The 57,671-nt window shown below is 37.6% G+C and carries 54 protein-coding genes and 5 pseudogenes; 19 read left to right on the plus strand and 40 right to left on the minus strand.

Features of this window, described 5'->3' with window-relative positions:
* Both LIS78_RS29680 and LIS78_RS29685 read left to right on the plus strand, forming a co-directional pair.
* The gene (locus tag LIS78_RS29680) at window positions 1-225 is read left to right on the plus strand and encodes a hypothetical protein (protein ID WP_252285665.1); all 225 of its coding nucleotides are present in this window, start codon (window positions 1-3) and stop codon (window positions 223-225) included.
* A 417-nt stretch (window positions 226-642) separates the two neighbouring features.
* Window positions 643-915 (plus strand): HU family DNA-binding protein, encoded by a 273-nt coding sequence (locus LIS78_RS29685; protein ID WP_252285666.1) that lies wholly within the window; start codon window positions 643-645, stop codon window positions 913-915.
* Between the two features lie 96 nt (window positions 916-1,011).
* On the opposite strand, the gene LIS78_RS29690 is transcribed toward LIS78_RS29685, so the two are convergent.
* The 27 genes and pseudogenes from LIS78_RS29690 to LIS78_RS29815 form a co-directional block, all read right to left on the minus strand.
* The gene (locus tag LIS78_RS29690) at window positions 1,012-1,155 is read right to left on the minus strand and encodes a hypothetical protein (RefSeq protein WP_252285667.1); all 144 of its coding nucleotides are present in this window, start codon (window positions 1,153-1,155) and stop codon (window positions 1,012-1,014) included.
* Window positions 1,156-1,640: 485 nt separating this feature from the next.
* Window positions 1,641-8,210, minus strand: a pseudogene (locus tag LIS78_RS29695) (amino acid adenylation domain-containing protein); the annotation flags it as partial.
* Window position 8,211: 1 nt separating this feature from the next.
* A pseudogene (locus tag LIS78_RS29700) lies at window positions 8,212-9,045 on the minus strand (ArdC-like ssDNA-binding domain-containing protein); the annotation flags it as partial.
* On the minus strand, window positions 9,038-9,313 hold the full coding sequence (locus tag LIS78_RS29705) for a hypothetical protein (RefSeq protein ID WP_252285668.1): 276 nt from the start codon (window positions 9,311-9,313) through the stop codon (window positions 9,038-9,040). The pseudogene LIS78_RS29700 and the gene LIS78_RS29705, both read right to left, overlap by 8 nt.
* A 33-nt stretch (window positions 9,314-9,346) precedes the next feature.
* On the minus strand, window positions 9,347-9,787 hold the full coding sequence (locus LIS78_RS29710; protein ID WP_207372301.1) for a hypothetical protein: 441 nt from the start codon (window positions 9,785-9,787) through the stop codon (window positions 9,347-9,349).
* 1 nt (window position 9,788) lies between these two features.
* A complete protein-coding gene (gene mobP2, locus LIS78_RS29715; protein WP_207372302.1) occupies window positions 9,789-10,997 on the minus strand; it encodes a MobP2 family relaxase in 1,209 nt (402 codons plus the stop codon).
* On the minus strand, window positions 10,994-11,371 hold the full coding sequence (locus LIS78_RS29720; protein WP_207372303.1) for a hypothetical protein: 378 nt from the start codon (window positions 11,369-11,371) through the stop codon (window positions 10,994-10,996). The genes mobP2 and LIS78_RS29720 overlap by 4 nt, the downstream gene beginning before the upstream one ends.
* Complete coding sequence (locus LIS78_RS29725) at window positions 11,368-11,628, minus strand: hypothetical protein (RefSeq protein ID WP_060746294.1); 261 nt, start codon at window positions 11,626-11,628, stop codon at window positions 11,368-11,370. The genes LIS78_RS29720 and LIS78_RS29725 overlap by 4 nt, the downstream gene beginning before the upstream one ends.
* A gap of 246 nt (window positions 11,629-11,874) precedes the next feature.
* Window positions 11,875-12,762, minus strand: coding sequence for a hypothetical protein (locus LIS78_RS29730; RefSeq protein ID WP_252285669.1), 888 nt, complete (start codon window positions 12,760-12,762; stop codon window positions 11,875-11,877).
* Between the two features lie 10 nt (window positions 12,763-12,772).
* Entirely contained in the window at window positions 12,773-13,357 is a 585-nt protein-coding gene (locus tag LIS78_RS29735) for a MerR family transcriptional regulator (protein WP_252285670.1), read from the minus strand.
* Window positions 13,358-13,370: 13 nt separating this feature from the next.
* Window positions 13,371-14,486, minus strand: a complete 1,116-nt coding sequence (locus tag LIS78_RS29740) for a bifunctional lytic transglycosylase/C40 family peptidase (protein ID WP_252285671.1) — start codon at window positions 14,484-14,486, stop codon at window positions 13,371-13,373.
* A 3-nt stretch (window positions 14,487-14,489) separates the two neighbouring features.
* On the minus strand, window positions 14,490-16,424 hold the full coding sequence (locus LIS78_RS29745; protein WP_434092401.1) for a VirB4 family type IV secretion system protein: 1,935 nt from the start codon (window positions 16,422-16,424) through the stop codon (window positions 14,490-14,492).
* A gap of 26 nt (window positions 16,425-16,450) precedes the next feature.
* On the minus strand, window positions 16,451-16,579 hold the full coding sequence (locus LIS78_RS31555) for a hypothetical protein (protein ID WP_257153592.1): 129 nt from the start codon (window positions 16,577-16,579) through the stop codon (window positions 16,451-16,453).
* A 16-nt stretch (window positions 16,580-16,595) separates the two neighbouring features.
* Window positions 16,596-17,237 (minus strand): TraC-like domain-containing protein, encoded by a 642-nt coding sequence (locus tag LIS78_RS29750; RefSeq protein ID WP_095380636.1) that lies wholly within the window; start codon window positions 17,235-17,237, stop codon window positions 16,596-16,598.
* Between the two features lie 14 nt (window positions 17,238-17,251).
* Window positions 17,252-17,542, minus strand: a complete 291-nt coding sequence (locus tag LIS78_RS29755; protein ID WP_029325440.1) for a DUF5592 family protein — start codon at window positions 17,540-17,542, stop codon at window positions 17,252-17,254.
* 40 nt (window positions 17,543-17,582) lie between these two features.
* Complete coding sequence (locus tag LIS78_RS29760) at window positions 17,583-20,453, minus strand: pLS20_p028 family conjugation system transmembrane protein (RefSeq protein WP_252285672.1); 2,871 nt, start codon at window positions 20,451-20,453, stop codon at window positions 17,583-17,585.
* Between the two features lie 23 nt (window positions 20,454-20,476).
* Window positions 20,477-20,683 carry a hypothetical protein gene (locus LIS78_RS29765; protein WP_029325442.1) on the minus strand — a complete coding sequence of 69 codons (207 nt, stop codon included), beginning with the start codon at window positions 20,681-20,683 and terminating at the stop codon, window positions 20,477-20,479.
* A gap of 25 nt (window positions 20,684-20,708) precedes the next feature.
* Window positions 20,709-21,620, minus strand: a pseudogene (locus LIS78_RS29770) (TraG/TraD/VirD4 family protein); the annotation flags it as partial.
* A gap of 104 nt (window positions 21,621-21,724) precedes the next feature.
* Window positions 21,725-23,539, minus strand: coding sequence for a reverse transcriptase domain-containing protein (locus LIS78_RS29775; protein WP_252285674.1), 1,815 nt, complete (start codon window positions 23,537-23,539; stop codon window positions 21,725-21,727).
* A gap of 601 nt (window positions 23,540-24,140) precedes the next feature.
* Window positions 24,141-25,856, minus strand: a pseudogene (locus LIS78_RS29780) (VirD4-like conjugal transfer protein, CD1115 family); the annotation flags it as partial.
* The gene (locus tag LIS78_RS29785; RefSeq protein ID WP_088568316.1) at window positions 25,843-26,352 is read right to left on the minus strand and encodes a hypothetical protein; all 510 of its coding nucleotides are present in this window, start codon (window positions 26,350-26,352) and stop codon (window positions 25,843-25,845) included. The pseudogene LIS78_RS29780 and the gene LIS78_RS29785, both read right to left, overlap by 14 nt.
* 172 nt (window positions 26,353-26,524) lie before the next feature.
* Complete coding sequence (locus LIS78_RS29790) at window positions 26,525-27,640, minus strand: hypothetical protein (RefSeq protein ID WP_155661094.1); 1,116 nt, start codon at window positions 27,638-27,640, stop codon at window positions 26,525-26,527.
* A gap of 59 nt (window positions 27,641-27,699) precedes the next feature.
* The gene (locus LIS78_RS29795) at window positions 27,700-28,005 is read right to left on the minus strand and encodes a hypothetical protein (RefSeq protein ID WP_055990036.1); all 306 of its coding nucleotides are present in this window, start codon (window positions 28,003-28,005) and stop codon (window positions 27,700-27,702) included.
* A gap of 21 nt (window positions 28,006-28,026) precedes the next feature.
* Window positions 28,027-28,275: a hypothetical protein gene (locus LIS78_RS29800; RefSeq protein ID WP_061860170.1), complete on the minus strand. Its 249-nt coding sequence runs from the start codon at window positions 28,273-28,275 to the stop codon at window positions 28,027-28,029.
* A gap of 28 nt (window positions 28,276-28,303) precedes the next feature.
* Window positions 28,304-28,768 carry a hypothetical protein gene (locus LIS78_RS29805; RefSeq protein ID WP_095380719.1) on the minus strand — a complete coding sequence of 155 codons (465 nt, stop codon included), beginning with the start codon at window positions 28,766-28,768 and terminating at the stop codon, window positions 28,304-28,306.
* Between the two features lie 486 nt (window positions 28,769-29,254).
* A complete protein-coding gene (locus LIS78_RS29810; protein WP_098793767.1) occupies window positions 29,255-29,503 on the minus strand; it encodes a hypothetical protein in 249 nt (82 codons plus the stop codon).
* 31 nt (window positions 29,504-29,534) lie between these two features.
* The gene (locus LIS78_RS29815) at window positions 29,535-29,762 is read right to left on the minus strand and encodes a helix-turn-helix transcriptional regulator (protein WP_306473018.1); all 228 of its coding nucleotides are present in this window, start codon (window positions 29,760-29,762) and stop codon (window positions 29,535-29,537) included.
* Between the two features lie 127 nt (window positions 29,763-29,889).
* On the opposite strand from LIS78_RS29815, the gene LIS78_RS29820 reads away from it, so the two are divergent.
* Window positions 29,890-30,324 (plus strand): helix-turn-helix domain-containing protein, encoded by a 435-nt coding sequence (locus LIS78_RS29820; RefSeq protein WP_098793768.1) that lies wholly within the window; start codon window positions 29,890-29,892, stop codon window positions 30,322-30,324.
* Window positions 30,325-30,471: 147 nt separating this feature from the next.
* Here LIS78_RS29820 and LIS78_RS29825 read toward each other — a convergent pair whose 3' ends face one another.
* From LIS78_RS29825 to LIS78_RS29835, 3 genes are read right to left on the minus strand one after another with little or no spacing between them, the layout of a single operon-like run.
* Window positions 30,472-31,101: a response regulator gene (locus LIS78_RS29825; RefSeq protein WP_170943882.1), complete on the minus strand. Its 630-nt coding sequence runs from the start codon at window positions 31,099-31,101 to the stop codon at window positions 30,472-30,474.
* A complete protein-coding gene (locus LIS78_RS29830; protein ID WP_221791502.1) occupies window positions 31,070-32,482 on the minus strand; it encodes an ATP-binding protein in 1,413 nt (470 codons plus the stop codon). The genes LIS78_RS29825 and LIS78_RS29830 overlap by 32 nt, the downstream gene beginning before the upstream one ends.
* Entirely contained in the window at window positions 32,479-33,114 is a 636-nt protein-coding gene (locus LIS78_RS29835; RefSeq protein ID WP_098793771.1) for an HAD-IA family hydrolase, read from the minus strand. The genes LIS78_RS29830 and LIS78_RS29835 overlap by 4 nt, the downstream gene beginning before the upstream one ends.
* A gap of 1,422 nt (window positions 33,115-34,536) precedes the next feature.
* On the opposite strand from LIS78_RS29835, the gene LIS78_RS29840 reads away from it, so the two are divergent.
* The 5 genes from LIS78_RS29840 (at window position 34,537) to LIS78_RS29860 (ending at window position 39,842) form a co-directional block, all read left to right on the plus strand.
* Window positions 34,537-35,067, plus strand: coding sequence for a hypothetical protein (locus LIS78_RS29840; protein WP_098793715.1), 531 nt, complete (start codon window positions 34,537-34,539; stop codon window positions 35,065-35,067).
* A gap of 1,130 nt (window positions 35,068-36,197) precedes the next feature.
* Window positions 36,198-37,502, plus strand: coding sequence for a replication protein (locus LIS78_RS29845; protein ID WP_252285675.1), 1,305 nt, complete (start codon window positions 36,198-36,200; stop codon window positions 37,500-37,502).
* Between the two features lie 109 nt (window positions 37,503-37,611).
* Window positions 37,612-38,400, plus strand: a complete 789-nt coding sequence (locus tag LIS78_RS29850; RefSeq protein ID WP_252285676.1) for a ParB N-terminal domain-containing protein — start codon at window positions 37,612-37,614, stop codon at window positions 38,398-38,400.
* Window positions 38,401-38,797: 397 nt separating this feature from the next.
* Complete coding sequence (locus LIS78_RS29855; protein WP_252285677.1) at window positions 38,798-39,277, plus strand: MerR family transcriptional regulator; 480 nt, start codon at window positions 38,798-38,800, stop codon at window positions 39,275-39,277.
* Window positions 39,278-39,629: 352 nt separating this feature from the next.
* On the plus strand, window positions 39,630-39,842 hold the full coding sequence (locus LIS78_RS29860) for a helix-turn-helix domain-containing protein (protein WP_235918805.1): 213 nt from the start codon (window positions 39,630-39,632) through the stop codon (window positions 39,840-39,842).
* A gap of 231 nt (window positions 39,843-40,073) precedes the next feature.
* Here the strand turns inward: LIS78_RS29860 and LIS78_RS29865 are convergent, their stop codons facing one another.
* Window positions 40,074-40,487 carry an SMI1/KNR4 family protein gene (locus tag LIS78_RS29865; protein ID WP_342032906.1) on the minus strand — a complete coding sequence of 138 codons (414 nt, stop codon included), beginning with the start codon at window positions 40,485-40,487 and terminating at the stop codon, window positions 40,074-40,076.
* 350 nt (window positions 40,488-40,837) lie between these two features.
* On the opposite strand from LIS78_RS29865, the gene LIS78_RS29870 reads away from it, so the two are divergent.
* Entirely contained in the window at window positions 40,838-42,304 is a 1,467-nt protein-coding gene (locus LIS78_RS29870) for a serine hydrolase (RefSeq protein WP_252285678.1), read from the plus strand.
* Between the two features lie 261 nt (window positions 42,305-42,565).
* On the opposite strand, the gene LIS78_RS31560 is transcribed toward LIS78_RS29870, so the two are convergent.
* The 4 genes from LIS78_RS31560 to LIS78_RS29890 form a co-directional block, all read right to left on the minus strand.
* Window positions 42,566-42,754, minus strand: a complete 189-nt coding sequence (locus LIS78_RS31560; protein WP_306425567.1) for an aspartyl-phosphate phosphatase Spo0E family protein — start codon at window positions 42,752-42,754, stop codon at window positions 42,566-42,568.
* A 300-nt stretch (window positions 42,755-43,054) separates the two neighbouring features.
* The gene (locus tag LIS78_RS29880; protein WP_155661081.1) at window positions 43,055-43,750 is read right to left on the minus strand and encodes a hypothetical protein; all 696 of its coding nucleotides are present in this window, start codon (window positions 43,748-43,750) and stop codon (window positions 43,055-43,057) included.
* Window positions 43,747-44,880 carry an FtsK/SpoIIIE domain-containing protein gene (locus tag LIS78_RS29885; protein WP_155661080.1) on the minus strand — a complete coding sequence of 378 codons (1,134 nt, stop codon included), beginning with the start codon at window positions 44,878-44,880 and terminating at the stop codon, window positions 43,747-43,749. The genes LIS78_RS29880 and LIS78_RS29885 overlap by 4 nt, the downstream gene beginning before the upstream one ends.
* Window positions 44,881-44,892: 12 nt before the next feature.
* Window positions 44,893-45,192 (minus strand): hypothetical protein, encoded by a 300-nt coding sequence (locus tag LIS78_RS29890; RefSeq protein ID WP_252285679.1) that lies wholly within the window; start codon window positions 45,190-45,192, stop codon window positions 44,893-44,895.
* Between the two features lie 483 nt (window positions 45,193-45,675).
* Here LIS78_RS29890 and LIS78_RS29895 point away from each other — a divergent pair, with 483 nt between their 5' ends.
* The 4 genes from LIS78_RS29895 to LIS78_RS29905 all read left to right on the plus strand — a co-directional run bounded on the left by LIS78_RS29895 (window position 45,676) and on the right by LIS78_RS29905 (window position 48,649).
* Window positions 45,676-45,951: a GlsB/YeaQ/YmgE family stress response membrane protein gene (locus LIS78_RS29895; protein ID WP_252285680.1), complete on the plus strand. Its 276-nt coding sequence runs from the start codon at window positions 45,676-45,678 to the stop codon at window positions 45,949-45,951.
* A 30-nt stretch (window positions 45,952-45,981) separates the two neighbouring features.
* Complete coding sequence (locus tag LIS78_RS31565) at window positions 45,982-46,107, plus strand: hypothetical protein (RefSeq protein WP_262385073.1); 126 nt, start codon at window positions 45,982-45,984, stop codon at window positions 46,105-46,107.
* Window positions 46,108-46,483: 376 nt separating this feature from the next.
* Window positions 46,484-46,963 (plus strand): site-2 protease family protein, encoded by a 480-nt coding sequence (locus tag LIS78_RS29900; protein WP_252285681.1) that lies wholly within the window; start codon window positions 46,484-46,486, stop codon window positions 46,961-46,963.
* Between the two features lie 1,134 nt (window positions 46,964-48,097).
* The gene (locus LIS78_RS29905) at window positions 48,098-48,649 is read left to right on the plus strand and encodes a L,D-transpeptidase (RefSeq protein WP_155661077.1); all 552 of its coding nucleotides are present in this window, start codon (window positions 48,098-48,100) and stop codon (window positions 48,647-48,649) included.
* A gap of 43 nt (window positions 48,650-48,692) precedes the next feature.
* Here the strand turns inward: LIS78_RS29905 and LIS78_RS29910 are convergent, their stop codons facing one another.
* Window positions 48,693-48,857, minus strand: coding sequence for a hypothetical protein (locus LIS78_RS29910; protein ID WP_155661076.1), 165 nt, complete (start codon window positions 48,855-48,857; stop codon window positions 48,693-48,695).
* Window positions 48,858-49,325: 468 nt separating this feature from the next.
* Between LIS78_RS29910 and LIS78_RS29915 the strand changes: the two genes are divergently transcribed.
* Complete coding sequence (locus LIS78_RS29915) at window positions 49,326-49,595, plus strand: AbrB/MazE/SpoVT family DNA-binding domain-containing protein (protein WP_252285682.1); 270 nt, start codon at window positions 49,326-49,328, stop codon at window positions 49,593-49,595.
* 290 nt (window positions 49,596-49,885) lie between these two features.
* Window positions 49,886-50,299, plus strand: coding sequence for a hypothetical protein (locus LIS78_RS29920; RefSeq protein WP_252285683.1), 414 nt, complete (start codon window positions 49,886-49,888; stop codon window positions 50,297-50,299).
* 142 nt (window positions 50,300-50,441) lie between these two features.
* Here LIS78_RS29920 and LIS78_RS29925 read toward each other — a convergent pair whose 3' ends face one another.
* The 4 genes and pseudogenes from LIS78_RS29925 to LIS78_RS29935 all read right to left on the minus strand — a co-directional run bounded on the left by LIS78_RS29925 (window position 50,442) and on the right by LIS78_RS29935 (window position 52,891).
* A complete protein-coding gene (locus LIS78_RS29925; protein WP_074683308.1) occupies window positions 50,442-50,900 on the minus strand; it encodes an SMI1/KNR4 family protein in 459 nt (152 codons plus the stop codon).
* Window positions 50,901-50,917: 17 nt separating this feature from the next.
* Window positions 50,918-51,040: pseudogene (locus tag LIS78_RS31780) on the minus strand (DUF8096 family protein); the annotation flags it as partial.
* A gap of 152 nt (window positions 51,041-51,192) precedes the next feature.
* Window positions 51,193-51,939: a type I methionyl aminopeptidase gene (gene map, locus LIS78_RS29930; RefSeq protein ID WP_155661075.1), complete on the minus strand. Its 747-nt coding sequence runs from the start codon at window positions 51,937-51,939 to the stop codon at window positions 51,193-51,195.
* A gap of 454 nt (window positions 51,940-52,393) precedes the next feature.
* A complete protein-coding gene (locus LIS78_RS29935; protein ID WP_155661074.1) occupies window positions 52,394-52,891 on the minus strand; it encodes a hypothetical protein in 498 nt (165 codons plus the stop codon).
* Between the two features lie 247 nt (window positions 52,892-53,138).
* Here LIS78_RS29935 and LIS78_RS29940 point away from each other — a divergent pair, with 247 nt between their 5' ends.
* From LIS78_RS29940 to LIS78_RS29955, 4 genes are all read left to right on the plus strand, one after another.
* A complete protein-coding gene (locus LIS78_RS29940) occupies window positions 53,139-53,828 on the plus strand; it encodes a response regulator transcription factor (RefSeq protein WP_155661073.1) in 690 nt (229 codons plus the stop codon).
* 14 nt (window positions 53,829-53,842) lie between these two features.
* A complete protein-coding gene (locus LIS78_RS29945; RefSeq protein ID WP_155661072.1) occupies window positions 53,843-54,844 on the plus strand; it encodes a sensor histidine kinase in 1,002 nt (333 codons plus the stop codon).
* An 86-nt stretch (window positions 54,845-54,930) separates the two neighbouring features.
* The gene (locus LIS78_RS29950; protein ID WP_155661071.1) at window positions 54,931-55,695 is read left to right on the plus strand and encodes an ABC transporter ATP-binding protein; all 765 of its coding nucleotides are present in this window, start codon (window positions 54,931-54,933) and stop codon (window positions 55,693-55,695) included.
* Entirely contained in the window at window positions 55,670-57,532 is a 1,863-nt protein-coding gene (locus LIS78_RS29955) for an ABC transporter permease (RefSeq protein ID WP_155661070.1), read from the plus strand. The genes LIS78_RS29950 and LIS78_RS29955 overlap by 26 nt, the downstream gene beginning before the upstream one ends.
* The last annotated feature ends 139 nt before the right edge of the window (window positions 57,533-57,671 follow it).

A 57,671-nucleotide genomic window follows, 5' to 3' on the forward strand; every position in this document is an offset into this window, starting at 1 on the left:
ATGATAAGCGTAAAAAAAGTTGCTTGTATTCATTATGGGATAAGAATGGACGTTTTTAAACCTGAGGAAATAATCAGCTCTAATCATATGCAGTCCAGAGGATACCTCATTTGTCCTTATTGTGGCGATATCGAAATCACTCATAAATACCAAGAAGGAAAATCAAGGTTTGTGGTTGCTGCTAATAGAGATCATACTCATGATTGCCCCTCTAAAGAGTCATAAAAAATGAAGCGCTCTAAAAGAATGAATCTTTTTAGAGCGCCTCATTTTATTTACACGAAAGTCTTTTCAAAACGGTATATTCTATAGAAGAAACTCGTCAAAAAAGTAGCCCTTGCTCAACGGGAGCAAAGGCTTTTTTCAACTCAGGTAATTTGGAAATACTTTATTAGTTTAGGCTTAATTTAAAATCTACATACATATTTTTAAAACAATATAGGGTTAAACTTTACTCCATGACGCATAATCAAACTCCAACGGAGTTCATTTCGCCATAGAGTAAATTTCAGTATAATTACCCTCTAGAAAACAGGGATTCCTCTTCCTTCTCCTAACCTTATTAAGTGAGAAGTGTGTAGAAGATATGATATGTTAGCGTCTCTACATAGTATCTAAAAATAAAAAATGAGGTGCTTGAATATGAATAAAACTGAACTAGTAGATGCAGTTGCAACAAAATCAGAACTAACGAAACAAGATTCAAAAAAGGCTGTAGATGCGTTGTTTGAAACGATTTCTAATGCGCTCGCCAAAGAAGAAAAAATTCAATTAGTTGGATTTGGTACATTTGAAATACGTGAGCGCGCAGAGCGTACAGGTCGTAACCCTCAAACAGGTGAAGAAATGATAATTCCGGCTTCAAAGGTTCCTGCTTTTAAACCGGGAAAAGAATTAAAAGAAGCTGTTAAATAAATATACCTTATAAGCAAGCCCTCCCTAGAGATAGACTTCTAGAGGGGGCTATTTTTCATGATGAAAAATTTCTAAATACCTACACCTAAATATTCTTTAATCAAGATTTCTATTTTCTTGAGTCGTCGGCTTAGAGGTAGGCTCTTTATCAAGTCTAGGTTTCCAATTTCCTAACTTGTTTTTTAAGTAATCCTTTAAAAAATCACGTTTCTTTTTTCGTCTTTTATCCCTGTTTTTCATAAGAACTCACCACCTTTACGTAACTCAATAGATTCAATTTATCATTATTATAAACTATGTTAAAAAACCCACTATTTATGCTGAATTTATAAGTGATAAGTAGTTCATCTTACTAGTCAAAGGTATACTTTTAGGTATTGTTTTAAATTATTCCAGAAGACGATTTCCATTGTAAGAGTAATAAAAGTTGAACGTGAAGAACAACCAGATGGTCCTCATATGTATTGTCATAATCAATAATAATAGAGAAAGCAGGTTAATATTTATTAACCTGCTTTTCAGACTGATGAGAAACCTTTTAAGTTCTCGTTAGAAAGGAATTTATAATTCCGGAATAGTAGAAGAACCATCCTCGTTCTCAGAGGTAGAAACTTTCTCTTTGAAGTTAGGTCACATCACTATTCACAAATAACACCTTTGTTAGTGAAAATTCATGTTCATAAAGTTGTATCTTTCTGGACACTCTACTTTGCGGTTAGCGAAAGTTACGCTCCCCCTGCTCCTTCTAATTCATTCACGAGATATTTGGCTATCTTTTCCACTGCTAGGGAGAAGACGATCTCCTCGTGCGACCCAGGCACCGAATATTTATTCACTTTCCCCTGTAATAACGCCTTCCAATCCGTGAACAACTCTCTACCTTCTTCAGCACTGAAGTAGATGACATCTCCAAAATATGGTGTTAAAACATGTTTTGTCATTAAATTTAGACACTTCCTGTGAGCATTGATAATCTGCTTTAGACTCGTAAGATCCGCATCGGGCGGGAGCACTCCTTCCACGATCAACTGATCAACAAGCATGTCCTGTTGATGAAAGAGTTCTTCTCCCTGCTCCACTAGGTCTAAATGGATGAAATGCTCCAATATATAAGAAAGCATATCCTCCTTTGTCTTGTGATCCTCTTCTAAAGGCACCTTGGTATCCATGAGTACCAACATCTCAACTTCTTCTCCCTGGTTCCGTAGCATAGTTGCGATTTCATAGGCGATGGCACCGCCCAGAGACCATCCTCCCAGACGATACGGCCCCTTTGGCTGAGCGTGCTTAATTTCCTCGATATAGAGTTGAACTACTTCCGACAAAGTCAACCCGTCCATTCCTTCTTTCTCTACGAGAGGATTCTGTAGACCATAAAATGAGCAGTGATCCTTGAGTAACCTTGCTAGCTGAATGTAACAGAATACATTACCCATAAACGGATGAACACAGAAGAAAGGCCTTTTCTCTGACTCTTGTAGTGGAACCAGAACCGATAACGATTTTGCCATATCATGATTGTCACGGATGAGACAAGCGATCCCTTCCACTGTTAGGTTCTCAATCAGTGCGGACACCTTAATCTCTTTTCCAAATTTCTCTCTGACCTTTGAAAGCAATTTGATTACAAGGAGAGAGTGCCCCCCCCTATCGAAGAAATCATCGTTTACATGGACATCTTCTATTTGTAGCAAATCCTGCCAGATTCTAATCAGCTGATACTCGATTTCATCCCTTGGGATGATTGGTGTAGAAAAGGTACTTTCTCTTTGAATCGTTAAGCTGTTCAGTGCCTTTCGGTCAACCTTCCCATTTTTTGTAAGCGGAATCGCGTCTATCTCAATAAAGTGTGCAGGAACCATATAATTCGGTACTTGTCTCTTGAGATGCTCACGCCATTCATATATACTTCCTTCACCCACCACATAGGCAACCAATCTCTGATCTCCTGGTTGGTCCTCTCTTATCAAGACTACTGCCTCTTTCACCGATGGATGACTTTCTAAATTCGCTTCAATCTCTCCAAGCTCCATCCGGAAGCCTCGAATTTTCACTTGATTATCGATTCTTCCCAGATAATCCAAGGTACCATCAGGAAGGTACCTCACGAGATCTCCCGTCCGATATAACCGTTCCCCTTCTTTGAATGGATGAGAAATAAAACGTTCGGACGTTAACTCTGGGCGATTCAAGTATCCTCTTGCTAGGCCTGCTCCACCGATATAAAGTTCACCCGTTACACCAACTGGAACAGGTAACAAATTCCCATCCAATACATAGGCTTGAACGTTCGGCAACGGACGCCCAATGGTTACTCTCTTACTATCTTTTTTGATACGATGGCATGTCGCATCAACAGTACATTCTGTAGGACCATACACGTTATAAAAATGGATCTTGTCAACCTCTACTAATTGTTCCCACAGTGACGGCACAATTGCTTCGCCACCGACTAGTACCTTGCTTGGAACATGAACACCATCGTTTGTTTCTAACAACCCGCCATCTATGAGTAATTGGAGTAATGAAGGTGTCATATCGAACATCTCCAACTTATTCTCCCGAATATAGGATACAAACTGTTGGGGATCACTGCGAACTTCGTTCGGAATAATATACAAGCTAGAACCATACAAAAGCATTTGTAATTGCTGAACGGATACATCAAAGGCGATCGAAGCATTTAAACCGACGCGCATGTTAGTAGGTGTCTCATGCGAAAACACTTCTTTCTGTAAACCATACGATAGATTTAGTACAGAATGATGCTGCACCAAAGCCCCCTTTGGATTCCCGGTCGAACCCGAAGTATAGATAACATACGCCAAGTTTTCTCCTGTCACTTCACATATTGGTGAAAAGGTGCTTTCTCGAGAGATCATCGCTTGATCCCGATCCAAACAAACTGCTTCGACTTCTTTAGGTATCCAACCTTCTAATGCTTCGTTCGTAACCAATACTTGGACACCTGTGTCCTCCAGAATATATCGTAGGCGACTTTCTGGATACGATGGATCCAATGGAACATAGGCTGCCCCAGCTTTCCAGATCCCCATGAGACCGACAATCATCTCAACTGAACGCTCGAAGCAGAGCCCGACCAATGACTCGGTCCCAATCCCACATTTCTGGAGATAACGGGCCAATTGGTTTGCTTTCTCATTCAGCTCTCGATACGTTAACTGCTGATTTTCATCCACCACCGCCACCGTGTCAGGTGTACGATCCACTTGATCTTCAAACAGTTTATGGATCACACTCTCACGTGGATACGCTATAGCATTATCATTCCATTCTTCTAGTAGTTGCTTCTGTTCTGTTTCCGTAACATACACCAGATCCGACAGGGTTTGATCAACATTCTCGATCATTTGCTTTAACGCCTGGCGTAAATGACCCAGCATCCGTTCAATGGTTAATCCATTAAACTTGCTACGATCATACATCAGCTTTAACGACAACTGACTTCCTGGACCAACAGCCAATCCTAATGGATAGTGGGTTTGCTCTACTCCTTCCAAGTCACCAATTTCCAGATCTCCTGAAGACTCCTCTTTCACCGGGTAGTTTTCAAACACATACAAGCTATGGAACAGCGGAATCCCTCTTGGAACTTCACTCCATCCCTGAATTTCTGTCAAAGAAGCATATTCATACTGTCTTCTTTCTATCTCTTCCTCTTGTATCTTCTGCAACCAATCCCTTACTTTCAGGTCATCCGTCAACTGGATTCTCGTTGGTGATGTGGTAATAAAGGGACCTACGATGTGCTCGACATCAACAATCTCCGTGGGGCGTCCCGAGCTAGTTACGCCAAAGACAATGTCGTTCTCGCCACTATATCGGCTCATGAGATACGCCCACGCGCCTTGAATCACCGTACTCAAGGTGAGCTTATTGCGTTTCGCCCAGTTTTGTAAAGCTTGGGTCTGCTCTTCCGACAAATGAGCAACCTTCTTGGTAAAGCCTTTTTCTTGCTCCTTACTTTCTAAGCCAAGTAGGGTTGGCGCTGTAAAGCCTCTGAGTTTCTCTCTCCAGAATTGTTCCGCTTGCTCCTGATCCTGCTCTTTCAGCCATTGAATATATTTCTTGTATGGCGGTGACTTTGGTAAATCCACAGCCTCTCCTTTCATCCTCTTCTGGTACACTGTAAGCAATTCGCTAAAGACCAGTGGTAAGCTCCAACCATCCAACAAAATATGGTGATGCGTCCAAACAATCCGATATTCTTCCTCCGCTTCTTGAATGACAGTCACCCGCATCAATGGCGCTTCATTAAAAAGAAAGGCTTGTTTTCGATCCGATGCCAAAAAGGCTTTTCGTCTCTCCTCTTTTTCTTCAACAGACAGCGCGCGCCAATCCACTTCATTCAGCTTAAATGGGATATGATCATACACTACTTGTAAGGACTCTTCAATCTCATTCCACACAAATGCCGAACGAAAGATCTCATGTCGCTGAATCACTGATTTCCACGCCTGCTCGAAAGTAAGGATATCCAATTTCCCTCTAAACAGGAAACTTAATTGCACCATATACGGCGCCGAATGTTCATCCTCTTGATCATGCAGCGTATGAAAGAGCATTCCTTCCTGCAAAGGTGATAGCGGATACAGGTCGGTAATCGGATGATTTTTTCCACGATTCATCTTAAATAGTACTTTATTCAAATCTGCTGGGGTGAGATTTGCAATCGCAAAATCCGAAACGGTCAGCGCAGATTCTCCACCCGAAGAATGAATCAATCCACTCAGTTGATGGAGCATATTCTCTGCAACACTTTGAATGGTCGACTTCGCAAACTGTCCAACATTGTACACCCAAGTGAAATGAAGTTTTCCATCGGTTACAATCCCAATCACATCGATCAAATGTGATCGCTTGGAACCAGGAGCATGATCTAAGCGCGTAAATCCGATTTCCGGAGCAAACATCGCATCGTCAGAGAACATTTGGTCAAATTGTCCAAGATAGTTAAAACTAATAGACGGCGTGGGTTGAGACTGGAGTCGCTCACGCATCGCTGGATTCAAGTACCGCAAAATCCCATAGTCAACGCCCTTATTAGGAATTTGGCGCACTTGTTCTTTGACTTCTTTTAATGCTGCGATGGACGTGTTGGCACCTGTAATATTCAAGTGAACAGGATAGATACTTGTAAACCATCCCACGGTTCTCGATAGGTCAACGTCTTCGATGATCTCTTCCCGACCATGACCCTCCAGATCCACGGTTAGCGCCGGATGACCTGTCCATGCTGACGTAGACTGTACCAATGCTGCCAATAGTACTTCATTGATTTGGACACGATGGGTGCTTGAAATCTCTTGCAATAACGCACGGGTCTCTTTCTCATCCAGCACCACGGTAATCTCCTCGGTTGCTGTGTTTGCTGGATCTTCGAGGGTGGAATCCACTGGTAGCATAGCTACTTCTTGTTCGGACTGCCGCTCCCAGTAATCACGTACTTCTTGCGCAATCCCAGATTCAGCGTAGTGATGCAATTTTTCCGACCACGCTTTAAAGGATGTACTCTTCGTAGGTAATTGGATCTTCTGAGCCTGGCTCGCTTGATTATACCCCGTTTGCAGATCCTCTAGTAAAATCCGCCAAGAAACACCATCCACTGCTAAATGATGAATCGCCCAGAATAATCGGCCGGCTCTCTTCTCACCTTCATCCAAATACACCATTCTCATTAGCGGTCCTGCGTGTAAGTGCAAGCTTGCTTGTGCAGTGTCAATCTCCGCTTGAATCACTTGATGCCATTCTGCTTGTGGCACTTCGTCTAATGAAATCACTGTCAGCGTCGATTGTTCTTCGATTTCTTCGATCTCTTCGTTCCACTGTTTCCAAGCTCCATCCGGTAAACGTTCATATCTTAAACGCAAGGCATCATGATGGCTCAGAAGGGTACGCACAGCTTTCTCCAGTAATACTATATCCAGTCGCTCTTTTGTTCTAAAAAACATAGATTGATTCCAATGATGTGGGTTGGGATGATCTTGTGCAAAAAACGATTGCTGGATGGGTGTAAGGATCAGTTCTCCAGTTACAACTCCCTGCTCCGCTTGTATACCCTGTTCTTCTTTGACTACTTGCGTCAACTCGGCAATCGTTTGATGTTCAAACATTTGCTTTGGTGTTAATTGCAAACCTGCTTGCTTCGCACGAGAAACAATCTGAATGCTGAGGATCGAGTCTCCACCGATTTCAAAAAAATTGTCATGAATACCAATCGGTTTTGTACCTAGCACACGTTCCCAAATCATGGAAAGTATTTGTTCACCCTCATTTCTTGGAGCCACGTAGCCTTCTTCTGTCCCTTGACGATCTGGTACAGGCAAAGATTTCCGATCGATCTTTCCATTAATGGTCAGTGGTAGCTCTTCCATCTCGACAAAGTAGGAGGGAACCATATGGCTTGGCAGTTGTGCTTTGAGATACTCGCGCCATTCTTCTTTACGCCCTTCGCCCACTACATAGGTTACCAATCGTTTATCTCCCGACTGATCTTCCCTCACCATCACAACGGCCTCCTTTACCGAGAGATGCTCCTGTAAGGTTGCCTCAATTTCCCCAAGCTCAATCCGATATCCTCGAATTTTCACTTGATTATCGATTCTTCCCAAATAATCCAAGGTACCATCAGGAAGGTACCTCACGAGATCTCCCGTCCGATATAACCGTTCCCCTTCTTTGAATGGATGAGGAATAAAACGTTCGGACGTTAACTCTGGACGATTCAAGTATCCTCTTGCTAGGCCTGCTCCACCGATATAAAGTTCACCCGTTACACCAACTGGAACAGGTAACAAATCCCCATCCAATACATAGGCTTGAACGTTCGGCAACGGACGCCCAATCGTTACTCTCTTACTATCCTTTTTGATACGATGGCATGTCGCATCAACAGTACATTCTGTAGGACCATACACGTTATAAAAATGGATCTTGTCAACCTCTACTAATTGTTCCCACAGTGACGGCACAATTGCTTCGCCACCGACCAGTACCTTGCTTGGAACATGAACACCATCGTTTGTTTCTAACAACCCGCCATCTATGAGTAATTGGAGTAATGAAGGTGTCATATCGAACATCTCCAACTTATTCTCCCGAATATAGGATACAAACTGTTGGGGATCACTGCGAACTTCGTTCGGAATAATATACAAGCTAGAACCATACAAAAGCATTTGTAATTGCTGAACGGATACATCAAAGGCGATCGAAGCATTTAAACCGACGCGCATGTTAGTAGGTGTCTCATGCGAAAACACTTCTTTCTGTAAACGTCCAGTTTGACAGGTAATCGAGCGAGTATGAACTGGTGTCAATTCCAAAGTAAGATGAAACAGCATAAGCTGTCATTTCGGCTTGAAACTCTTTTTCCGCCGCCGTATAGTTCAAATGTGTTTCTTTTGTATGAAGTTTGGCATGCGTCAACTCGTGCAACAGGCTCTTCACATTTTGCTTTTCAGAATTACGAGGGTTGAGCGCAACTTCTTTTGTTAAGGTATACGAGACACCTTTTGCACTGCCTAGTTCTTCTTTTGGTGCAATAATGGAAATGCCATTCTTTTCAGCGATGGCTTCCATTCCTTTATAAAGTATCTTGTAATCCTCCACATTCCCTTCTAACCAACGATTTGGGAAAATCTCAGGTAAATCACTTGCTTTTGCGTTCGTTTGGCTCACCTCAAACACGTGTCCGACTGAAAAGTACAGTCGGCTCGGTGTGACCTCTTTTTTCCCATCCTGTATGAGCTTTTTTTCTTGAGGAGTTGCCTTATTAATTGACTTCCATTTTCCGTTTTCATCTTGAAACTTAGGAACGGTTTTGTTTGGGACAAGAATTTTAATGCCTTTCTCTCCTTTATTGACGGAAAATCCTTTTTCTTTCCAGAAAGCAAATGAGCCAACGGCTTGTGCGCCCATAAATTGTTGCTGAATCAGTTGAGTGTTTGATAAAGAGTATTGATGAAACTTACCCATGAAAGAGAGATACTCTTTTAAATCTTCTGGTGAATGAAAATGCTGTTCGACGCGTTTATCCATGTCCTTGGTGAGCGCTTCAATTTCTTTTCGCTTCTCTTCAGCTGATTTTTTCACATATCCTTTACTCATGGTTCTCGTTCTCCTTTTGATACGAGATTTCTTTTAATTCCTCTAATTCTTGTTGATCCCAAGGTTCATCTACTTCGACAAAGAGCTTCTTCGTTTTGATATTCATCGGGACCAACATATCACCTAGATGACTGATATATTGATGAAACTCCTTCGCTTCTTCTGCTGTGAAAATCACTTCCTCTTCTTGATCACGATACTGTACAATCGCACTCTTTTCACCAATCGCTTTGATTGATACCAACACCACATCTTTTTGAAAAAACATATTCATTTCCTCCTTCTATTTCGTTACACCTATTCATTGAGTGGATGTAGATTTCCCTCTTGATTCTTCCCAATCAATTCGTTTTTGTCGCTGATGAGCAATGCGCTCCTCTACCGTCTCTCGTGCAATTTTTGTACTATCCATTTCTCGCATTCCAGTAGTAATAAGCCCTTTAAAACCGTGGAAAGCAAACAAACCATTCATATATTCAATTAAAATCTGCGTATTTTTATCCGTAGCGTTTGTGCCAAGACGAATCTTCTTAAGCTCTTCTTTTAATACATCATGCAGATTATGACTCACAACTTCGGTAATATACTTTAATGACCATTCTTGCGCTTTTCGTTCCTTGTGTTCCTGGCAAATTTGAGAGATGGCATCACCTGTAAACCCAATATCATGCTCTTCCATATACGTTTGAATATAGTCTTTGGCTTCTTCTGTTAACGATAGTTTCATACGTTGTTTTGCCACGTTAATAACTCCTTTCATCCTCATAATGTTGTTGCCCATTACGTTGTGATTCACGTTGCATTCGTTCATAATGCTGTTGGTTTTTCCAGCTTTCATATTCACTTTTAAAAGCTCGTTCCATTCTCTTTAAGGAAGCGTGCATCGACACATGCTGCTGAAACCCTTTAGAACGTTTCGGTGATTTTGCATGTTCGATAAGATGTTGAGCACGCTGCTGTTTTTTATCATAGGTTTTCATTTCCTGTAAAAAAGCATTACCCATTCGCTTATACAATTCATCGATTTTATTCTGCTTGTAATTTTTATACCGGTATTGATTTACCTTCCCTTCTCCATATGCCTTCTTTAATTCGTTCACTTCCCCATCTAAGGTTTTCATTAGTTGCTGATATTCTTTTGGGTGATATTTTTGGATATACTTCTCACTCAATGTATCGATATAAGGCTTTAATGGCTTGAGCGTGTTATAGCTATACTGCCATTGCCTTTTGTCTTTTGGTAGATAATTGTAGACTAGTAAAAACAACGGTTTTAATTCTCGGTTCCGCCATGCAAGAGACGAATCTTTTTTCTTGTGATCCACCATATCTTTACGAATCAACTCATTGATTTTTATCTGATTTTCTCGGCGATTCGTCATTTGATTGACGACTTTTGCCTTCATGGCATCTAAGCTGCTTTGCTTTCTCATGCCTCGTTCTCTTGTAGGGCGAGGTTCCACTGTCGCAATATGAATATGAATGTTGTTGGTGTTGTAATGTATGGCAGCTGACCAAACAGCTGACCCATTTAACTTTTCCCTTTTAAGCATGTCATTCACGGCTTGCCTTGTGATATCCATGACCTTTTTTTCATCGACTGTATGACGACGAGAATCATATAATCCTTGCTCTTCCAGCCAAGGATTATGAAAGGTGATGACATCTTGCCACATGATGCTGTTATTTGCTTGTGCGGTTTCAAATACTTGTTTCAGATTCTTTTTCTCTTCTTCATTCAATCCGTCAGATTGATCCGTAAATAAAGAAGAAGTTTTATCAGGATTAGATAAGTAATCTTGATAAAGAGTAAACAGTTTTTCGTGTGCACCATATTCTTTTTTGGCATCTTCACGATCCACATAATCGACGTACTCTTGATACGCTTTTAGATTAGAGGTCGCAAATTTTGTTTTTAGTACGACTCCTGGTGTCACAGAAGAGACCGTCATTTGTTATACCTTTCTAAAAAAGCTGCGACCAATTCTCCTCGTTTAGCAGCTTGTTTTTCTTCCACTTGTTCAAAGACTTCCACCATGGATCGTTTCATACTTTCTTCCATACAAAACCATTCGTTTCGTAGAAAGAGGCGCTCCGTTTCCATTAGTTGACTTATTTTTTCAGAGATGACTTCCACCATCTCCTCTACAGATGGAATGGATACAATCTGTTTTTGTGTTTCTTGTGTTTCATCTTTCAGTGTTTGATGTTCTCGACAGATACGAGCAATCGCATCACCAAGATATCGGATATGATGTTCGTTCATGTAATCAATAAGATAGTGATCTGTTTCTACATCAAAAGAAATTTTACGTCTTTGTTTCATTCTTCTTCATCCTCCTCCATCATTTCTTGAATAAATCCATTCATCGTTTCCATAGCAATTGCACATTTCTCCATCATCTTTATATTTTTATCAATAAGATGTTCTAACGCTGCTTCATGATCTTGTTGCAGTTGAAGAAGAGCAAATGTTTCTACCTGACCTTTTAATAATTCCTGACGAGAAATCTTTTTTTCTTTTGCCATTTCATCGATTTTTTTAACGGCAATTGGATCAATATTTCGTAAAAAGATATCCATAACATTCGTTCCTTTCCTGTAGATTGTGGTTCCCCACTAAAGATGAGAGAAGAGCATAAGGGGTTTCTGCTATCACATAGGGTGATAGGCTAGGCAAAGCCTAGCGAAACCGTGATATCAAGAAAAAGCTCTTCACGTCCCTTTTGAGTCCCCTTTTCACCCTTAAACCCTGTTTTTTCAGGTCGAATTTTTACCTTTTAATCCCATTTATTGACCCTAGTCCCTTTTGAGTCCCCCTTCGTTTTTTCACTTCATGACCAAATCCTGTTCTTTTTCGTTCAACTTTTTCAGCTTTTCTTGCAAACTTTTTTGCTCATCTTCATAGAGCTGAATGCTTTCATCACTCGATTGAATTGCTTCTTTTTTCATCGCGATTTTTGATTCTGTATCGGCTTTCTCCTCATCAACTTGGTACTTCATATCACGTTGTAACTCGTTCATTTCTTGTTGGATTTGACGTTTTTGTTTCGCTTCCAGAGCGATCGCTTTTTCATAGTTTTGCATTTTCTTTTTCACTGTTTTTTTCTCCAATTGATTGACTAAAAGGGAATAGTCTTGCTTCTGTTGAAGGCTCTTTCCTTTCCCTTGTTTTGTCTTTGTCTGATCGGAATAAAGGGTTGTAAGGAATGATTGACTGTCTTCTTTTTCAGCTGTATCTGTTGAATAGTGGCTCGTCATATCCTCCACGTTCACCGTTTCATTCTCTTCCTCTTCTTGATACAAATCAAAGGCAAGTGCTTCCCAGTGAGGCGATAAATTATTTACTCTTACTACGTAATATCCTTCATCTTCATAAACGACTTTCACAGGTAATTTCACGTTTGGGTTTGCTTTTTCCATCGCAGAAAAGGAGAGGTTTTCGTCCTCTCCTTGATCGATTTTCACTACCATATCTAATGCATGAGCTGTTGGATAATACACACGTTCTTCAAGCGTAATGTTTCCCGTTCCTGCCGTCGAAATCGGCTCAAACGTTTTCGTATGATAGAGCCTGTCGTCCGTATGGATATAAAATTTTGACGTTAAGAGAGACAAAAAGCCAAGAAAGAAAAAGGCTAAAATGGCTGTGTATTTCCATGACTGTTTTCTCCGTAAATTAAACCGGTAATCGTCTAGCTTCTTTTTAATTGTCAATGTGTTCACCTCATTTCAAGATTTCTGTTTTTAATTCTTCGATACTATAAACGATCCATTTCTTTTCTTCTTTTCGCAATAAAACCTGAATGATGTCATGCGTTTGATCGTCTACATTTTCCTCTTTGATAACCAAATGATTCGTAAACTCTGCGATCACTTTCACCTCATCTTGCCCCCCATCAAACTGTTGAACATAAAGATGAAGGTCACTTGGATTGGAGTTATACGTATTGCCATAATCAAATGTTTCTGTTGGATAAAATTGCGCATAAAGTTCTTTGTCCATAATGGCTTTAGCAATCTTTTTTCGCTCCTCAAATCCTTCTTTTTCACGATGATAGGACACATCAATAAACTGTTTGACGGTATCTAAATACGCTCGCTTTTGTTGTTCTTGCGCAGAAGGAAGCACCTCATTCAATTGCTTTTTCAATTCATTATTTTCCTGTTTTAATGTGTCATTAGTGACTTGAAGTTGTTTCGAAGCTGTCGCTTGAGAGATATTCTGATTGAGGTAGATATTCCAAATGGTCACGCCTGCAATCGCAACGGCAAGCGCTCCAAATAATATGACACCAGCTTTGTTTTTCATCCTACATTCTCCTTTAAAATCGTTTTACACGTCCGTTAAATTTGTCACCAAAGTAGGTACCTTTTTCCATACTCGCAATAGCTACGCCCGTTTTTCCTTGGCAACCTAAGAACTTATTATCGCCCACGTAAATGCCCACATGGCCGTCTATCTTATACGTATCAAAGAACACCACATCACCAGGCTTCATGTCTTTTGGATTGATCGCTTGCCCTTGCGTTTTAAGGGTATCGGTTGTGACACCAGACAGTGGACCGACATTCACACCTACCTGTTCAAACGCCCATCTCACAAAACTTGAACAATCAAAACGTCCTGCGTTAATATCAGATTGAGAGCGCCCTCCACCGAAAACATAACGTGTTTTTCCTATGAGGGTTTCACCTGCTTCAATGACTTTCACACCGGATTTACTTCCACTTCCACCACTCGAAGGAGTTGTAGGCTTCCCATCAGCTGCAATTGTTCCTGTGTAATATTTTAAGACCGCAGAAACGTACAAGGCGTCGCCATAACATGCCCCATAGGGTATCATTTCAGGACGTACACAGTGATAATTTCCGGTATGTTTAACTCGTTGATATTGCATTTGCGAAAAGGAAATCGCTAACTCTGGGGTGTACTTTCCTCCATTTTTCATGACATAATTGATAAATCCACCGCCAAAATTATAACTCTGTAGACATAATTTCAAATCATACTTCGCTTTTTCTAGTACACTTTTGAAGTGTAAAACCCCTTTATCAATCGATAATTCCGGGTTCTTAATACAGCCAACCTTACCGTCACAATAGGATTCCGAACTTTGCATCGGATCGCTTCCGCGTCCGCCACTTTCTTGCATCATCAGTGCCATCATAATTGGCACATACGAAGCATCTAGCCCATGTTTTTGCGCGTATTTTTCAAGTAAAGGTTGATACCTCATGACTTCTGGTGAGACATTCGCTGTTCCTGCCCCAATGCCTCCGCCTTCAATTTCTGTTACTTCTCCTTGTTCATTCTGGCTTTCAAATCCACCTGTTATGGCGACAAAGGTTCCCATGAGTAAGAGGCCCGATAATCCTAACAGGATCAACGCGCCTCCAATCAAATATTTTTTAGGAATGAGATGCAAAACGACATGCAAGACTTACGCACCTCCTCCGTATAGAGCTTTCTCTTCTTCATCCACTTCGATATGAAAAGGAATGTTTTTTACGGCATCAATGGATAAGATAACATCCCCTGTGGCAAGCTTCGGGATCTCCTCAAGTTCACTGGATGTGATCCCCGTTCCAAAAACGCGTTGAATCGTTTCAATGCTGTTTCGGTCTTGTTGCATAATAAATTTGTACTGCGTAAATTCAAATAGTTTTTTGATTTCCTCGACGGCTGTTTGATCCGAACCCTCTGGCACAAAGTCACGGATTGAGTGACTCGCAAAGATTAATCCTCCAAAGTACTTACGCGCTTCTCGGCTGAATTTCCCTAGAAACTGTAGGGCATCTTCATTCCCCTTTCTTGTGTTGATGATATGATGAGACTCGTCAATCACAATGAGGTAACGAATGGCATCTTCAAAGGCAAGTTCGCCTCGCCCGTAAGCTTCCATTTGAGGTGCTCCTTGTTGAAGCATGTTATCCCACAACATGTTCATTACATTAAACAACTGTGCTTGAAAGATTTCACTTTTCAAGCTTGATAAGTGACGCAACGAAAAGAAGACAATTTGTTCTTCTGAAAAGTTATCAATAGTGGAAATCCCATCAAATAATTTGGCGTAGGTTTCTACTAAATTCGTAATATGCAACTCCATTAGCTCTAATCGATTCTTGCGTCCTTCTCCTAAATGGGCGTGATGTACTTTCTTTTCACGATCCGCATAGAGTTCTTGGCGAATATACGCTAAAAAATCACTAAACGTGGGATATTCTTCGGGACGAAGACTTGTAATAGTGTTATCATCGCCTTTTTCTTCATCCCATAATTCCCTTTTAATATAAAACTTTCGCAGAAGATTTTCATATTCTTTGAGTTCAGCATCTGTTGCTTCGGGCGCAATAAAACGGTAGAAAATGGTCAGTTTAGACAAGTGATGCGTAAAGCTTAACGTCTCTTTTTCATCCGTTTTATAGACTTGTAGGGGATTAATTTGCCCTTCCGATCCATCAAGGGAAACTTGCTTTCCTCCCAGTTGCTGCACAAGATCTTTAAACTCTCCAACGATGTCTAGTCCACGGATCTTATAGCCTTTGATTGCGTTATCCATCGTGACTTTTTTGAGGAAGGTCGATTTCCCAGCCCCCATGCGCCCAATCATGACCGCATTGTAACTTTTTCGCTGTTCATCTTTATGAAACAAATCAAAAATGACGCTGCCGCCTGTTCCAGTTGTGCCTTGATATGTCCCGTAAGGATCATCTAGCTTCATAAAATGAAAAGGAAACCCTCCAGCTAACGCAAGTGCGGGGATTTCCTTTCCTTTTCGTTTATTGGGGTATTTTTTTTGAATATGAAAAGGCGTGACCATCGACTCCCATTCATACTCTTGTTCATTTAAGAAAATGGAGCCTCGGAAGTTATGGGTTTCAAGGTGATGAATGACTTCTTTCACGTGTTGTTCCAAGTCAGGAATCGTTTTAGCTGCAAGGTAAATGCGAAGATGAACACGTTTAATGACTTCGCCATTCACCACATGTCGGTACAAGTCTTTCATGTCTAAATATTGTTCCTGGGCATCCATTCGATCAATGTTTTCTTTTGCATTAATATGACGAGCGTTTTGTTCACTCATGTTTTTACTAATGGCTGCCACGACTTCTTTACGGTTGTCACTGATCACATCAAGTGTCGTAATCGCATTCGGCATATTCATAATCGGGGCTAACCAGAAGTTATTCACGTTGGTTGGGTAGCCGTATACATGAACGCATGTGGTATAACCGTCACCATTGCGCGTCACATTTTCTTTGAAGCTCACGCCTCCTTGTGGCTGAATTTGAGCAATTAAGCGTGGATTGTAGCCTTTCTTTTGTTTTTCTTGTTCAGGCGTTTTCTCTTTTTTACGAAATGGAATAGACATCATCTCGGTTTCATCCTCTCTTCTTGATTTTATCGTTTCTCTATGGGTTCATGAACAAGGTGAAAAGGATTCACGTTTCCCTTTTCGACCTCTATCACTAGTTTCGTTCCTCCTACTTGCTTCAGCATATGAGTGAAGCCCTCTGTTTTTTTATTCATTACGTATTCTCCTTCCCTATTGTTTATTGCCGAGCTTGGCATTTTGATTATAGAGTTTGTAAAGCAAATCAATTTTCTTTTCTTGTGACACCGTTGATAAAGGCAAAACGGATTGAACATCACGCATGAATTGAGCGTGACGGGCGATGACATCCGTTTCCTTATCCCCATAGAGAAAGAGGAAGTATTCACGATTGGTACGTCCCCACTCTAAATATTGCAGTTCCTTTAGTTTTTTCTGCAGAAACCGTAAGAACAAGGCATCCTCTGATTGGTGGATTTTCTTCTGTAAAAACTGTTGTTGTTTTTGAGTGGATACAGGTAAATTCAAGGACACCACCTTGAGCGACTTCTCATCCCCTTGATAGCCTTTGGCTAACATATAAATATGACGATTCGCGTCTTCCTCATTTAATGAATTGACATCGGTGCTTTGAATTTGCCAGATATCAAAATAGCCTCCTTCTTTCAGTTCAAACAGGCCATTCTTGGTTTGATCGATAATGGGAATGATATCCGTTACACTCTTTTTAATTTCTGGCGGTTTTTCCTTCTTCTTTTTTATTTCTCCTTTTGAACCTTCACGACTAAAAGGAAAAAGCTTTTTGGAAGAGCGTGCTGCTTGTTTTTGGATCTCCTTTTCATCAAATATTGCCATGTGGTAAGCCTCCTTTATTCATGATCCCGATCAATGGCACAGTAGGTACTTTTCTTGCGCACCATCGTGAGTAATAAGATTTCATACATTCTTTTTTGCGGATTGGTTAACGGTCGAAGAATCATTACTAAACCAAATAGGCTCATAAACACGTAAAACGGAATATGGAGCATCGGATGAATAAAATAGCGTAACATCATTGTAAAAAGCAATAAACCGATGATAAACAGCAAATCAAATAAATAAAGCGATTTATTAATCTTCAATTCCGTTGAAATTTCTTTTGGGATTGTATAGTTTGCCATCTAGGAATCTCCTTTCCATAAAAAAGAGAAGTAACGTTGGTTACTTCTCTTCTGATTTCTTCTGTTTCTTAGACACAAATTTACGTAAGTCTTGCCCCGTATTACGCCCGATTTGATACGAGCGCTTTGTCTTATGAAGCGTTGGTGAGCTTTCAATTCGGTTCTTGACGTTTTCTATTTTCCCTTTGACATTATCACGCACAACATGGGCGATATTCCGTGTTTCTGTCCGATTTTGATGTGGCATTGGAATATCATTTGTGGAAGTAAGAACCGGATCTTGCTTGACCGTTTCTTTTTCCTGACGAGGTTCTTGAGTAGCTGCCACTTGCCTTTGGGCTTGATCCATGACTCTAGGCATCGTAATAGAAGGTTCATTTATTGATGAAGGAACCTTTGTACCTCCTATAGAAGAGTTGCTTTCGCTTGTGCTGCCACTATAACCGGAAGTTTGGATCTCCTCTTGAATAGGTGTACTTACACTTCCTATAGAAGAACTGCCTTCACTTGTGCTGCCACTGTAGCCTGATGCTTGAATCTCATCGTGAAGAGGCGCACTTGTATTCTCTACCGAAGATCCACTTTGACTTGTGCTGCCACTGTAGCCTGATGTTTGAATCTCATCGTGAAGAGGCGCACCTGTATTCTCTACTGAAGATCCACCTTGACTTGTGCTGCCACTGTAGCCTAATGTTTGAATCTCATCATGAAGAGGCGCACCTGTATTTTCTACTGAAGATCCACTTTGACTTGTGCTACCACTGTAGCCTGATGTTTGAATCTCATCGTGAAGAGGCGTACTTGTATTTTCTACTGAAGATCCACCTTGACTTGTGCTGCCACTGTAGCCTGATGTTTGAATCTCATCGTGAAGAGGCGCACCTGTATTCTCTACCGAAAATCCACTTTGACTTGTACTGTTGTCATCATAACTAAAAGCCGCCATTTTCTCGTGAAGGGAAGTTCCTCCGTTTTCTACACTAGATGATGTTCCTTCACTTGCGCTGTTATCATCGTAACCAGAAGCCGCCATTTCCTCGTGAAGGGAAGTTCCTCCGTTTTCTACATTAGATGATGTTCCTTCACTTGCGCTGTTATCATCGTAACCAGAAGTCGCCATTTCCTCGTGAAGAGAAGCTCCTCCGTTTTCTACACTAGATGATGTTCCTTCACTTGCGCTGTTATCATCGTAACCAGAAGCCGCCATTTCCTCGTGAAGAGAAGCTCCTCCGTTTTCTACATTAGATGATGTTCCTTCACTTGCGCTGTTATCATCGTAACCAGAAGTCGCCATTTCCTCGTGAAGAGAAGCTCCTCCGTTTTCTACACTAGATGATGTTCCTTCACTTGCGCTGTTATCATCGTAACCAGAAGCCGCCATTTCCTCGTGAAGAGAAGCTCCTCCGTTTCCTGCGATGGCTGTATTTCCTTGTTGCTCTCCTTTTCCTTGGACATAGTTAACATTCCCTTTTTGTCCACCTTCTTGCTGACCGGCTTCTTTGCCTGGTGCAGCTCCTTGTTTCTTATCCCTTCCCTGTTGTCCTTTAGCAGCATCGTTTCCTTTTCCATTTCCTCCTCCAACTCCAGCTTTTTTCATTTCTTCGTGTAGACTTGGCTGTTGTCCATTATTCCCTTTACTTCCTACTAACCCTTTACTAAGCCCTCCAAGACCTGCGGCAGCTTGAAGAGCACCGCCAGCTGCACCTTTTCCAAAACCTCCAATACCTTTTGCAAGATCTGTTGCATTTTTGAACGTTCCTTTCGCACCATTCATGGTGCTTTCCATTCCTTTCATCATCGCAAGACCGCCTGCGACAGCTCCCCAACCACTTTTGAGCCCCGCATCAATCCCGAAAAGACGCTCACACATGACCGGTCCATCTACAACTGCAATACTAAAGGCAATCTGAAGAATAAGCGTTGTGACACCTTCTGTGTGTTCAGCTATATAAGTCATCCCTATCAGATAGACCTTCATCGAAATGAAAATCATAATAATCACCAGGAACGTATTCAATATGTTTTGTAGAACAGTTTTTAACTTTTGTCCATCTCCTACATCCGCAGGAGCGACCAATTGTGCTAAAATCGCATTAAACCCTAACTCGTAACAAAGTTTCGCTAGCTTAATAGATGTAAATAACATCGTCATCCCTGTGACAAAAAGAGAAATGGCAATCGTCCAAAAATTCCAGTGCCAACGATAGTAAAGCTCTGGAAAGAAATCAAACCAGCCATTTTTAAGCTCTACGAGCCCTTCTTTTCCGTCAGGGGTAATGGCTGCTTTATGTGTGAGTATCTTCGTTCCTTCCTCTGAAAGTTTATCTTTTTCATTGACTTTAAAGTCACCATCAATCTTTTCCGTAATGTCAATTAGATCAATACGATTTTGCGGCACTTTATTAGGTTCTTTCAGATTAGGTGTTTTCCACTCATTCACATCAAATTGAGCCACATCGGTTATGTTTTGCTTAATAATCTTTTCACTGACAGTACTATCACCATCTAAATCCACAGCATCAATGGCTTGATCGGTAAACTTATCAGCTTTTACCATACCTGTGTTTAATAAAAGCAACACAGCCATTGAAATAAAAATGTTAATCATGATTTGTTCTCGATTGACTTTTTTATGGATGATTAACATATAACCGATATACAGGAAGGAAAATGCCCATAAGATATAGAGAAACGGCTGGATCTCTTTAATGAAATCTTGAATCGCAGGTGAATTAAAAAAGAGCTTAATGCCTAATACATTGTCTGTAATTCCTTCTAAACTATCAACAAGAAAGGATAGTACTTGTATAATGCCCCACCCTATTTTTCTCAATAGATACGAAGCAATATTCCCTTTATCAAGGTAATCAGCAAATTCATGTAGCTTTTTCAGAATCTCTTCATCTTTCATCCTCTTGCCCCCTTTCTACACCCTTACAACCCTTGAAATAAGGCATCTACTGTCATGTTTAATCGCTGATCGAGAAGAGAAACACGAATTTGAATTGGTGCTTCTCCCTTTCTTCCTTTTTCAAGATGGACCGTTCCATCTAACAACCCAATGGCGATCTGTCTTCCTTCCTGTACAAGAGGCGAATATGCCTCTAACATCTGTTCTAATTCTTTTGAAATAGCTCTCATTCTGTTTCTCCTCCTTTAATATACGTTAGTTTTTGGCATGTTCTCTGTCTTGTTCACACTTTATTAAGATCTTATTGATCGTTTCTTCAATGAGCTGATAATCTTGTCCATCCAGCTGATCCGTATAAGCTGATCCCATAAACGCGTCGTAAAAAGCACCCATAGATTGTTGTTTAAAGACATCAAGTGGAATATCTAAGGAAGGGGCCACTGTGGTTTGCATGTACGTCCATACCCCTTCATCCAATGAAAAGAATGCTTCAACCGTTTGGTTTTTCCAGTTCTCACGATTCACATCAGCAAAAGGTTGATCCTTTTCTCCTACAGATGCTTCTTCTTGTAACTCCTCTCCTTTCACTGGTTCTGGCTCTTGTTTGGCTTGTTTTTGGAAGGAGAAGAAGTTTTCAATGACTAACTCTCTTGGATTCACTTCCTTATGCAAGGATTCAATGTCAATGTCTAACAGCGAGCGATCCGTGTTAAAATCGTCTCCAAGATATTCCCATCGATATTTAAGAGCCGTTTTTCCTGTGTTATGAATTGGATGGGCCTTGATACGTCGACGTGATTGGTCTTGACGCTTTACAACACGCACGACCACGCTTTCGCCTTCTTTCAGTTCCATCAGCTCATTGGGCGTTAATAATGGCTTGGCATCCACACCCTCCGTCTTATTTTTATCCGTTGATAAGGTCTTTCCACTTCGAGACGTAGAATTGATAGTCCCATCTCCTAACTTCTTTGAAATCTCTTGCGCGGTTTCATAGTTATTCGTTAAAATATAAATGGTGTTTCCGCAGTTCCCTTCAATCGTGGCTGCATCTTCACCATATTTATTTTTGAGCTGCGGATAGGCTTGAATCACTAAATTAAAGCGTATATTTCTTCCTAAACAAACCGTGATAATGTTTGCCATTCCTTCAATCGCCGGCATATTGTAGGGTAAGAACCCGGCGCCTTAAGACCTCTCGGTCTTAGGTTTCCGAGAACTCCCCCCCGAACCGTACGTACCCCTCTCAAGGTATACGGCTCTCCGTCTCTTCAGTCTAGCTTCCCGTTATGCAGGTCACGATGACACTTTCGACAAAGTATCATTGTTTTACGGTTCCTTGCTATCATCTGTCTTTCCCATTTCTTTTTCCCTTTAAGGTTCTTTAACTTTCGAACATGATGAACTTCCATTGAACCTTCTTCAGCCTTACACCATTCACATTGATTAGCCATCAACCTTTGAATAAGCGATGTTCGGGATTGGTATGATACTTCCGAAGGAAGTTTTTCTATATCCTTTTTAGTTATAGGAGCTTTATTCCTACGAAATCCCTTATCATAAAGCACTTCCGTTTTCTTACCGGACTTTGTCATATAACTGACTTGGAATATTCCGTTCACCATAAATTTTCGTTTAGCTTTACTTAAGGTCGTACGGTACTTATTTGCTAAGGTTTTATACATAGAATATTCAAGGAGATACTTATAACTATTTAAGTGGCACACATTCACTGCCAGTTGATAATATTGATAGGTTCCACGTATTTGGGCGTTATAGTTCCTTAAAATCTCAAGAGGAACCAATTTAATTAATTCTGGACGATGCATTGGTTTCCATTTTCCTGTCTTTTGGTTGACCTTTATTGCCCCTTTTTTAAATAAGCGACTATAAACAAGATCAGTAGGCATATATAGTTCGCACTTTAACGAAAATGCTCTTGTTTTTATTCCATCACTTCGTCGTTTAGAGTGAAAATCTCGCCCAACTTTAACGTCATAACCTAAAAATCGAGCCTTATGCCTCGTATTTGTTATAAGTGTTTTCTCTTCAGATAACGTTAGCTTAAGTTCAGATTTCAAGAAATTAGCGATGTCTTTTTTTGCTCTGTACGCATCTTCCTTACTCCCGATGACTCCTATTAGAAAGTCATCTGCGTATCTCACATATTGAATTCGTTTGTAGTTTTCATCCATTGGATACCTTTGAGGAATGCGTTCTCTTTCAGCTAATAACTTTCGCAATGTAATAGCTAACTCTTTTTCCTGTATTTCATCTTTCCCCTTAGCTTCCCATAATTCTTTCCTAGCCTTTTTTATCTGATGATTTATTCTAGAATAGGCTGGGTTTGTCTTTTTAGCCTTCCCTACATCAAAAGTTGACTTATACCTACTCATAAAGTTGTCTAATTCATTTAGATAGATATTTGCTAATAGAGGGCTAAGAATACCACCTTGTGGTGTACCACTAAACGTCTTATGGAACTTCCAATCTTCCAAGTAACCAGCTCTAAGAAACTTCCATATAAGCGAAATAAATTGTTCATCATCAACCCTCTTCCTTAGGATATTGATAAGAATATGATGATTAATATTGTCAAAAAAGCCTTCAATATCACCTTCGATGAACCATCTGCTCCCCGTAAATGTGCCTTTAACCTGAATCAGAGCTGTATGGCAGCTCTTTTCAGGGCGAAAGCCATGAGAGAACTTACTAAAAGTTGGTTCATAGATGGATTCTAATAGGTTTTTGATGACCTCTTGAACTAATTTATCTTCTACTGAAGGTATGCCTAATGGACGCTTTTTTCCATTTTTCTTTGGAATATAAACTCTTCTTACTGGTTGTGGCTGATAAGAAAAATCTCGTAATTTATCGACTAACCCTGAGATTCTTTTTGTAGACATTCCGTCAATGGTCTTTCCATCTGTTCCAGCAGTCATGTTTCCTTCGCTGGCGTATATGTTTTGATAGGCATCAAGGAAAAATAATGGATTATACAGATTTCGATATAACTTCTTGTATTTATATCCTGCTTTGTTACTGTGAGATGCTAGATTTTCTAATACGATTTTTGGGCTTCGCAAGAGCCTCACGCCCCTTCCCAATTTAATATTAGTCGAAAAGACTGTTCTCCTTCGCCTTGTACGAGGCTTTCCCTCGCTCTGACTACTACGAGAACTCCGTTACCATATTGGATTTTCATGAGCCACATACCTTGCTTTTTACACTTGGTATCATCCTCAATAGCCTCCTTACGAGGCGCTCCAGGTTAGGTAATCCCCATTTAGTACATATAGAGACTAGACTCGTTATGATGTCGGATGCCACTTTCGTCCGTTACTTGTTATTCAAGTTAGTCAGTCGTTGGTCTGCCATACGTATTACGTATGTTCAATGGAAACTTCGGCAACATTTCCATTCTTTGACTGCGAAGCGTTTCAATGACCCTTCACTTCGGGCGACGATACTCCACTTTGGACTATGGTTGAAGCAGTTTAGCCTTCATCCTTGTTCACAACATTTTTTACCTTGCCACTCAGTCGTACCTAGGTCATTTTGGTAACTTAGGGCTTTCCTTGCATGCTCTGGTCCCCTCCGGGTTTCCCCTTGTAGGTAAGCAAGGTGGTAACTGGGTTAAGCACAGACTCCCATCTCTTGTCTAAGGAGATTCTCTATATGCCCGTATGGGCGCACCCCAAATTCATCCAGCAAAAACACCACTTCACGATGACACTTGTTTCCTTTAGCCAGTGATGCATTTTTGGCTAATACATAATACAGTTGACGTACGAAAATAGAGGCAATCACATGATTACTAGAATCATAGTCAGGTGTAACCATAAAGATCGCAATTGGCTTTGTAAAATACGTCACTTCACTTACGTGGATGTCCGGATGTTGCTTCTCTACACAAAAAGAGGCCGTTCCTTTTTTTCGGTCTATGTTATAGACCGACACAACCGTTTCATTTTTATGATCGGTGACAATCTGGTCGTTCACCTTTTCAGCAATACGGATCTCATTTTCTTTTGGCTTAATCTCACTTGTAAAATTGAGTTCAAATAAGCCTTTGGCATCCGTCTTAATACTTTCCACTTTCCCATCGGGAAAGGTAACCTCTAGACGCGTAAGAGGCATAGCTTTTCCTTTCAGGGTTTTCCCAAAGCCTACGCGCTTTAAATCCACACTATTTTTAGCCGTCATTTTCGCAATTTCGTCAAACGTAAAAATAGACAATCCATTCATTGTTTGGGTAAAGATCCCGCCTCGTGTAGTGCCTTTCGAGAAGTTCGATGTCGCATATTGCATTTTCGCGACGCTATTTGTTGGTAACTCATCAAAGTACATATCTAAAGCATTTTGTGTATTTCCTTTTTTATCAATCACGACTTCTTTCGATCCTAGCTCTGACAACATGTTCGCTACGGTGTACATTGTAATCTTTTCTTCTGTTTTTTCCTTAATGCACTTATCTGTTACGGCTAAAATCATGGCATTACATAGACTCATCGCACATTGTTGCCAAAAGGGATCTTTCGCATTTGGATTGTAGTAAAGCGTGTAGGATAGTGTGTTACAAAGTGCCTGGGCAGTTGAATAATCTCCGTCTTTATACGTTTCTTTAATCATTTCCAACAAGTTATAGCTCATGGATTCTAAGGGATTTAACAAGTTCAACACCTCAATGTGATAACCCCTTTTTTCAAGCGTTTCTTTGGATGCTGCGAGCAGCTCAGCTTTAGGATCATTGAGGATTAGTGACGGCTGTTTTTCAGCTCTTGAATACACATCAATGGCTGGAATGACAAAGGTTTCTCCTTTTCCTGATCGTGTAATCCCAATAATGAGATTATTTACCGGTGTATCATCAATTAATAAATGACTACGGCTCGTAAATAGTTGATGTGCTTTGACCAATTTATCCATCCCTTTTAACTTTTGATAGTCGTGCCAGTTATAAATAAGATTGCGCGTTTTGATACGAGAGATTGGTACACCACCTCCGCCTGGATAATGTTCCGTTTTCTCGGGTACTTTTCGATATTGTTTTTGAAGCTCTCGACGTGTTGTAAAGCGTCCCGATCCTTTTTGGTTTTGATTTAAATCTTTAAAATTAGAACGTACATCATACGTTAATTTGGCTGTCAATAAGCAGGAGATGAGTACCATCATGCAGTAAATGGCTGCATACTGATGGGTGTTCATTTGCCATAAAAACGAGAGAGACAAATGAAACGGCTGCGGATCAAACACATCACTAAATGTGGTTTGAATAAGACTTCGCAGCGTATTGAATAAAAAGTTTAAAATCAGAAAAATAAGCACAAAAAAACAAGCACTTAAAGGAATAAGCACTTGTTTCTCAGCTATGATATATTTGATAGATTTAGTAGGTTGCATGCTGTACCTCCTGTTGCACATGAGTTGACAGTGGAATCACATACGATGAGCTAGGTGTAAACAAAAAATGCGATTGATCTCTAGCCTCATACTCTTGTTGAAGGTAATGAAAAGCTGTCTTGATGTCCCAACTGACCTCTTTCATATCCTCTTCAGTCACGATATACGCTTGATTTCGGATAAACTCCTCTCTCTCTTGATGAGTAAGTACTGATAATTCTAGAGGCGGTAACTTAGGCTTTATACATACTCTAAACTTATATGCGTGTTTGAGAAAATCATCATTAATCGTGATTGAATCAGCATTTTTGAAAATAACTACCATGTGATCTTTCAGAAGAATAATACTGTTTACACTGTTCGCAATCCGTTGGGCATGAAGAGGAGTCGTATGGAACGTTCCCAACTCTAATTCTAAAAAGAGATCCTCATGTCCATATTCGACACCCACCACAAAAGAGTGTCGCTGATTCTTTGTTGTGCTCTGATTGAACATTCTTTTCATCCTTTCTTTAAACTGGAATTAATTCATCCTCCAAATGATAAAGGAGTTGCAACTCCACGTACGATGTCTGGATGCTTGATGGCTATATATATATAATCACTCCCAATAAAAAAGATACCGTGAAACCCATGTATTTTCTCATCCTAGCTGCCTCCTCTTTTCCTTATATATTTTTCATGGTATCTTCTTGTTTCTTTTGTTGGTCGGCTAGAGATTTAATTTTCTCCTCGTCTTTGTGATCTTTCTTATCTTCCTCCTCCATCTGTTTTTTCGTTGATTCTAATTCTTTTTTGGCTTTTTCATACGCAACAATTTTTTGATTCAAGTCTTGATTCTGAATGTGAGCTGCCTCTTCTTTTGCCTCCTTCACTTTATCGAGCTTCAAATACCCGTAAGCCTTCATTTCATACCTTTTATCGGTCATTTCCACTCCCGGTTGCTTCACCATCTCTTCCCACCGTTGTTCTTGATAAGCCAAATCAAATGCCCCATTAGGGGTAGGGAACAATTGCTCAAATGCTTTTAAAGTGTCTATATCTTCTTTTTGGGCAATCATATTTTCTACAGTTTGTGGATGATGGTCTTGAAGCTTTACAGCTTCCTTATAATTTTTTTGACTAATGAGAAGGCTCGTATAGACGTTTTTTTGTTCTTTCGTTAGGTTTTTCTTTGGAATAGATGAAAGCTTTTTTAAAGCCCCTTTCTGCTCTCCTAAAAGAGCCTCCTCATAAACACTAGTTATTTGTTGCTCGAATTTGACTTGTTTTTGTAAATCTTGGATAGTTTCAGCTCGATTGTGAGAAGTAGCCACTGTTGAAAAACATGTAGCTGAAAGGATGAGAAGGGCAAGAACTCCTCCTCCATATATCCATTTTCGCTGATGATTAGATGATGAAACGTTCGTTAGGAGATGTTCTCTGGAAGTAGAAAGACCACCTGAATGCCTCAGATGGTCCGGTACCTGTTCGTTCAGTCTTTCCAGAAAAATTCGCTTTCGCGCTTCTTGTTGATCGTTCATTTTTACACCTGTTAATGTCTTACAGATATGATCCACCACATGAGAAGCAGCACCTGATCCAAAAGATAAGGCTCCACGATAAAACTCTACGCCATCGTTGTCGAGGACAACAAAATCAACCTTAGTTTTTTTCCGTTGCTCTTGGTACTCTTTTTCAATCTGTGATGTGACTTCGCATGCTTCTCCAACCGGCATTTTATGAAATGCCTTCAATTGGTCAATCTGATTTTGCATAAATAGGACAGATAGCATATTTTCCATTCCTTCCTTCTAAAAATGGGCATAGAAAAAAGCTATACAACCCTCGTGTATAGCTTTTCTTAACCACCGAAATGAACATTTGTGTTAACCCCTTCGGCTAACTGGTACGCTCCCATGACAACAATCAAACCAATTGCTCCTCCTACAAACCACGCGATACATTTATGACGACCTCGTTCGCCTCCCAAAATTAAATGGTAGCCTCCTACACAAAACGCAAGTGCTGCGGCTACCATGGCGATTCGTTGCATCCATTTGATAATCGATTTTCCACTTTCAATTAGCCCTGTCATCCCATCTGCGGCTCCCAGTGTTAAATGAGAGGTTAACTGCGTCACATCTACGCTATTCAATAAATCTAACATGTCTTTCACTCCTCTTATTTGTTAATTTTGCATTGCTGGAATACTTGTTGGCTTTACAGAAACTTGTTCATTTTCCTTTGGTTCGCTTTTCTCCTCCTCTTCTCCTTGGCCTGTAAAAGCACTCAAAGCTTGAAGAATTAAATCTTGATTTTCTTCAATGAACTGTTGATGTTGTTGATGAAGCCAATCGTTGTATTTTTGGTCATTGACTTTCAATAACTTCTCGACCAGATCCTTTGACTTCTTTACATCTTTTTGCGAAACAGTCATCTTATCACCACCTTCCAAGGGAAAACATTTATTCTTCAAAGTAGAGTTCTTTTGATGTTTCAATGAAATGAGGTAATTCACTCTCTAATTCAGATGGATCATACTCATCAAGCTTAATCTGTTGCTTTAATTCTCCATCTTTATAAATAGCTAGACTATCAGTACTTTGATCAATGCCATAGTAGGTCCGACTTTTTTTCCAATCATACTTTGGATCACCACTATAGATTTCCTTTGCATCTACATCATTTTCCTTTAAAGCTTTTTTCACCTCATGCATATACACATTCCGTGTATCATCATCAAAAGAATACATAATAAACCCTGTACCATCTTCTTTCATGAACTTTTTCATTTCTAGAGGATGTAATTCTTCTAGTTGACCATTTCCTTGTACTGGACTTGAATTCTGAGAAGAGATCGCTGCCGTTCCAATACCTAATGCAACGATAATCCCTACGGCTGCTGCCACAATTTTTTGTTTACGATTCATCATTCACTCTCCTTTATTCTTAATATTCAGACATAACAAGCGATTCTGAAACCTACCGAGAAGTATACACAGTCTATCGTGCATGTTGGCATCCACTCTGTCATTTCAAGTACTAAAAGGAAATATATACCCGTTTCTGGCTGGAAGGGCAAACCCTATATTGGCATGCATAGTTTTCACTAAGCCCAATAATGCACAACGTTTTCGGCATGTACGAAGAACCTCATGTATCTACTGTTTGGAGTGTTGTCGCTTCTTCGGCGTCACCCTCACGCCACCACTCCTCACAGATCCTGGATACACCGTCATTGTTTTGTTGCTAGATCACCGATGAGTTTTAGGACGCACTCATCGAACCTTATCGTTATCGTATACCTTGATCCCCTTGTGATCGGTTTAGGGGAGGCACGCCATATGAAATTGTCAAAGTTCCCTTACTTGTGCTCTCGGCACGTTTCAAAATCGCTTGTATGCTGCATCTAAGAACTAGCAGGTCTTTTGTAAAACTTCCTTCAATTCCTCGTCTTTCTTTCTTCGCCTGGCGACGATAGTATGTGCCTGATCCATTACTGAGCGTACTTCATAATAAATATCAGCTACACGTTTGATATCGCCCGTTCCTTTTTCTACAGCTACTCCCCCTTTTAACGTATATAACTTTCCATCAAAGGTTTTAGCACTTTTCGCTCGTGCGTCTGATATATCATAGAATGCTAGTCGCTTTTGTGCTTCCATGTTCATCGCCCCTCGTTAAGTATTCTAAAACTTAGTTCATATCCTTATGACCTGGTAAGAAAATATTTTCTAATCTAAGATCCAATGCCTCTGCGATCTTCTTCATATTTTCAAACGTTGGATATTGACGAGTCCCATTTTCGATTTGAGAAATAGTGGGTTGAGAGACTCCTGATAACTGAGCTAGATAGGTTTGACTCCATTTCTTAGATAACCTCTTTTCTCGTATGGTATTTATTTCTAGCACCTCCTTGAACACATTATATTCTATACAGAATATTTTAGTCAATAATTTTTATTCTAATTTTAATATTTTTTACCAAAAACAACCTTTTGTTATTTCTGATATAATTAACTTAAAAATTTTGCAATTGGTGGATGAATTTATGGATCAATTTAACCTTGAACTTGGAAATAATATTAAAAGCTTCAGAAAGTCTATATTTATGTCAACTACTACATTAGCTGAGCTTTCTAGTACTTCACAAGGTACGATAAGCAAGATCGAAAACGGTCATTCAACTTCTGATATTAAAACGTTAATAAGGATTTGTAAGGCATTAGGAGTTACCATCTATGACGTGCTTCCAGAGGATATTTCAAAAGAATTTAAGACAGATAATCCAAACAAAGAACAACTATTTAATATCTTAAATGACTTGTCCCCATCAGAAATTAAAGTCATTTTGGCCTTACTTACAACGGATATAGTACCTATATTGTCTAATCTTTCTCCCGTGATAAAAGCATTTGAACAAATGAGCATAAAAGAAAGAAACCTTTTTACAGACCTTTTAGAATCCATGAAAAATAACTCCTAAATATAGGATATACAACTCCTGAAAGCTTGCATACTGTGATTTTTCATCACCCTATTTTGAAAATAGGGTGATATTTTTTCACCCTTATTTGGGCAAAGGGTGATGAAATGTCACCCTTTGTGGAAACAAAAAAAGTGACTTTTAAAGTCACTTTAAACCACCAGTTTTTACTTTTTTCAGAAGATCTTTTGTATTAGAGACCGACAATTTTTTGAAGATGTTTTTGAAATGTGTTTTCAATGTATTGTCTGATTTGTGTGTCTCTAGCTTGATCTTTTTACGCGAGTATCCTTTTTCAATATATTCAAAAACTTCTCTTTCTGCATTTGTTAAATCTTTAAGCTGCTCCTCAGATTTTAAACGACGAAATTCTTTTAATACAGCTTCGACTGGACTAGGTTCTTTATTGTAATTAGAACGAATGATTTCTGGTATACGATGTACATCCTTTTTCAATATATAATCTGATGCTCCGGCCATAAATGCCTTCTGAATAATGTCTTCCTCTGACATAGACGTTAACATAATAATCTTCGATGTCTTTTCACGCTTTAATTCTAGAGCCGTGTATATTCCATCAAGATTAACTCCTGACAAATTAATATCTACAAGGAAAATGTCTATATTGTTTAAAGCATGGGAAAGAGTTATACCTTCCTCTTGCGTTTGAGCACAGCCTACTAAAATCATATCTTCTTCCCTACCAATTAGGTTTTCCATTATGTTAAGCCAATCTGGATCGTCTTCAATTAGTACTACTCGAATTGGATTTTTCATAAACATCACCCTTTTTTAAATGTATTGGAAAAGTTAATTTGATTGTGGTTCCTTCATCAACCTTACTTTCAACTTTCAAGTCTCCACCAGTGTTAAACATTACTTCAAAGCAATGATTTAATCCCAATCCATAATTTAAGTCACCTTTTTTCTTAGTACTAAAAAAAGGATCAGTAACATATTTCAAATTCTCTGATGGAATACCCATTCCATTATCCGAAAAGCAAACCATTATATTTTTACTATTCTTAGGTGAAATAGTTACCTTTATTTCTCCCCCATCGTCAATTGCTTCAATTGAGTTTTTCAATATATTTATAAACACTTCGTAGGTCTGCGTACGATCACAATATACAGTGTTTTCCTCTGATGAATAGAGTTTTTCAACCTTTATATTTTTCTTGTATAAATCCAATTTTAAATCTTCTAGGCTTTCATCTACTAACTTATTTAAGTCATTTTGACTTTTTATAATCTCTATCTCCTGTGTTTTGTTGTGTATACGCTCAATGATCTCTGTCAAGTGTCTAGAGCTACGGTTAATAATTTCAATTGAATTTTGAGAAGAAGGGTTAAGTTCATCTACGTTTATAGTTTGTAAGCTTGAATTTATTTTATAAATTTGATTCTTTATAGCATGGTTTAACAACTGTGTTCCTTTGTTTATTGCTTCTCTGGTCTTTTTATGAGCCTCTCTCTCGTACCGCAGCTTAATTCCATTAAGAGATCCAGCACCTTTTTTCAATGCTTTCCATAAAAAAATAAAAAAAGCTAATACCAGAAAAACAATCATATAACGCCAATATTGATGATGATTGTCTACTGCTCTTACAATATAATTTAAAATTAAAGCTGATAACATGACAGGAAATGAAATAGAAATTGTAGTAATGCGTTGCTTTTTCTTATTGACATCACTTTCTGTATACCAAGCATATATATGGATCAAACAGGCAGCGATAATATAAGGAACTGCCCAATATAACATAGAGCGAAAATCCGGTATAATATCAGGGTAATACACAGTTGTTTTCACCATAAAGATAATCGGGATAGGCAAAAGATACATACAGATTTGAATAGCTCTTTTCGTGAACTTGTCGCTATAAGTAATAGCCCACATGAGTAATGTGTAAGGAAAAAAATAAATAGAAATAAAGCCCGTTAAAATTCTTAGGTAATATAAAGATGAATCTAATAAAGGAAAATCCATATTAAATTTATCTAATGTAGGGAGGAAAGACTCTATAGTGGCTCTAGAGAGTCCTGCAAGTGCAGCACAAACTAGTACAAGAACACCCCACCGTATAGAAAGTGATTTAGGGTCATAACGATAACTAATAATCGCAAATATTGCACTAATTAAAAAGAGAGCAATCATTTAGTATCATTCCGAATGATATCCATGATCTCTAGTGGACTTCTAACTAAGAAATCAGGATTACTTTTAGATAAAAGCTCCTCTAAATCGTACCCCCAAGTAACAGATATTATCGGAATTTCACTTTTTCTCGCAGCAACAATATCACGATGCTCATCCGCAATAAGGATAATTTCATCTTTTGCTACGTGATGTTTTTTCATGTAATTATTCATTGTTGTATGCCTTCCAAAAAAGCGACTTGATTGAATAATTTCATCAAAATACTCCATGTCGTTCAATTTAAGAAATTTTTCGATATTTTCTTTGGAATTAGCTGAAATTATAACAAGTTTGATTCCAAATTCTTTTAAGTCTTTAAGTACCTTCTTCATTTCTTGATTTACTTCTAATGTTGGAATTGATTTTTTATATCGTTTAACAACATCCATAGTAAGCATAGGAACCTTTAATAAGGGCACCTCATATTCTTTAAAACGCTCTTTTACAGTTAACGCCCTAATTCGATCGCTTTCACTTTGAGGAATTTTTTTGTAGTGATACTTATCAGCAAACTCATTAAATAGATCAAACACAACTTGACCAGAATCTACAATAGTGCCATCAAAATCACAAATAATTGTTTTAAACATCTCTACACTTCCAATTCATTTAACTAATTAATTTTTTATAGAACATTCGTTTCCTTAATCCTATCAAAGTTCTAACCTCTTTCAAATAGAACATAATTACTTTATTTTACATTTAATCCAATTAAATATTTCCTGTATAAATTCTATTTATTGTAATTAAAATACATAATATTCTTATTAACTACATTTTCCTCTCAATAAAAAGATACATTTTCCCTATATTTACATCCTATTTTTCTTAGAATATTCCCATGGATATTTTCATTAATAATAAAAATATCCCAATTCTAGCTATACAACCTGCTCTCTCTAGTAGAATCTGTATCAATGTAATGAAAAAACAGTTTACGAGATTGTGTTGCCCGTCAACATACTCTTTATTACCGGGACATAATGCAGGGCGACATTTAAATTGGGGATTACGAGATTGTGTTGCCCGTCGACATATTCTTTATTACCCGGACATAATGCAGGGCGACATTTAAATTGAGGATTACGGGGTTGTGTTGCCCATCGACATACTCTTTATTACCCGGACATGATGCAGGGCGACATTTAAATTGAGGATTACGGGGTTGTGTTGCCCGTCGACATACTCTTTACTACCCGGACATGATGCAGGGCGACATTTAAATTGAGGATTACGGGGTTGTGTTGCCCGTCGACATACTCTTTACTACCCGGACATGATGCAGGGCGACATTTAAATTGAGGATTACGAGGTTGTGTTGCCCATCGACATACTCTTTATTACCCGGACATGATGCAGGGCGACATTTAAATTGAGGATTACGAGGTTGTGTTGCCCATCGACATACTCTTTACTACCCGGACATGATGCAGGGCGACATTTAAATTGAGGATTACGAGGTTGTGTTGCCCATCGACATACTCTTTACTACCCGGACATGATGCAGGGCGACATTTAAATTGAGGATTACGAGGTTGTGTTGCCCATCGACATACTCTTTACTACCCGGACATGATGCAGGGCGACATTTAAATTGAGGATTACGAGGTTGTGTTGCCCATCGACATACTCTTTACTACCCGGACATGATGCAGGGCGACATTTAAATTGAGGATTACGGGGTTGTGTTGCCCATCGACATGCTCTCTATTACCAGGTACAATACAGATTGATGTAGAATTAGAATAGGGGGAAAACATGTTATTCTAATCAATATAAGTTTCTCAATTAATGCTACATAGATATACTGTGAAATCCTATTACTATCAATAAAAGGAATTTGGTAAAGTACCTTTTATAAAAATGATGTAGCCTTAAAATATTATAACTACTAAAAATCTCTAATTCCCAGTAACTTATTAGTTAGCAAACCATTTTTTCTAAAGAAAATTGGTCTACAAAGGACTTCACTTTACCATATAGAATTCTACATATAAAAGGAGGGTGTCGCTATGGAAAACGACACAACAAGATCTGAAAAAGCATATTGGACAAATGAAGTTGCTAAAAGATTAGACATAGCAGTTACTACGGTACGCAAGTACGCTACTTTGATGGAAAAGCATAATTATAAATTTATACGTAATGAGCATGATCAAAGGGCCTTTTTGGAACGCGACATAATTGTTTTAACAAATATTCAATCCCTGAGTAAATCACCTGGCATTACATTAGAAGAAGCTGTAAAAACTGTCCTCGAGGATATCCCTAAGACCCCTGTGTCGCCACCCGACATAAAGGAGAATGACCAGTTACAAGCTATAATTAAACAATATGGTAATGAATTTACTACACTAAAAAATGAGAATGCTGAGCTAAAAAATATGATGTTAGAATTACAGGATATGATGAGGGAGCAAAAAGAATATATTGCTGTTTCACTTGAAAAACGTGATAAACAAATTACTGAGTTTTATAAAAAGACTATTGAAGAAAAACAAGAGAGAAAAAAAAGTTGGTTCCAGCGTCTCTTTAATAATTAATTACTATTAACGTGATCTTGAGCTAAAGTAATAGTTCAATCAAAACTGTATCGCCCACCGACATAGTATTTTTCCCTAAATAAGATATAAGTTGAGATTAAAATAGTAGTTAGTTACTCATATGTCGCCCTGCGATACAAAATTAAACTACAAGTGCAACATAAGTCGAACTTAAAATAATAACTAGTTATTCATATGTCGCCCTGCGATACAAAATTAAACTATAAGTGCAACATAAGTCGAACTTAAAATAATAATCAGCATTCATATGTCGTCCGGCGATATACGCTCTCTCTCTTAAGTTGAACTTTAGTTCAACTTGTTTTTTTTATACAAGCGATTTTAAAGATTATTTGTCTTACTAAATGATCTTTAAACCCTAATTATTTAATGTTTAGAGATACTTAAATCTCTAAAATCCACGTTGTATGCCTAGTAGGATACTTTTGAATGTAATATAAAATGGAAATTTAACTTTAATACCAAGAAAAGGGATGAGAAACGTTACAGTCATGAACTTATTTTTATTAAAAAAATGGATGTAGAAGGGGATGAGAAAAACTGAGGGGAATAAACAATATTATTTCTAATAGATAAAAACTTATATATCTTTCTTTTTTAGGCAGGGTGAGAAAAAATCACCCTACCCAAACTAATCTTTTCGCATTAACATAGAGAGAGAGAGTAATGAATCTATTACCTTTGAACAAACCTTGTCTTAAACATTTCATTTTCTAATTAAGTACTCTATGCTGTAATAGATTCATCTCTACGTAGATATGTAGTTAAAAATAATTGTTTTAAGAGATATTATAATTTTTATTGAATTTTGAGACGAGTTAACGCTATAATAAAACTAACAAAAATGACCGGAATAGAAAAAAGACTTCAACTGTTTAAGAAGTGTTGACCGCACTCTTAAACCGTTCCCCCTAATGACGGTAGGGAAAACACTTGTCGAAGTCTCTTGTTAATAGAGTTAGTTTTTCTATAAGATAAAACTTATGTTTTTATTTTATATGAAATTAACATCTATTTCAAGGGCTTAGTTCATTAAAATCAAGGCATTGTTTTCCTTTTTCCAGGGAAACAGTGTCTTTTTTGTGTTCCTTAAAGGAGACGATGAACAAATGACAAAAATCTTGACCTGCTATTTAAAAGATGTAGATACCTTTAATGGACGGTTCAAATGGCTATGGACCAACAAGTCCACACTTCGGAAAAAGAAAGAAGAGTTTTTAGACACTCTTCGTACCCACTTTAAACAACAACAATCAGCTATACATAAAGAATTTCCTAAAAAGAGAATGGAAATGCTCGATCACGTCATCTATAACCTAGTGGCTACGGGCATTCAAGCGATCCGTTCTGAAACGCTCATGAAAAAATTTAATGTTTCCAAAAGCACTGTTTCTCGTTTTGTACGTTCGTTAAAAATGACGCCGTTTATTATTGTCTCTCGTTACATTAAAGAAGACACAAACGGTGCTCATCCTGACAGCTATGTATTTATCCTTAAAAGTCATAAAAACTTTGACAAAATTTGTGATGAGATCTTTTTTGCGCATGACATGACAGGGGTTCAAAATGTCCAAAAAGAAGAAATGACAACTCCTATGACAACTCCTGTGACGAATCAAGAAATGGCCGAAAACGTTGATATAACAGGCTTAGAGACCGATAAATCACCTGATGCCTTTATTAACCTTGATTTACCTGTAAATCATATAAATAATCATTTAATGTCTGTTTCACAGTCCTTCACCTATATCAAAGGTGTGCCTAAGAAAGTCAATCAAGTCTATGCAGGTAAGTATGGGCATCAACTACAAGACTTTTATGCTCGTATTCAAAATGCTGCAAAAGCTGTGAAACGAGATACAGAGATTGAGATAAAAAAAGAGCAAGTGCATGAAATTGCGTATACATCCATTGTGGGATTAGATAAATATGTACATGAAGCCAATCAACAAGGTAACCCTTTATCCCTAGGGAATATGTGTCGATTAATCTATCAAATTGCGAAAAATCAATTCTATGAATTGGTAGACCCTAAAAAACAGGATTATTCACCAGTATACGCAAACCAACAAGAAGTTATACATAACGAAAGCGAAACAGCAACATTAGCTAAACCTAAACATATTATCCGTAAGGAACTAGTTCCAGATTGGTTAAAAGCTGAACAGAAGCAACAAGAAGAGGGTACACAAAAAGCAGAGGTTTCTCTGGAGCAACAGCTTGAAATGATTCAGTTGAAGCAAGACTTAGGACAAGAGTTAACACCAGAAGAAGAGAACTTGCTGGAGGAGCACAGCTCCACGTATAGCTTGTTGGAGATAGCTCAGGTAAAACAAGACCTAGGACAAGCTTTAACACCAGAGGAACAAGAATGTTTGCGTCAACACAATAAGCTAAAAGACACAGCTTCCTAATCAAAAAAAGTAGAAATTCCTTAGAAGCTGATGTTTTAATAGATTGTGTTTATTTAGAACCGTGTTCTAAATAAACAATAACTACTAATCTACGCAGGAGGAGAACATTATGCCACATAAAATTACGTTAACCGGATCAGCCACAGGCCCACTACGGGAATATGATCGCTACGTTGCCTTTGATATGCGTGAAAAAGGGTCACCATCTGCGCCTAAAGGATTAAAGAAAAGCACCTTTATTTCGTATACGGTGTTTGTTGCGAAGAAAGCCTTTAATAAAACAGGCCTCACGAAGAAAAGCATCATGCATGAAAAAATCTTAATTCAAGGGGAACCAACGTTAGACATTCCCATTGATGAATGCCCTGGTGAAGTAGGGGTGATTTGTTTTCAAATTACGGTTCTCCCAAGTAAAAATGATAAAGAGAAGAATGAGTCAGATGCGAAAAAAGAACCTAAACAAGAGGCATCTGCGCCTTCTGAAGCCCAAACGAACACGGAATCTAAAAAACAGGAAGAAGCACAAGCACCTGTTTCTCAACCTGTAGCAAAAGAAGAGAAGAAAGAAGTAAAGCCTATTCAGCCAGAAGTACAACAAGCGCCTACAGAAGAGAAAAAGGCCGAGGAAAAAAAGACAACACTATCCAACCAACCGAAGGGAACTCAGGATCTATTGAACTTTGATGATATTATCGTTCCTGAAGAGTTCTTAAAAACACGCCCAAACCCTGAAAAAACGCAAAAGGTGATCGATTTTGTGAAGCGTACAGGACGCCTAGATGAGCCATTAACAATTGAAAAAGGGTCAAAGATCTTAAAAGATGGATACCGTCGTTATATCGTGGCCAAAACCGTTAAAATGGATCAAGTTCCTGTTGTCTATGAATATCAAAAGTAAATAAAGTAAGAGTAGACTGGTGTAGAGGGAGAACATCTTGACTTAAGGTGAAAAAGAGAACCCTAATATTGAGCACGTGGACTTGGATTATCCCATGGCTATGAGAATACTAGGCTGTCGATTATTAACGGTAAAACATGAATTGAAAAAATGTGAACGAAGATGAAAAAGTGGTTACAAAAAGAAGCTAAAGCAAGAGAAACCATTGCAAGGAGGAAGTGTGTCACCTATTTATTTCATGAATTAAATAGGTGAACGCACTATCTTACCTGCAGATAAAACTGTTCCTTGGTACATTAACGGCAAAATGACAAAATACCAAATATGGTCCTCTTATTATTTGAAGGTTTTTATGTATATACCTAGAATAGTTCTCTTGATAAGAGGAGGTGATCATATGTTGAGAGTCATAACCGCAGAAGCAGCATATACCACCGAAGAATTAGCCGATATACTTGGTTTGCCCATATCAACTATACGAAAATACAACTTCCATTTTGCCAAAATTGGTGTGCAATTTACTAAAAAACACGGTAGATTAGCTTATACAAATGACGACGTTACCATCTTTCATGAACTAAAAAGAATTTATGCTTATCCCGAAATGACCTTAGAAAAAGCCGTTATAACCGTTGCAAAAAAATTCAACTTAGTACAAATACCAGACACTCCACCAAACATTTCAACTGAAAAGCAAACCCTTAGGTCAGAACCACTTGAGATACAAATGAAAGAGATTCAAAGCTATGTCGATGCAAAATTTGAGGAACGTGAACGTCAATTAATTTCAATGGCTCGCGAAATTCGAGCGTTAAAAAAAGCACAACAACAAAAGAAAAGCCTTTATAAGTGGTTAAAAACCTTTTTTGAAAAATGATTTGCTAACATGGTGGCATCTCGTTATCTCATATTCACACAAAAAAACCTTTTTCCTCTGCCTAGAGGGAAAAGGTTTTTTGTGTGAAGTTCAATTGTAAAGAATATCGATAACAAAGACCGCCCAATATGTATCAGTGTATAAGGCGGTCTTAACTGTATTCATGCTATATGTTTATGACAAAAGTATCGACATTATTCTCTTTTATATAAAACTAATTTGCTTTGTACTTTACTATATGTTAATTGTTAAAAAGTAATGCTTCTTTTATTGAGCAATGCTTATTTTTTTTTGCATAGATGAATAGTTTAAAGAAAATGTGTCCATCCTTTATAAAAAGGAGGTTATTGTAGTGGCTAAAAGAAGTAAGTTAGGTAGATTTTTAGATAAGGAAGGTTATAACATAACAAAATTAGCCCAAATGACGGGTTTAAATAGAAACACAATTAGTAAAATATACACTGATTCAAGTTATGTTCCATCTGGAGCTACAATAAAAAAGATTATGAAGGCATTAAGATCACTTGATCCAAGCAAAAAGACCGAGGATTTTTTTGACATATGAAAGGGTACAATAAGCGTGCCTTTACTTATTCCTCTCCCTATTTAAAGGGAATGACCCTCTATTTTGAAAATAGAAAGTCATTGGTCCATGCCTGCCTGTCACTAGTCAACCCTAAGAAGGTGACATCTCTAGTCATATCCAACATAAATGTAATCTAAACTTTTCACATAAACATATATCTTAATTTCCAGTTCAGATAACAAAGATACAGGGAATAAAATAAAGAACTATTTAAATGCTTAATTTTCCACTTATCCAATCTTCTACAAAATCATTCAAAGAAGGCGCAATCTGGGTTTGTTCATTGTTCCCATGATTCCAAAGATAAATATCATTTTGTTTTATAGATCTATCTGATATTGAATATCCAAACATATCACCATTCCTAGCATCTGAGAAAAATAACAAATTGTTAAAAGGAAGGTATATGTCCTCCAATCTTTCTCCTAAATTTAAATTTTCTCTTATAATTTTCTCTATAGACCAAATTAATGAGTAACCATAACTATCATTTACACCATTTGTTTCATACAACAAACTTCTTAATTCTTTTGGAATCTGAATACTAAATAGCTTTTCTAGCACTTCTATGTCCTCTATACTAGCCGGTTCTCCATATACACATCCTGTTGAAATATTTTGTATTAAATCCTTTCACATAGGCTCACCCCCTTATTAAAAGATTATGTGTTAAGTTGGTAAGATAACAAATAATTGCTTTAATAGCTGTGAGGAAATTCACAGCTTTAAAGTCTGGAGAATGTTGCGATGTATTTAACCTTACTAACAAAGGGTCAGTTTTCCTTTGCATTATCTAAGAACGATCACTCTGTAGTAATCTCTGTTCTTTTATGTTCGGAGATTTTTTTCTATGTTGAGAATACCCTCTAGTGAGAAACTAAAAATATGACATCTTTGTTAACAACAAGGTGTTTCTCTTCTTTATCTCGAAATAACCTACTTGTAGAAAAAAATGGTAAAGGAGACAAAGTCTTATGCAAAAAATAAAATCCTCTCTTATAGATCACCTACGTGGTTATACAAAGGAAATGATGAAAGATCTAAATGTGCCAGGGGCAGCAGTCGCAATCATAAAAGATGGAGAAATTATTCTTTCTGAGGGATTTGGATACCGTGACATTGAAAATAAAAAAACTGTTACACCAAATACGCTATTTGCAATTGGTTCATCTACAAAAGCTTTTGGGACGCTTTCCCTAAGTTTACTTGCCCAGCAACAAAAATTTAATTGGGATAAACCTGTTCAAAGTTATATTCCTACTTTTTCACTCCATGATCCTCTAGTAAGCTCACAAACTACATCTCGTGATTTGGCCTCTCATCGTTCTGGTGTTAGTCGTCATGAACTGCTATGGTATGGATCTTCATTAACACGAAAAGATATTGCGGAAAAAATTCAATATTTGGAGCTAGATGCACCATTTCGTACAAGCTTTTTATATAATAATTTAATGTATGCAACCATCAGCCATATGGTAGAAGAAATCACTAATCAAACATGGGAACAATATGTAACCGAACATATTCTACAACCTCTTCATATGGAAGATACAAACTTCTCGGTTACCACTTCACAAGAAGCAGATGATCACGCACTTCCATACATTGAAAAGAACGAGGATATAGTCAAAGTCCCATTTCGTAACATCGATACAGTTGGCGCTGCGGGATGCATAAACTCAAATATAGAAGATATGGCTAAATGGATCCTATTTCATTTAAATCAAGGAAAAATGGACCAACATGAGCTTATTACACCAGATATGTTACAGCAGATGTATCAACCGCATATTCCAATTCCAGATGAACCACTTTTATCTACATCAGAAACAACACTAAATTGCTATGGACTTGGCTGGTTTATTAGTGCATATCGGGGTCATAAAGTAATCCACCATGGTGGGAATATTGATGGTTTTTCAGCACTCGTATCTTTTATACCAGAGGAAAATATCGGACTTGTTATATTAACAAACACTGGAACAACGTTATTACCATCTTACCTTGCGAATCAAATTTATGATGAGCTTCTAGGGCTAGATGCAATTGACTGGCATAAAAGAGCTATAGAAGATACAGCTAAATTTAAAGAAATGATGAAAGAATTAGATAAGCCTCTTCCACAAGTAAAAGGGACAACCCTTACACATGCAGTAAAAGAGTATACAGGAATATTTGAGCATCCTGCATATGGGAAAATCGAAGTGTATAAACAAAACGATACGTTATATTTAAAGTGGGAATCAGTTAATATAGAGATGAAACATCACCATTACAACGTGTACACAACAAAGTGGAATTTTTCTCATACAGAAATGAATGTATTAATTGCCTATGAGATGGACGTAGAAGGGAAATTATCACAGTTTAAATTGCATTTACCACCAATGTTGAGTACAAAACCGATTGTATTTAGTAAAATTACAGATAGAATTTCATAAATTAAATATAAAACTTACGATATATCGGTTTTAATAAAAAGAAAGTATTAGCTAGGACGCAAACTCTCGCTCAATACTTTCTTTATACTTTTTTATATGGAAGTAAAAGTACAAAAATACATTTACTTTATTATCCAAATTATTTATAATTTACAAGTCGATTAGTAAGTTAATCACCACTTACTACAAAACAATCGCTTTCTCACGCTAGGCCAATGCGGAGAGAAAGCGATTGTTTTTTATTTATAAAGAAGCGAATACTTACTTTGTTAAGCTTACCTTATGTAATCTATTTAATAATTGATCAATGGACTGACTGATTTGAAGTGTACTTTCACTGGTTATACCTTCTTCTCGTGCCACTTGAATCATAGTCTCCTTGGCCTTTTCTATTTCTATCAATAAAGTTTGTTTTAGAACACCCTTATCCTCCTGCACTATCTCTCCCACCCGTTTACCAAAAGTGTTAATTCGTCAACCTATTTAACAATAAATGTATTTTCCTCCTATTTCAACACCCAATATAAAATAAAGTTAGGGTATGGTTAATAGTGCGTACTTAAAGGGCCGAAATCCTGAAAAAAGGGTTTAAATAGTCATTTTCTTTTTATATTCCTCATAAAAAATATAGAAAATTTTACATAAATTTGGTATTATATACTTGCTATGACGTTCACATTTCAACGAGTGTGAAATTAGAAAAACTGCCTCATTCCTTGTGTTGAGGCAGTTTTTTTATGTTGGTCGTCATTACGTCAGGTTGATTTTAATCCCACCAGATGATGCTGACTTTATTGGTTTTGCATCTCTTTGCTGTTTAGCTGAACTTCTGTATTTCTCCATCAATTCATCAATACTTATTACTTGTATGATTCGAATATGTTCTGAAAATACCGTATAACGAACAGGTGTAATCAACATAACGGAAGGAAAGATAGGTGACCGTTCTTCTGGCTGCCACTGCAATGCTTTCCACTCATCTGAAAAGAAAAACTCCTCATATAAACGAACCTTCTCCTGCATTTTCTGTTCTGAATATTGATTTCGTTGAATTTCCACCCAAAACGGAGATCCTTTAAAGATACAAAAGAGATCCGGTTCAATGCCTCCTTTTCGTCCAGTGGGCTTATCTTCCACAATGACACTCTTGGGCATACTATACGAACACATCTGCTTATAGACATCCAAGATAGAAAGGAAATGTAATATTTTTTGAGAGTTCTTTTTAATCTTCGCATCCACAGGTAAATAGACCGTCGGAGAATACTGCTGGGTGCGTTCAATGAGTCCTAACCGATATAAACGTACCATCACACTATTGCACGCATTTACAGGCGATTTCAGCTGTTTAAAGAACAGTTCCACTAATGAGTCACGATCCACAGCCCGAAACTGATTAATAAACCCAATGATGTCTTTATCACGCTGAGATAGTCGAAAACTCATCGCTGTTCCTCCTTTTCTAACAACCCAAAGAGGGGCTGTGACACAACCTCCAACTGCGGTTCAAGATCTTTTACCCGTGTCTTATGAGAAGAAAGCATTTCCTTACAAGCTTCTTCATCTAAAAAATAGGCTTGAAACTCTTTGACTTCATCAATTTTGATTTTCATACGTCCCCTGGCTGCAGCATCAATCTCTTCTGCGCCCATCACTCCGGCTACTTTCGCATTTGTGGCATCGGCCTGCCTCCCAGAAATTCGTACTCGTAAGTTCGCCTTTAATGCTGAATTTAATAAATCCGCATCGGGACGCTGCATCGCAATAATGGTATGAACACCTAGAGCACGGCCTTGACTCGCAAACTGTTGAATCATCTCTACAAGATCCGTTTCTCGTTTGATTATGCTCATTTCATCTACAACCACGACAATCCGAGGCAGCTTAAAGGGAAGCCTGCTGATATGTGTCACACCATGTTCTAACAGTAAGTCTCCTCGCCGATACATTTCAGCTCGAAGTAAGGCAAAAGGTCTTCTCATATCTTTCGCTTCAAAACAAAGCGCATCCACATGTTCAATTCCGTGAAATAACCCTAAATCAGCTCGTTTAAGATCCACTAACACTAAACGTAAGTCTTCAGGTGACGTATATTTCACCCACGTTGTGAGGATAACACGCATCAGGCTACTTTTTCCTGCGCCAATTTCGCCAGAAATCAGTAAGGTCTCTAAATCAGCAAAATCCCATGAAATAGGGTTTCCGTAGATATCTTGACCAATGCACACTGGAAGCTCCATTTTTTCAATATGAGGATGAATGGCTTCATAACTATAATTGAGCCTCTTAGGTAAGCTTTTATGGTGGACAGTAATACTAAAGTTTTTTAGGCTGCCGTTTATTTCGATGTTGCTGCCTAATACTTGTCGTAATGCCCATCTTTTTTTAGTTAAAAGTTCAGGATCAATGCCATTCAATAAGGAAAAGGCATAGCGAGTGTAGGTGTGATGATGATCGATTCGGTGGATCTTAGGGAACTGATACGAAGTACGATCTCCACGCTTTATGACCCGATAAATCTCTGCGGTACGAAATGCCTTTATCAACTGGCCACGCAGTTTTAGTTTTTCAAACATGAACATTCCTCCTCATAACATAAAGGTCACAAAAAAGTAAATCAAGGCGCTATAGAAGGTAACTGGCAGGATAAAGCGCATCACCTTTGCGAACTGATCAACAAGATCAATCACACCCCATCGCACTAATATCCGTTCGATAATGGCAATTCCTAGTACAATGCCTCCTATGGTTAGAATAGTGGGGTCAAGCATGGCTAGTGGACTAACCGGAATAAGGGAGTAAGCCTTGAATGGACAAGGTCTCGTGAGAGATGGTTTGGGAGGGGGAGGAAAGATAGTTCGAAAGGTAAACCCTTTTGTTTTTCTCATGTTGGTACCTCCTTTCATTCGTTTTATTTTTTGGCCTTTTACGTACCTTTTATTTCAGCTCAACGCATCCGGTCGCCCCCTTCGCCTCTTCGGCTCAGCTCCCTTACAGATTCCACGAAGAGCTTCACTAGGCGTATACAGCTTGTATTAACGGGGTAACGCTACTGAACTAGATACTGATTAGGTAATGGAGTTAGGATTCTTTAGATACTATGTATCTACTGCCGTAAGCTTGCCTGTCCATTCAAAAAATAAAAAAGAACCCTTACTGCGGTAGGGGATTAGTAGAGGGTGATGTAAGAGGAGCTGTTTTTTTATAGGCTGATGGTTGTCCTAATTCTTATCTTTTTCATGAAACGGGCGAGAAATTAAAAGCTGTCCTTTTATACAAGAAAAAACTCTAATCAGGAAAAAAATAACAAGATTAAGGGGTTTTAGTGAGGGGTAAAGTCAACTAAACAATTTAAAAGGAGGGAATTATTAATGGAGATTCTATGGATGCTAATTGTAGGTGGAATTATTGGATGGCTCGCCGGTTTAATTACAGGACGCGGCGTTCCTGGAGGTATTATTGGTAATATTATTGCTGGTTTTATTGGTTCTTGGTTAGGTGGCCTTATCTTGGGAAGTTGGGGGCCAGTCATTGGTGGGTTTGCCATCATCCCAGCCATAATCGGATCTATCATTTTAGTGCTAATTGTAAGCTTTATTTTACGAAAAATGGTCCAAAAAAAGAATCATGGTCATCACGCAAAATAAATTGAAAAACATAAATTGGAGGGACTAAAGATGAGAGAAGAAAGTAAGTCTGTGTTAGATGGTTTTGTTGAAGATAATCAATTCGAATTAGATTCTTACCTTACTTATTTGTTCGATCAACTTAATCATGAGAGCGAAATTCTGTCAGAAGCTTAATGAGAAGCCAAATATTTTGTTATAAAGAAAAAGATACAAAAATAATAAATTGGAATATAGCATAAGCGACCTTAGTAACTTTGTTTACGATACATAGGGTCGTTTATTCTTATGGAGAACGTTTAAAAATAAAGTGAAGATATTCTTCTTTATAGGCAATGCTCAAAGATTGTGATCACCTTCACTACTGCTTTGTTAAAACCGATTGGTTCCTTCTTTGATTGAAGCCTTTTCACAGTGCCAAACAGATGATTGCAGATATGATAAAAAAGGCAGACTCTCTGCTGAAAAAATTCCGTTCATTATCAAAAAGGATTTACATATCTTAATAAGCTAACCAATTATTAAATCATTTCATAATAAAGGAGATGGAAGTGTGTTTGGATTCAGTAATATGCCTAAATTCTTGTTTTCTTTCTTACTTGTACTACCACTTGTATCTCTTGTTCACCAATTAGGTCATTCTGTCATGGCAATCTTTTTCGGAGGGCGAGTGGATTTTACCATTGGAAAAGGGAAAACGATTTTTAAATGGAGAAAAATTAAAATAAAATCCGTTTACTTTTTAGATTCTTTTTGTGTATATGAAAAACTAAAATACGACAATCGATTTACCCATGCTTGTGTCTATGCTGGAGGTGCCATGGCTAATTTAGCCTCTATTTTCCTTATAAATGGTTTAGTTATATCTGACATCCTTTCAGCAAGTCTCTTTTCTTACCAATTTGTCTACTTTTCTGTTTATTATATTGTCTTCTCGCTACTGCCCATCAAATATACAGAAACAAATTCAAGCGATGGACGTGCTATTTATGATGCATTGAGATATGGAAAAATAACATGTAACCCTGATTAATAAATCTGGAATAATGATGTGAAACGATGGGTTTGCGAAGCTACATGGGATTCCTTTTTACGTAATAAATTAAATGATAAAAATAAAATCACTTTAAATAATATAGTTAATTCAGCAACTAGTGTTGATGTTGATAAATAATTCATATCAAAAAACCTTCTACTCGTGTCAGGTAGAAGGTCATTTGTGTGATTGAAATGTCATTGTATACCCTGCGAGAAAGGTAACACATTTATTCATTACCAATAAAATCATACTTTAAACAGATTACATAGGGAAACCCTCTATCCCATAGATAGAAGGCAAGATAGAAACATACTATAAGCAAAGGTAGATGACTTAGATAACTTTACATTTATTTTTATACCCAGAAGGAAAGAACTTAAACAAATAAAAAACCCTTCTACTCATAGAGAGTAGAAGGTCACATGGATCACATACTGTTAAAAAAAGTTAGTTGATTATAGATTTTAACCAAAAAAATAAAATTCATACACCTTACATAAAAAGATATATGTTCATTTTTTATACATGGGATTGGCTTAGTGGGCTACCTTTCGCGTGAAGTGAACGAGAAATCTAAGAATGACCCACCGACTAAATACAGCAAATTAGAGTTACCCATTGAAAGATGCTTATATAAGGCCTTGATAATAAATAGCTATTCTGTATGAACGTAGATAAAATGTAATGGAAAACAGTATGGGGGAAACAAGAATATAAAGTAATGCGGAGCAATGTTAGCCATTGCTAAATACAAAAGAAACCCTATGACTAACATAGAATTTTATGAGATCTATGATTATTTATCATCTTTTTTAAATTTTTCTAGTCCTTCTTGTATGAGTGCTCTTATTGCTTCATTTCGGTTATTATATCTCTTTTCATGCCAGTACTCTTCTATTTCTTCTAATTGCTCCAGTGGGAAGGTAACAAGAACCTGTTTATTCTTACTTTTATCAACTACGATATAAATCCCTCCTTTTAAGTATTATAACCACTAAAACCTATATTGAAACCAGTCTATATATTGGTTATAATGTATATATATTACATATTTTAAATATAGGTTATATAACTAATATAACCAGTATTATGCATATAATATTTATAACAAAAGGGGAATATAGGTCGATGAAGAAGTTCTTAGTAAATTCATTAATGGTATTTGCACTTGCTTTTGTAACCCTGTTCGGAAGCTCAGCAGTTAAAGCTGAAGCAGCCGTAACAAAGAGTGATGATTTAATTATTATTAATAAGCACTACAACAAACTAATCTATTATCATAATGGATATGTTGAGATGATTGAACCAGTAGCTACGGGGAAAAGTTGGGAGAAAACACCTGTAGGACATTTTAAAATCGTGAATAAAATTAAAAATCGTCCATATTATACAGGACATATTCCTGGGGGTGACCCACGTAATCCACTTGGTAAACGTTGGTTGGGTCTAGATGCTGATGAAACAAAAGGCGATACATATGCTATTCACGGTAACGCTAATGAATCAAGTATTGGAAAATATGTGAGTCAAGGATGTGTGAGAATGCATAACGCTTCAATTGAGAAACTTTTTGATAAAGTTAAGGTTGGAACACCTGTTGCAATTACAAATTCACCTAAGAGCTTTCAAGAACTAACAAAAATTTATGGTTATAAGTTTAAAGGTTATAATACTAAATAATATATAAAAAGGCAGCTACTATATTTTTTATAATGGCTGCTTTTTATTTTCGTTCTATCATCTGCATTTGAAAAATTTCTATTTCTTTAATAACTGCTCCTTGAAGATCTTCTTTTAGCATTTCATTTTTGATTATTGGTACGATTGTTTGTGTATGACTTCCTGTAACCCTAGGTACTACTCCGGCCTGGTGAAAAAAGCTCTCCATTTTTTCACTTTTTCAAAGTTAGAGTTCACATTATTTTCTATTGTATAGCTTCGAAATAAGCTACAACTTATTGTCTTCAAATTTCTAATCATTTTTTAAGAATCTTCTAAGTATATGTTAATTTTTCACTGGTATATTACAACAATGACAGAGGATATTTCGGAGGGGTGTTTGATAGAAATCGTATTTGGACCATCTGAATTTAAAGAATGTCAGCATGTTGAAAAGGTAGCTAAAAGGAAAATAACCTGTATCATTTTTAGAGTAATATAAGTCTCTTTAATTTAATCTTCTCCATCTATTTGGTAGCATCAGGATTTTGACAATTTCCAATAGAAAATATAGTGTTACTGAGAAGCGCTGTGACGCCATTAACTTTTGTTTTATTGGGAAATACCCATTATTAGTTGTATGAATTTCAGCATTTATCATCGCAAGTAATAGCAAGGAAGGGAAGCGAAAGGAAGAATGAAATCAAAAGGTATTATAAGAAGAGTAGATAAGTTAGGGCGTGTAGCTCTTCCAGTTGAGATACGAAGCATTTTTAACATTAAAGAGAGAGCTCCTGTAAAAATTCATATAAATGAAGATAAGATTATTTTAAAGAAAAATAGGCATTTGCTCGAATGTATGATAACAGGTGAAATCTCTCTACAAAACAGGTTATATTCAGGTGGAATAGTGTTAAGTACAAGAGGAGCAGAAATTTTATTTCATGCATTAAAAATAACTAATTGAAATAGTGGTAGCAACATTATAATTGCATATCTCATGTTCTAAAAAGACTGAAGCCACATTTACATAAAAAAAGGGAAGGTTTTTAACCTTCTCTTTTTGTTATATAGTCATCTATACTCAGATGATCTTTTTCTTTTCAAATTGGCAATATTCATGTAGAAAAACTAACGGAATAGATACTAATTAATAAACGAAGTCTTTATTTTGTAGATACTATGTAACTACTTCAGTGGGCGTACTAGTCTACTTATAAAATAAAAAGAAAATGTACTGTAGTAGGTGATCGTTAGATGATTACCGAATATGTTATAGGTAGCAACATTATAAATTGTATAACTCAAGTTTTAGAAATACACCTTTGCAATAATTATAATCTCTCAGCCTGTGCTAGTTGCAAAGGTGGCGCTCATTCATTTGTAAAATTCGCTAATATAAAACTTGAATTTTTGAGGAGAGAGAGAATGGGAACATTATTTAATCAAACATCACGAAAAGATTATTTTGATAATGATGCTGTTAAATTTCTTGATACAGTAAAAACTCTTGCAAGAGATCATGGCCTGACAGTTGAAGAGACTTGTCGTATTTTAGAACTATCTATGAAAATTGATGATTATGATCGCAAAGATGAACAATTAGCCGGATTGGGACGATTAATAAAAGATTTAATTGAAGAAATTTCTATGTTAAGAGAAAAGTTATAACATGATAAAGTAGAAAAAACACCTAGAGAGTAAGGTGTTTTTCTAATTAAAGATGGTTAAAACACAGTTAAACTAAAAAAGAGAAGGTTTTACAAAAGAACCGACAATTGAATGCCAGTTCCTTTGTATTGTATAAATGTAGTCATTCTTCATCTTCATAAATAAATAAGCCATTTACAAAGGTCTCGAAATCAGGAGCTAATTCAAATATAAGTGTGTCTGTTCCCCATTCTAAATCCATATAAATTACAGGAGGGCTATCTTTTGTATTCCGATAGTCGAATGCAATCCACCAATGTCCCTCTCCACATAATAGAACAATATCTTTTGGTAACTCCCATTCTTCTATGTAATAATCACTTGATAAAATGCCTTCTTTCCCTATTCCATAAATCTCAGGGACATTTACATGATCGTCTGCCCAATTTGTTGGAACAGAGGTAGGGTAGTCACAATATTTTAAAGAGCCGCCATTCTGCATTTTACATAACTCAATATAGGATTTTGGTAACTTCACACCCAACTTCTTTTCTGCATCATTGACCATTTCTTCTGTTAACTTTTTTGATTGACTGTATCCATCATCCCAAATATCTCTCATTTCCCCAGCCCTTTCAATCAGTACCAACTAAATACTTTTTTCATCTCACATTCGCGGCATTCACGTAAGAAAACGCCACCTTTTAAGGAACTTTTGAAGTAGGATGAATTGCAGTTGTCGCATCTGCCACTGACCTTATTATCAAGACCCAAATCGAAAAAAACAAAGATTAAAAGGTTAATACATATTGTACATGACTAATATGTATTAATCTTTTAATCTTTGTTCAACAAAAGCGCCCGTTTGATGAACTTCCTTAAACATCTATGGACCTAACATCTGAAAACAATATCTAAGCTATCGTTGTAATTATCGGTTGATCCCTTGTAATAATTATGGTGTGCTCATATTGTGCACAAAGACTATTATCGGGCACACATAAAGTCCATCCATCCGAACTTTCAACTGTATACTCTGCTCCAGTTGATAAAAAAGGCTCAACAGTAATAACCATACCTTCTTTCAATATCCGTTTATCATGCTTGTCATAGATAGGTAAAATATCTTCAGGTGTCTCATGTAAAGACCTTCCAATGCCGTGACTGCAAAGATCCATAATTACCTTGTAACCACCTTTTCGGGCTTCATTTTGAATAATTCTTCCGATTTCATTCAATCTCACCCCATGTTTAAGTGAAGAAATAACTTTCATCATAGTATTGTGTGTGTGTTGACAGAGACGCGTTACAGAAGGGTTATATAAAGGGATCTGAAAGGAATGACCTGCATCAGCAAAGTAACCATTTAACTCAGCAGAGACATCAATATTTATTAGGTCACCTTCTTGAATCTTCCGATTCCCCGGTACTCCGTGAGCAACTTCATGGTTAATGCTAATGCATGTGTTACCGGGGAAATTGTAGGTTATCTTTGGTGCAGAGACTGCACCATATCTCCTTAAAAAACGTCCCCCGATTTCATCCAATTCTTTGGTCGTCATTCCGGCACGTGTCTGATTTTTCATTTCACTTATTGTTAAAGCAACGATTTTGCCGATTTCCTTAAGCCCATCAATATCATCCTTACCTCCAACTGTCATATATGAACCCTCCAATTTTTTGATGTTTTCATTTTACCCAAAGTAATGTATCCGATTCTCCATAAGCTGGTTCGATTGCTTAATATTACTTATTACAAAGTTACAAAACTCATACCACTCACCCCCTTAATCATGTTAACGCTCGATCTGAAGATCTCATTACGCCTACATTTGCAACAAACTTATGTTTTTTTATAATATATACTTATTGAACTATATTTATAGTATCTAAATAACGACTCATATATGTATAAGAAAAGAGGATATATTCTCATATATTGAACATATATCCTCTTATTAGTTTAGTCCATTTAAGACCTTATCCGGAAATTCAGTATAGTCATACACTTTGTTAAGCTCGATTTCTTGCTCTTATATTTCTTCCAGGCTGATCACTCTTTTCTATTTGCCTCTTATTAGATTAATCTGCATAAGAGGGACCAAATGTTAAAGCTTAATCATCCCATTTATCTCCATCCGTAATCCATTTATCATTTTGCAAATCATAGCATGTATCATAATCATGAAAACTAAAATAGGCGGGTAACGTAATACTTTTTCCGTCTGCCTTATTCCAACACTCCACAAACCATTCTACAATAGCTTTTGTTTCAGCTTCCGATATTTCTTGGTCGGATTTTTCATAGAACTCCCAAAATTCATCTTCTTTGTCATCAGGTATGCTATACGTTTCAATTTCGTCAAGCAAATCGCAGCTACCTGAAAAAATACTACTGTCATTTCCTTCATAAAAGACTTCGTTTGCATCTTTGTCCATAGAAAACATCCTAAGGGTAATTTCGGATGATTGAACGAAAGCTGTATAGTCTAATAAGTCAGTTTCTTTGTAATAATTGAACTTACATGTTTCTTTTATACGCTCAATTAGGGCATCAGAATGTTGCTGAAGTCCTTCTTTCAGTGAGTTAATATGATTTTCTATTGCAAACAAATTTCTCCACTCCCTATGTTGATTCTTTTTTTTATATGTAAATTAGACGTCTAGCTTGTTTATCTTATCCTTACATAAAGCGAACATCAATTAATTCACTTAGTCTCACTTCATTCTTTAACTCAAATATGCCATTAATGAAAAATGTTCCTTCAGAAAAATAAGGATAAAACCTTTTAATTGTTTACGTGCTTTGAATTTATATATTTTGTATGGCATAATTTTCTAGAGAAAAAGGAGTGAAGAGATGCAGAAAATATTAATTATTGAGGATGATCCCAAAATCGCGGAGCACCTTCAGTCGTATATAGGGAAATATGGCTTTAATGCCATCATCGTGGAGGATTTTGATGATGTTATGGAAGAGTTTCATAAGCAGAAACCAGACCTTGTATTATTGGATATTAATCTTCCTAGCTTTGATGGTTATTACTGGTGCAGGCAAATACGTAAGGAGTCTATATGTCCTGTTATATTTATATCTGCACGAGTAGGAGAGATGGATCAGGTGATGGCACTTGAAAATGGCGGCGATGATTTTATCACAAAGCCGTTTCATCCTGAAATTGTAATGGCGAAAATTCGTAGTCAGCTTCGCCGTGCTTATGGTGAATATGCATCACAGGTACAAGAACGAATTTTAGAGTTACAGGGATTAAAGCTGTTCCCGGAAAGATTGGAACTGTCATTTCGTAATCAAACAATCCTGCTGTCAAAGAAAGAAACAGATATAATTGAAAGTTTACTAGAGCGATACCCTCGTGTTGCCGGTCGCGAAGACTTGCTAGAAAAACTATGGGATGAACAAGTCTATGTAGATGAAAATACGCTAAATGTAAATATAGCAAGGGTAAGAAAAAAATTTGAAGAAGTTGGACTTTCAGGGCTGGTAGAAACAGTGAGAGGTGCTGGCTATCGTCTAATCGTTACCTGGTGAAGGGTTGGAATAAAATGAAATTATTCTTTAGAGAGCATGCTGTTTTAATTGCTGTACAAATTGTACAATTCTTTGTGGTTCTTGCCATCTATTGGCTTGATGGTTATCGTCATCTTCTGCCAGCCTTCTATGCAATCTTTCTCGGTCTATTCTTTCTCGCAAGTTATCTTGCTTACCATTATTTAAGTCGCCGCAAGTTTTATAAGAGATTAACGAACGAACTTTGTTCCCTGGATGATTCCTTTCAAACGACAGAATCCTCCCCAATCTCACAGGCCCTTAATCATTTGCTAAAGGACCAATACAAGCATTATCAAACAAGAATAAAAGAGTTGGAGTCAAAACAGGAAGAACATTTAAAGTTTATGGATCAATGGGTCCATCAGATGAAAACACCCCTTTCTGTCATTGAGCTTATTGCCCAAAATTTAGATGAACCTGATTCTTCGAGTATTCGTGAAGAGACGGACCGAATGAAAACGGGCTTAAACACCATCCTCTACATGGCAAGACTTCGGACCATCGAACAGGACTTTCATATCAAACCTGTAAACTTGTCCAAAATGATTAAGGAAGTAAATGGTGAAAATAAACGATTTTATATTCGGAACCATGTGTATCCCAATGTCTTACAGCATAAGCGAGAAGTGGTCGTAGAGACGGATGAGAAATGGCTGTTCTTTATTCTTTCACAATTGATTAATAATGCAGTGAAGTATTCCAAAGGGAAGAGCAATAGAATTGATATTACCATTTTCGAAAAAGAAGGAGAGGCTGTTTTAGAGGTAAAAGACTTTGGTGTGGGGATTCCTGAAACGGACAAGCGCCGTGTGTTTGACCCCTTTTACACGGGTGAGAATGGAAGGAAATTCAGAGAATCAACAGGCATGGGACTCTATTTAACGAAGGAAGCAGCTCATCATCTTGGTCATCGAATTGAGCTTGAATCCAAGGTGGGGGAAGGGTCAGCATTTCAAGTGATTTTTGAAAAAACGCAAAACCTTACAGGGATGTAAGATAAGTGAAAGGAAAATCGATTTTTTGAGGTTGACATAAAAGATATACTAATCACAAGTAGATTGTATGGAAAGGAGAACTTGTGATGTTAAAAGTGAAACAAGTAAGTAAGATTTATGAAGGGAAAATCGCCTATCGTGCGTTAACAGACATAAATTTAACCATTGATGAGGGGGAGTTTGTAGGAGTTATGGGTCCATCAGGAAGTGGAAAAACAACGCTCCTGAATATGATTGCTACAATTGATGAACCGACAACAGGAGAAATCCTGATCAATGAAAAGAACCCACATATATTAAAAAAAGACGCATTAGCAAAATTTCGCCGTCGCGAATTGGGCTTTGTCTTTCAAGACTTTAATTTACTTCATACCTTAACGGTTGAAGAAAATATTGTCCTGCCACTAACATTGGATGGAAAAAAAGTGAGTGAAATGAAGGAAAAGGCATACAAAATTGCTGAAAAATTAGGGATTACAGGCATTATGAAAAAACGGACGTATGAAATATCAGGCGGACAAGCGCAAAGAGCAGCTGTGGCGAGAGCGATGATTCATACTCCTAAGCTTCTACTAGCAGATGAACCGACAGGAAATCTTGATTCCAAGTCTTCAAAAGATGTGATGGAAATGCTTGAGTCTATTAATAAAAATGAGCAGACAACGATGATGCTTGTAACACATGATGCGCAGGCAGCGAGCTATTGTAACCGGGTCATCTTTATTCGTGATGGTAAGTTCTATTCGGAGATACACCGTGGTGATAATCGTCAGGCCTTTTTCCAAAAAATTATAGATACACTTTCTTTACTGGGAGGGGATGCACATGACCTTTCGACAGTTCGCGTTTAACAACGTTATACGTAATAAAAGGTTATATGCAGCCTATTTTCTTAGCAGTTTATTTACGGTTATGGTCTTTTTTACCTTCTCCATTTTTGCTAATCATCCTGTGTTAAGTGAGGATGATATGAGCTCAAGTGTAACCACAGGAATGAATGCAGCAGCAGGAATTATTTATGTGTTTTCCTTCTTTTTTGTCTTATATTCAATGAGCTCTTTTTTACAGTCTCGGAAAAAAGAGTTTGGTTTACTAATGATGCAAGGTATGTCAATGAAACAAATTCGTTTGATGGTGTTCTTAGAAAATATGCTTATTGGATTTTTAGCAACACTAGGTGGTATACTCCTTGGCCTTGTTTTTGCAAAGGCTATTTTACTACTAGCTGAAAATGTATTGATTATTGAACATGCGCTGTCTTTTTATTTTCCAGTTAAAGCAATTATAATCACTTTTGTCTCCTTTATGATTTTATTTTTCTTTATTTCCTTATTTGTTACGTATGTTCTGCGTAGTAAAAAGTTGATTGAATTAATAAAAGGCAATAAAATTTCAAAGGGTGAGCCAAAAGCGAATCTTTTTTTAACGCTGTTAGCTGTGCTTTTATTAGGAGTAGGATATGGTGGTGCCTTATTAGCAAAAGGAGTAACGGTTGTAGTTGCAATGATCCCAGTTATCGTCGTTGTTTGTATTGGCACCTATCTGTTATTTACGCAATTAAGTGTTTTTATTATTAGAAGATTAAAGAAGAATGAACGTGTTTTTTGGTCTAAAACCAATATGTTGCTGTTTTCGGACCTGGCCTTTCGTATGAAGGATAATGCACGAACTTTTTTCATGGTAGCCATGGTTTCAACAGTCGCATTTTGTGCAATTGGTTCTTTATTCGGATTTCAAACCGTCCTTACATCAAGCATAAAATCTGTAAATGCTAATACGTTTTCTTATAAGACATCTGAAAAAAATGAAGAAAAAAATGTTGCGTTTATCAACCAGACTTTAAAGGAAGAAAAAATTAAGACGGATACAGCGCATACAGTACTGCGATCTTATGAAATCGGTGGGGATACGATTCTTATTGCCAATCAATCTGATTTCAACCAATTTGCTGCACTTATCGGGGAAAAGCCAATTAACTTAAAAGACGGGCAAGTTATGGTTGTGGAATTTAAAGGTACAGACTTCGGACAAAAGAAAGACCTGCTAAGTAAAAAGATTAAACTGAATAAAGGTTCAACTTTAAAACCAAAAGAAGTCATTTACTCAAATGCCTTACCTGCATCAGGTTCATATTATGTTGTGTCAGATGAAGATTATAAACAACTTCCTGAACCAAAGGATCAGCAAAGCTATTATGCTTGGCAAGCAACTGCTGGAAAAGAAAAGATAATGGCTGCCTCCGAAAAGCTATACAAGAAATTGGAAAGATATGAGATTACATCAGTAGATTATGAAATATATGAAATTATGAAAGGCTACGGTCCTATTTTATTTGTCGGACTATTTATTGGGATCGTCTTTTTCGTATCAGCTGGTAGTTTCCTATACTTCCGGCTTTACATGGACTTGGATGAGGATAAACAAAAGTTCAAATCGATATCAAAAATGGGGTTAACTGATAAAGAACTGAAAAGAGTATTAAACAGGCAAACCATGATACTGTTTTTCGCGCCGATAATTGTCGCTCTCATTCATGGGGCTGTAGCCCTTACAGCGTTATCGAACCTGTTCTATTTTAATCTTTTTAAGGAATCCGTTATTGTTCTAAGTGTTTTCTTAGCTATTCAGATTGTTTATTTCTTTATTGTACGCTTTTTCTATACAAAGCAGATTAAGGCATCAATTTAAATTCAATACGGATACAAGAAGAAAGGGTCAGACTTTGTCTGATCCTTTTTTTAAAACATTAATTGATACTAGTAAGCGTTATGACAGTTTCGCTGATACTCCCCAAAATAGGACCTTACAGCAAAGCAATCAGTAGCCG

Source organism: Priestia megaterium, assembly GCF_023824195.1.
In the GTDB taxonomy this organism is placed as follows: Bacteria; Bacillota; Bacilli; order Bacillales; family Bacillaceae_H; genus Priestia; species Priestia megaterium_D.

What these genes read in the sequence shown, in the direction of transcription:
- LIS78_RS29765 (WP_029325442.1), bottom strand. Translation starts at nt 20,683, where the DNA reads ATGAGAGCTATTTCAAAAGAATTAGAACAGATGTTAGAGGCATATTCG.
- LIS78_RS29850 (WP_252285676.1), top strand. Translation starts at nt 37,612, where the DNA reads ATGCCACATAAAATTACGTTAACCGGATCAGCCACAGGCCCACTACGG.
- LIS78_RS29885 (WP_155661080.1), bottom strand. Translation starts at nt 44,880, where the DNA reads ATGTTTGAAAAACTAAAACTGCGTGGCCAGTTGATAAAGGCATTTCGT.
- LIS78_RS29905 (WP_155661077.1), top strand. Translation starts at nt 48,098, where the DNA reads ATGAAGAAGTTCTTAGTAAATTCATTAATGGTATTTGCACTTGCTTTT.
- LIS78_RS29790 (WP_155661094.1), bottom strand. Translation starts at nt 27,640, where the DNA reads ATGGAAAATATGCTATCTGTCCTATTTATGCAAAATCAGATTGACCAA.
- LIS78_RS29840 (WP_098793715.1), top strand. Translation starts at nt 34,537, where the DNA reads ATGGAAAACGACACAACAAGATCTGAAAAAGCATATTGGACAAATGAA.
- mobP2 (WP_207372302.1), bottom strand. Translation starts at nt 10,997, where the DNA reads ATGACGGTCTCTTCTGTGACACCAGGAGTCGTACTAAAAACAAAATTT.
- LIS78_RS29800 (WP_061860170.1), bottom strand. Translation starts at nt 28,275, where the DNA reads ATGACTGTTTCGCAAAAAGATGTAAAGAAGTCAAAGGATCTGGTCGAG.
- LIS78_RS29955 (WP_155661070.1), top strand. Translation starts at nt 55,670, where the DNA reads ATGACCTTTCGACAGTTCGCGTTTAACAACGTTATACGTAATAAAAGG.
- LIS78_RS29920 (WP_252285683.1), top strand. Translation starts at nt 49,886, where the DNA reads ATGATTACCGAATATGTTATAGGTAGCAACATTATAAATTGTATAACT.
- LIS78_RS29835 (WP_098793771.1), bottom strand. Translation starts at nt 33,114, where the DNA reads ATGTTTAAAACAATTATTTGTGATTTTGATGGCACTATTGTAGATTCT.
- LIS78_RS29755 (WP_029325440.1), bottom strand. Translation starts at nt 17,542, where the DNA reads ATGGCAAACTATACAATCCCAAAAGAAATTTCAACGGAATTGAAGATT.
- LIS78_RS29880 (WP_155661081.1), bottom strand. Translation starts at nt 43,750, where the DNA reads ATGAGTTTTCGACTATCTCAGCGTGATAAAGACATCATTGGGTTTATT.
- LIS78_RS29760 (WP_252285672.1), bottom strand. Translation starts at nt 20,453, where the DNA reads ATGAAAGATGAAGAGATTCTGAAAAAGCTACATGAATTTGCTGATTAC.
- LIS78_RS31555 (WP_257153592.1), bottom strand. Translation starts at nt 16,579, where the DNA reads ATGAATAAAAAAACAGAGGGCTTCACTCATATGCTGAAGCAAGTAGGA.
- map (WP_155661075.1), bottom strand. Translation starts at nt 51,939, where the DNA reads ATGACAGTTGGAGGTAAGGATGATATTGATGGGCTTAAGGAAATCGGC.
- LIS78_RS29735 (WP_252285670.1), bottom strand. Translation starts at nt 13,357, where the DNA reads ATGAAAAACAAAGCTGGTGTCATATTATTTGGAGCGCTTGCCGTTGCG.
- LIS78_RS31565 (WP_262385073.1), top strand. Translation starts at nt 45,982, where the DNA reads ATGAGAGAAGAAAGTAAGTCTGTGTTAGATGGTTTTGTTGAAGATAAT.
- LIS78_RS29795 (WP_055990036.1), bottom strand. Translation starts at nt 28,005, where the DNA reads ATGTTAGATTTATTGAATAGCGTAGATGTGACGCAGTTAACCTCTCAT.
- LIS78_RS29940 (WP_155661073.1), top strand. Translation starts at nt 53,139, where the DNA reads ATGCAGAAAATATTAATTATTGAGGATGATCCCAAAATCGCGGAGCAC.
- LIS78_RS29855 (WP_252285677.1), top strand. Translation starts at nt 38,798, where the DNA reads ATGTTGAGAGTCATAACCGCAGAAGCAGCATATACCACCGAAGAATTA.
- LIS78_RS29825 (WP_170943882.1), bottom strand. Translation starts at nt 31,101, where the DNA reads ATGAAAAATCCAATTCGAGTAGTACTAATTGAAGACGATCCAGATTGG.
- LIS78_RS29785 (WP_088568316.1), bottom strand. Translation starts at nt 26,352, where the DNA reads ATGTTCAATCAGAGCACAACAAAGAATCAGCGACACTCTTTTGTGGTG.
- LIS78_RS29870 (WP_252285678.1), top strand. Translation starts at nt 40,838, where the DNA reads ATGCAAAAAATAAAATCCTCTCTTATAGATCACCTACGTGGTTATACA.
- LIS78_RS29950 (WP_155661071.1), top strand. Translation starts at nt 54,931, where the DNA reads ATGTTAAAAGTGAAACAAGTAAGTAAGATTTATGAAGGGAAAATCGCC.
- LIS78_RS29745 (WP_434092401.1), bottom strand. Translation starts at nt 16,424, where the DNA reads ATGATGTCTATTCCATTTCGTAAAAAAGAGAAAACGCCTGAACAAGAA.
- LIS78_RS29690 (WP_252285667.1), bottom strand. Translation starts at nt 1,155, where the DNA reads ATGAAAAACAGGGATAAAAGACGAAAAAAGAAACGTGATTTTTTAAAG.
- LIS78_RS29845 (WP_252285675.1), top strand. Translation starts at nt 36,198, where the DNA reads ATGACAAAAATCTTGACCTGCTATTTAAAAGATGTAGATACCTTTAAT.
- LIS78_RS29820 (WP_098793768.1), top strand. Translation starts at nt 29,890, where the DNA reads ATGGATCAATTTAACCTTGAACTTGGAAATAATATTAAAAGCTTCAGA.
- LIS78_RS29705 (WP_252285668.1), bottom strand. Translation starts at nt 9,313, where the DNA reads ATGTTTTTTCAAAAAGATGTGGTGTTGGTATCAATCAAAGCGATTGGT.
- LIS78_RS29750 (WP_095380636.1), bottom strand. Translation starts at nt 17,237, where the DNA reads ATGGCAATATTTGATGAAAAGGAGATCCAAAAACAAGCAGCACGCTCT.
- LIS78_RS29910 (WP_155661076.1), bottom strand. Translation starts at nt 48,857, where the DNA reads ATGGAGAGCTTTTTTCACCAGGCCGGAGTAGTACCTAGGGTTACAGGA.
- LIS78_RS29725 (WP_060746294.1), bottom strand. Translation starts at nt 11,628, where the DNA reads ATGGATATCTTTTTACGAAATATTGATCCAATTGCCGTTAAAAAAATC.
- LIS78_RS29890 (WP_252285679.1), bottom strand. Translation starts at nt 45,192, where the DNA reads ATGAGAAAAACAAAAGGGTTTACCTTTCGAACTATCTTTCCTCCCCCT.
- LIS78_RS29680 (WP_252285665.1), top strand. Translation starts at nt 1, where the DNA reads ATGATAAGCGTAAAAAAAGTTGCTTGTATTCATTATGGGATAAGAATG.
- LIS78_RS29685 (WP_252285666.1), top strand. Translation starts at nt 643, where the DNA reads ATGAATAAAACTGAACTAGTAGATGCAGTTGCAACAAAATCAGAACTA.
- LIS78_RS29945 (WP_155661072.1), top strand. Translation starts at nt 53,843, where the DNA reads ATGAAATTATTCTTTAGAGAGCATGCTGTTTTAATTGCTGTACAAATT.
- LIS78_RS29830 (WP_221791502.1), bottom strand. Translation starts at nt 32,482, where the DNA reads ATGATTGCTCTCTTTTTAATTAGTGCAATATTTGCGATTATTAGTTAT.
- LIS78_RS29925 (WP_074683308.1), bottom strand. Translation starts at nt 50,900, where the DNA reads ATGAGAGATATTTGGGATGATGGATACAGTCAATCAAAAAAGTTAACA.
- LIS78_RS29805 (WP_095380719.1), bottom strand. Translation starts at nt 28,768, where the DNA reads ATGAATCGTAAACAAAAAATTGTGGCAGCAGCCGTAGGGATTATCGTT.
- LIS78_RS29810 (WP_098793767.1), bottom strand. Translation starts at nt 29,503, where the DNA reads ATGGAAGCACAAAAGCGACTAGCATTCTATGATATATCAGACGCACGA.
- LIS78_RS29720 (WP_207372303.1), bottom strand. Translation starts at nt 11,371, where the DNA reads ATGAAACAAAGACGTAAAATTTCTTTTGATGTAGAAACAGATCACTAT.
- LIS78_RS29895 (WP_252285680.1), top strand. Translation starts at nt 45,676, where the DNA reads ATGGAGATTCTATGGATGCTAATTGTAGGTGGAATTATTGGATGGCTC.
- LIS78_RS29915 (WP_252285682.1), top strand. Translation starts at nt 49,326, where the DNA reads ATGAAATCAAAAGGTATTATAAGAAGAGTAGATAAGTTAGGGCGTGTA.